Source organism: Wenzhouxiangella sp. 15190 (genome assembly GCF_003417465.1).
In the GTDB taxonomy this organism is placed as follows: Bacteria; Pseudomonadota; Gammaproteobacteria; order Xanthomonadales; family Wenzhouxiangellaceae; genus Wenzhouxiangella.
Map to the genome: position 1 here is coordinate 1 of NZ_QVMV01000039.1, position 56,903 is coordinate 56,903.

Genomic DNA, 56,903 nt, shown 5'->3' on the forward strand with positions numbered 1-56,903 from the left:
ATCCGTACTCTTTTAAGCGCGCTTTTGATTCCTTTTGCCGCGCGAGGCAAAAGGAATTCGCCGAAAGAGCGCGCGCAGCGCGCCGGGCGAAACAGCAGTTGACTTGTCGAGACCCGCACTGCGTCCGGTGCCGCCAACCGGCCCAGCGCCCAGCGCGCCACAGCTTGAAGGCGGCCGCCGGGGATGCAACCCCGATCAACCGGGGCGCCGCCCCCCGAGCCATCGGTTAAAATGGCCGCTTTGTTATCATCATGGAGGCACTCGACGCATGGCCGGTCACAGTAAATGGGCCAATATCCAGCACCGCAAGAAGGCGCAGGACGCCAAGCGGGGCAAGATCTTTACCCGCTTGATCCGCGAAATCTCGGTGGCGGCGCGCGAGGGCGGCGGTGATCCTGACAGCAACCCGCGGCTACGGTTGGCCATCGACAAGGCCAACAGCAACAATGTGCCCAAGGACAACATCGAGCGCGCCATCAAGAAGGCCACCGGCGACCTCGAAGGCGCCTCTTACGAGGAACTGCGTTACGAGGGTTATGCACCCGGCGGTGTGGCGGTGATGGTCGATTGCCTGACCGACAACCGCAACCGCACCGTCTCGGAGGTTCGCCATGCCTTCAACAAGTACGGCGGCAACCTGGGCACTGACGGCTCGGTGGCCTTCCAGTTCGAGCGTAAGGGCGTGATCACGTTCGCCCCCGGCACCGGTGAGGACAAGGTGATGGAAGCCGCCCTGGAAGCCGGCGCCGAGGATATCGTCAATCACGAGGACGGTTCCATCGAAGTGCTGACCGAACCCGAGGAATTCGAGGCCGTGCGTGACAGTTTCCGGTCGGCGGGCCTGGCATTCGAGGAAGCCGAGGTCACCGAGCGGCCCAACAACCTTATCGAATGTGACGTCGAGTCCGGCAAGAAGGTCCTGAATTTCCTCGATGTGCTCGAAGACCTCGACGACACGCAGAACGTGTGGTCGAACGCGGATATTCCCGCGGAAGCCTACGAGTGATGCGCATCCTCGGCCTCGATCCGGGCTCACGTAAGACTGGTGTGGGCATCATCGAGGGCGAGCGGCTCATCCATGCCGAGACGATCCGCCTGGGTGGCGGCCCGATGCCGGAGCGGCTGGGTCTGATCTTTACCGAAGTCCAGCGCCTGATCGCCGAGCACCAGCCCGGGGTGGCAGCGGTGGAAACGGTGTTCATGAGCCGCAATGCGCAGGCGGCGATCAAGCTCGGCCAGGCGCGCGGGGCTGCCATCTGCGCGGCCGTCGGCGCCGGGCTCGAAGTGCACGAATATGCGCCCAGGGCGATCAAGCAGGCCATCGTCGGCCGCGGCGGGGCGGGCAAGGAACAGATCCAGCACATGACCCGCGTGCTGCTGAAGATCGAGTCCGACCTCGGCGAGGATGCGCACGATGCACTGGCCGCCGCACTGTGCCATCATCACACCGCACAAACCGCCAGCCGACTGCCGCCGGGAGTGGTATTGCGATGATCGTCCGTCTATCGGGAACTCTCGTCTCACGCCAGCCGCCCGCGCTGGTTATCGATGTCGGCGGCATCGGCTACGAAGTCGAGGCCCCGCTCAACGTCTTTGATCGGCTGCCGGGCGATGGTGAGCCAGTGACGATCCTCACGCACCTGGTCGTCAAGGAAGACGCCCACACCCTCTACGGATTTCTCGCCGAGGCCGACCGCAAGCTCTTTCGCGAACTGCTCAAGGTCTCCGGAATCGGGCCGCGCCTGGCGCTGGCCATCCTGTCGGGTGTCAGCGGCGACGATTTCGCCCTGATGGTCGAGTCCGGCGACAGCCAGGCCCTGACCCGGCTGCCGGGCATCGGAAAGAAGACTGCCGAGCGCCTGATCCTGGAAATGCGCGGCCGGATTTCCGACCTGGGCGGCGAAACGGGTGCGGCCGGTGGCGGGGCGTTGAGTGCCGACGCGGAAGCCCGCGAGGCATTGACCGCACTGGGATACTCGTCCTCCGAGGCGCTGAAGATGGTCAGGGCCGTGGCTGACAAGGATCTGTCGGCGGAGGCCCTGATCCGTAATGCGCTGAAGAAGAAGATGCAGGGCTGATGAACGAGGAAAGACTGGTCACCGCCGAAGTCGACCGCGACGAGGCCCGCATCGAGGCCAGTCTGCGGCCCGATCGCCTGGGCGAATACATCGGCCAGCCGGCGATGAAGGAGCGCCTGGGTATCTACCTCGAGTCGGCGCGGGGGCGTCACGAGGCGCTCGACCACGTGCTGATTTTCGGCCCGCCGGGCCTGGGCAAGACCACGCTTGCGCACGTCATTGCCCACGAGATGGGCGTCAACGTCCGCCAGACCTCCGGGCCCGTGCTCGAGCGCGCCGGCGACCTGGCCGCGATTCTGACCAATCTCGAGCCCGGTGACGTGCTGTTCGTCGACGAGATCCATCGCCTGAGCGCAGTGGTCGAGGAAGTGCTCTATCCGGCGATGGAAGACTACCGCATCGACATCATAATCGGGGAAGGGCCGGCGGCTCGCTCGATTCAGCTCGACCTGCCGCGTTTCACGCTGGTGGGTGCGACGACCCGGGCCGGATTGCTGACCTCGCCGCTACGGGACCGGTTCGGTATCGTCGAGCGGCTCGAGTTCTACGCACCCGACGAACTGACCGAAATCGTGATCCGTTCGGCCGGTATTCTCGATATCGAGGCCGACCGCGACGGTGCCCTGGAAATCGCCCGGCGCTCGCGTGGCACACCGCGAATCGCCAATCGCCTGCTCAGGCGGGTGCGCGACTTTGCCCAGGTGCGCGCCGATGGTCGCATCAGCGAAACGGTCGCGGCCGAGGCGCTGGAAATGATGCAGGTCGACGCCCGGGGTTTCGATTCGATGGACCGCAAGCTGCTCAAGAAGCTCGTGGAGGACTTCGGCGGCGGTCCGGTGGGTGTCGAGAGCCTGGCGGCGGCCCTGTCGGAAGAGCGCGGCACGATCGAGGACGTCATCGAGCCCTTTCTGATCCAGGAAGGTTTCCTGATGCGCACCGCCCGCGGCCGCATGGCCACGGCGGCGACCTGGAAACACTTCGGGCTCAACCCACCAGACAAGCCCGACGACCTGTTCAGCGACCGCTCCGAGACATGACTGAACCCTTCCGCTACCGCGTCTACTGGGAAGACACGGACGCCGGTGGCGTGGTCTACCACGCTCGCTACCTGGCGTTTTTCGAGCGCGCCCGCTCCGACTGGCTACGGGTGATGGGGTTTCCGCAGGTGCCCATGCGCGAGCGTGACAATCGCCTGTTCGTGGTGCGCCGCGTCGACACGCGCTTCATCGCCCCGGCCCGACTCGAGGATGAACTCGAGATCACGATCGACGTCGAACACCTGCGAGCGGCCTCGCTGACCTTCCACCAGCACATGGCTCGCTCGGGTGACGGCGAGCTGCTGGCCACCGCGCGCGTGGACGCCGCCTGCCTGGCCGCCGACCGCTTCGTGCCGGCGCGCATGCCCGAGGCATTGCGCACGGCCATCAAACGACAACAACAGAAACAGGAATCGCAATGAACGGCGAGTTGCAAGTCTGGGAACTGATCCGTGAGGCCAGCCTGCTGGTGCAATGCGTCATGGCGCTGCTGGCGGCCGCCTCGATTACCTCGTGGATGGTCATTTTCCGCAAGCGCCAGATGCTGGCTAGGGCCGAATCGCGCTCGCGCAAGTTCGAGGAAAAGTTCTGGTCGGGTGCCGATCTCAACAAGCTCTACGATGCCGTCGCCGGTAGCCGCGAGCCGCGCGAGGGGCTTGAGGCGATGTTCGAGGCCGGTTTTCGCGAGTTCACCCGGCAGCGCGAGGACGGCCGGCTCGATGCCGATGCGCTCACCAATGGCGCGCAGCGGGCCATGCGCGTGACGCTCACCCGCGAGATGGACCGCCTCGAGCACCGTTTGAGCTTCCTCGCCACGGTCGGCTCGGTCAGCCCCTATGTCGGCCTGTTCGGCACGGTCTGGGGCATCATGAATTCCTTCCGCGGTCTGGCCGGCTCGCAGCAGGCGACCATCGCCATGGTCGCTCCCGGCATTTCCGAGGCCCTGATCGCCACCGCCATGGGCCTGTTCGCCGCCATTCCGGCGGTGGTCGCCTTCAACAAGTTCTCCAACCAGGTCGAGCGCCTGGAAGTGCATTACGACAACTTCAAGGAAGAGTTCGCCTCGATCCTCAACCGGCAGGCGCGGCGGCTGCAGGAGAAGGGCTGACATGTCGGACCAGCCTTATATTCGCCGGCGGCGCAAGCGCATGTCGGAGATCAACGTCGTGCCCTACATCGACGTGATGCTGGTGCTGTTGATCATTTTCATGGTCACCGCGCCGCTGATGAACCAGGGCGTGGAAGTGGAGTTGCCGACCGGCCAGGCGGAGCCGCTGACCGACCAGGGCGATCCCTTGATGGTCACCGTCACGGCCGAGGGCGATCTCTACCTCGATACCGGCGATGCCGCCGAGCTGGTCGACGAACAGACCCTGGTTGAAACCGTCAGCGCCATCGTCGCCCGCAACCCGCAACTCCAGGTCACCGTCACCGGCGATCGCGATGTCGACTACCAGCACATCTATGGCGCCATGGTTCTTCTCCAGCGCGCCGGTGTCGCCTCCGTCGGCCTGGTGGGCGACCCTGAGCCCGAATCCGAATAAGAACCTCAGATGAACGCAGTTGGCCGCAGATGATCTTTGAATCGACTTCGCGGGAGTGCCGCCCTTGACGGATCCTCGTTTCAATGACTCCGCTGTCTCGGAAGCCGGATTTTTTCTTTATCTGTGTTTATCTGTGTTCATCTGTGGACAGATTTCTTTTTGAATCGACCGATGCTCTCTCCCCAGCGAAAACAGGCAATCAAGGACGGTCTGGCGGCCTTCGGGTTGGCGATCGCCGTGCATCTGGGGTTCGTGCTGATTCTGGTTGTCGGGACCTGGCAATGGGAGCCTTTCGAACACAAGCCGGTACCCGTGCGGGTGACCCTGGTCGACCGGGGCCCGACGGCGGTGGAGCAGCCCGAGGCGGTCGATGATGCAATGGAAGCCGCCGAGCGAGAGCGTCAGCGCCAGGAAGAACTCGAGCGCCAGCGTGAAGAAGAAGCCGAGCGACAGCGCCAGGCCGAACTGGAGCAGCAGCGCGAGGAAGAAGAGGCCGAGCGACGTCGACAGGAGCAGCTCGAGCAACAGCGCCGCGAAGAAGAGCAGCGCCGACAGGAGGAAGCCGAACGCCGCCGCCAGGAGGACGAGGAAGCCCGGCGGCAGGCCGAGGAAGAACAACGTCAGCTGGAGCGCGAGCGTCGCGAGCGCGAGGAAGCCCGCGAGCGTGAACTCGAGGAATTGCGCCGCCAGCGCGAACAGGCCCAGAGCGAGCGCGAGGAACAGCAGCGTCGCCTGGACGAACTGTCCGAGCGCCGCGAGCGCGAGGCCGAGGAGCAGGCAGCCGAAGAAGAGGCCGAGCGCCTGCGCCTGGCCGAAGAGCAGGCTGCCGCCGACGCCCGGCGTGCCACGCTGCGGGAGGAGTATATTGCCACCTTGCGCGAGCTTGTGCGCCGAAGCTGGCTACGCCCACCGACGACCCAGCCCGGCGTCCGGTGCAATGTGCGAGTGTTGCAAGCGCCCAATGGCGGCATCATAGATGCAACAATCGTGTCGCCGTGCAATGCTGATGATGCGACACGGCGGTCGATCATCGCCGCAGTCAATCGAGTCGGGGAATTCCCCACCCAAGGATATGAAGATGTTTTCGAGCGCCAGATCACTTTTGAGTTCTATTACGACGGTTAGCCTTCTTCTTTTGGCGCTGCTGGTTTCCGCCCCGGCGGCGGCCGAATTGCGTATCGAAATCGTCGACGGCGTCGAAGGCGCCATGCCGATTGCCGTCGCGCCATTTGCCTGGAACGCCGATATGCCCGAGCCGGATGCGGGCGTGGCCGAGATCGTCAGCGCGGACCTGCATCGCTCCGGCCTGTTCGATCCGATGGAAGAGGAGGAAATGGTCGACCGGCCGTCGGACCCCACCGAGGTGCGTTTCGGCACTTGGCGTTTGCTCAAGGTCGATCACCTGGTCGTCGGTTCGGTGCGCGAGACCAACGACGGCATGGGCTACGAGATCGAGTACCACCTGCTCGATGTGCATTCCGGTCGCGTCCTGTTCTCCCAGGCGATGACCGTCGGCCTGGGCGATCTGCGCTTTGGCGCCCATCGCGTTGCCGACGCCGTCTATGAAGAGTTGATGGGGGTGCCCGGTGCGTTTGCTACGCGCATTGCCTACGTGGCGGTGCGCGGCAGCGGCGAGGACGAGCGCTTCGAGTTGATCGTGGCCGATGCCGATGGGCACAATCCGCAAACGGTGGTGCGCAACAGCCAGCCGATCATGTCGCCGACCTGGTCGCCGGACGCCCGCAAGATTGCCTACGTGTCGTTCGCCACCGGCCGCTCGCAGGTGATCGTCCAGAACCTCTACACCGGCCAGAACCGCGTGGTCAGTTCCGGCAAGGGGATCAATGGCGCGCCGGCTTTCTCGCCGGACGGGGAGAAGCTGGCGGTCAGCCTCTCGCGCAGCGGCAGCCCGGAAATTTGGCTCATCGATCTAGAAACCGGCAGCCGCGAACAATTGACGCACCACTGGGCGATCAACACCGAGCCAACTTTTTCGCCCGATGGAGAGCGCATCTATTTCACGTCCGACCGCGCGGGCCGCCCCCAGATCTACGTCATGGATACCGCCGGCGGCGATCCCGAGCGCGTCACCTGGGAAGGCCGCTACAATGCCCATGCCAGCTTCGGCCTCGAGGAACGCTATCTGGCGGTCATTTACAGTGAGGGCGGCGAGGATTACCGGATCGCAATCCATGATCGCGAAACGGAGCGTTTGCGTGTATTATCTGACGGTCGGCTGGACGAATCGCCGAGCTTTGCGCCCAACGGCAGCATGGTTCTCTATGCCAAGCGCCGAGAGGGCAGGAGTGAACTGGCAGCCGTCTCGGCTGACGGTCGCGTCCGGCAACGGCTGGTCCTGAGTGAGGGCGACGATGTTCGGGAACCGGCCTGGTCGCCACTGATTCGATAAACAAAATGAGATTGCCCCTAACAATGCCTGTACGATTTTCAGGAGGTAGCATGAAGACTGCACTGCGATTCATCGCCCTTGTCATGCTGGCCGCCATTCTGGCTGCCTGCGCGAGGGAAACGGTTGAAGAACCCGAAGCTCCGGAGCCGCCGCCGACCCAGGAGCCGGCGGAAGAGCCTGAGACCGATCGCCTGGATCCACGTGATTTCACCGATCCTCGCAACCTCGACAATTCCGACAGCGTGCTGAGCCAGCGCGTGGTCTATTTCGAGTTCGATCGCTCCAACGTCCGCGCCGAGTTCCGCCCGATCATCGAGGCGCACGCCGAGTACCTGCGTGCCAATTCCTCGGCCCGGGTGATGCTGGAAGGTCACGCCGACGAACGCGGTTCGCGTGAATACAACCTGGGCCTGGGTGAGCGCCGAGGCAACTCCGTCGAGGAGCTGCTGCGGGCCAATGACGTACCTTCGCGCCAGATCGAAGTGGTCAGCTATGGCGAAGAGCGTCCCGTATGCCGGGAAAGCAACGAAGATTGCTGGCAGCGCAACCGCCGCGTGGAGATCGTCTACACGGCCCGGTAATGGCACTGACGAACTTCACCAAGATACTGGCGATTTTGGCGGTCGGCTTCGTGCCGGCCGCCATCGTTCCGGCACAGGCTCAGGAGGATGGCAGCGATCTGGTCTACGACGTCCAGGCGCTGAAGGAGGAAGTGCGCGAACTGAGGGGGCTGGTTGAATCGCAGCAGCGCGAGATCGAAAATCTCCGGCGCCGTCAGCGTGACCAGTACCTCGATCTCGATCGCCGGCTCCAGTCGCTGGAGCAGGGGGGCAGTGAATCGACAGGCGACGAGGAGAGCGAGCCGGTACGCACCGAATCGCCCGAGGACAACCAACCCGTTCGTCCGGCGAGCGACTCGGTCGAGCCGTCGCGCCCGGACCGTGAAGCGCCCGAAGTGCGCGAGCCGATCGACGCAGAGGCCGAGATCACGCCGCTGGCCGAACCGTCCGCTGGACCGGCCCGCGAAATGGAGTCGGCCAGCGAGGAAGAGAAGAACGCCTACGACCGCGCGTTCCGGGCGCTGCGCGAGACGCGCTATGCCGATGCGGCCGAGGGCTTTTCCGCGTTTCTCGAAGAGTACCCCGAGTCGCCTTACGCGCCCAATTCACTCTACTGGCTGGCCGAGACCTATTACGTCACGCGTGATTTCGAGACCGCGCTGGATTACTTCAACGAGCTGCTGGAACGCTTTCCCGACAGCAAGAAACGGGGCGACGCCCTGCTCAAGATCGGCTTCAGTCACTATGAACTGGAGCGCTGGAACCAGGCTCGCGCTGCCCTCGAGCAGGTGCGTAGCCAGCATCCCGGAACGACCCTGGCCCGCCTGGCCGAAGGTCGGCTGCGCGACATGCGGCTTGCGGGGCACTACTGACGGGGTAGGGTCGACGGTTTCCGGTTTCCGGTTTCCGGTTTCCGATTTACGGATCACCGACCACGGACCCCGTAACCCGTAACCCGTAACCCGTTTTCCGCTACCATGGCGGGTTTAGGGAATCTCAGGGGCCAATCCCGCCATGATCGATACCGTCGTCTTCCCCGTAGCTGGACTCGGCACGCGTTTCCTGCCGGCGACCAAGGCCATCCCGAAGGAAATGCTGCCGGTGGTCGACAAGCCGCTGATTCAGTATGCCGTGGAGGAGGCCGTGGCCGCCGGTGCGCGTCGCCTGGTTTTCGTCACCGGCCGGACCAAGAACGCCATCGCCGATCATTTCGACATGGCCTACGAGCTCGAAACCGAACTCGAGCAGCGCGGCAAGCACGAACTGCTGGCACTGGCGCAGGATACCGTTCCTGACGGCGTTGAATGCCTGTATGTCCGTCAGCGTCAGGCGCTGGGCCTGGGCCATGCCGTGCTGTGCGCTCGCTCGCTGGTCGCCGGCGACGCCTTCGGCCTGATCCTGCCCGACGACCTGGTGGACAATGGTCACGACCCCGTGCTTTCGCAGCTGGCGCGGCACCATGCCGATACTGGCGCCTCGGTGATCAGCGTCGAGGAAGTACCACGCGAGAAGACAAGCTCCTATGGCGTGGTGGATGTCGAGTCCTTTGCCGGCCGAAGCGGTCGCATTCGAGGCGTGGTGGAAAAGCCCGAGCCGGAGAACGCGCCTTCGAACCTGGCCATCGTCGGGCGCTATATCCTGAGTTCGCGTATCTTCGAGCTGCTCGAACACACCGCACCCGACCACCGCGGCGAGATCCAGATCACAGACGCCATCGCCACGCTGCTCGACGAGCAGCCGGTCGATGCCTACCAGTTTGAAGGCCGGCACTACGATTGCGGCTCCAAGCTGGGCTTTCTGCAGGCCACCGTCGATCTCGGTCGCAAGCACCCCGAGCTCGGTGCCGACTTTTCCGCCTGGCTTGAAAATTCATAGACCACGGAAAGCACGGAATACACGGAACCTATACACGTTCCAGGGTTGTGCAAGGAATTCCCCGCCTTCATCTGAACGATTGACGCCGCAAGATACAGGGCGGTCGTTCCTTCCGTGTTCTCCCGTGAATTCCGTGGTTCCAATAAACGATTTGAAGAGAGACCCACATGCAATTGAGTGAAATGCTGCCTCGTGTGCGCGAGGCCGTGGCCGAGGCCGGGGAGGCCATCATGGCCGTCTACAACAATCCGGCCACTACCGAGGTCGTCGACAAGGACGACAAGAGCCCGCTGACCGAAGCCGATCTGGCCGCCAATCGCATCCTGGTCGAGCGCCTCGAGGCGCTCACGCCCGATGTGCCGATCCTTTCGGAGGAATCGAAGCAGGCGCCCTGGTCGGAGCGAAAGCAGTGGAAGGAACTCTGGGTCGTCGATCCGCTCGACGGTACGCGCGAGTTTCTCAAGCGCAACGGCGAATTCACCGTCAACGTCGCGCTGGTGCGCGAGCACGAGCCCGTACTGGGTGTGGTTTATGCCCCGGCGCTGGATCGCTGGTATTACGCCTCGACCGAGGACGGTGCATGGCGCCAGGATGACGCTCGCGAGCCCGTGCGCATCGAAGCCGGCCACAAGCAGTATGACCGGCCCTGGCAGGTGGTGGGCAGCCGCTCGCACAATACCCGCGAGGCCGAGGATTTCGTGGCGCGCCTGGGCTCGGCCGAGTTCGTCGCCATGGGCAGTTCGCTCAAGCTCTGCCTGGTCGCCGACGGTTCGGCCGATATCTATCCCCGTCTGGGCCCAACCTGCGAATGGGATACCTGTGCCGCCCAGGCGGTGGTGGTAGCCGCCGGCGGTCAGGTGGTCAACGCCGAAACCGGCGAGCCCTTGACCTACAATGCCCGCGAAGAAGTGCTCAACCCCTGGTTCATCGTCTGCCGCGATCCCGATCCGGCCTGGTTCGAGTAGCCGGACCGGCATGAATCCATTCATCCAAGCCTGACTGCCAATGTCGCTCATTTCCATTCGTGAACTCGATTTCAGCATCGGTGGACCGCTGCTCCTGGAAAAGGTCGAGCTCGACATCGAGGCGAACGAGCGCGTGGCGCTGGTCGGCCGCAACGGCGCCGGCAAGTCCACGCTGCTCAAACTGATTGCCGGCGAAATAGAGCCCGACGACGGCGAGATCATTCGGGGCGCCAACGTGCGTGTATCGGCGCTGCCGCAGGAGGTTCCCGATTCTGCCGAAGGCAGCGTGTTTGATCAGGTTTCGCGCGGGCTGGGTGATGTCGGCGATCTGCTGGCGGAGTTTCACCGCTTGAGCCAGGGCGACGAGTTCGATCCCGATGCCTTCGCACGTGTCCAGGCGAAGCTCGATGCCACCGGCGGCTGGGATATCGACCAGCAGGTCGAGCGCGTACTGGAACATCTCGCACTCGACGGCGAAGCGCGTTTTGCCGAACTTTCGGGCGGCATGAAGCGCCGCGTGTTGCTGGGGCAGGCTCTGGTGCAGCGTCCCGACGTGCTGCTACTCGACGAGCCCACCAACCATCTCGATATCGAATCGATCGAGTGGCTGGAGGGTTTCCTCAAGGAGTTCTCCGGCAGCCTGGTATTCGTCACCCATGATCGCCGCTTTCTGCGGAACCTGGCCACGCGGATCGTCGAGATCGATCGCGGGCAAGTGACCTCCTGGCCGGGTGACTGGCAGAACTACCTGAGACGGGTCGAGGAGCGTGCCCACGCCGAGGAGCTCGAAAACCAGCGTTTCGACAAGAAACTGGCCGCGGAGGAAGCCTGGATCCGTCAGGGCATCAAGGCGCGGCGTACACGCAACGAAGGCCGGGTGCGCACCCTGAAGAAAATGCGGGCCGAGCGGGCGCAACGGCGCGAGCGCCAGGGTAGCGTGCAGATGGAAGCCGCGAGTGCCGGACGGTCGGGGCGCAAGGTCATCGAGGCCGAGAACATCAGCTTTGCCTGGGACGACAAGCCGATGGTGCGCGACTTCTCCACCACAATCTTTCGCGGTGATCGCATCGGCCTGATCGGTGCCAACGGCAGCGGCAAGTCGACGCTGTTGCAGTTGCTGCTGGGTCAGCTGGAGCCCCAGGCCGGTACGGTCACCCATGGCACCAATCTGGAGATCGCGTATTTCGACCAGCACCGATCGGTACTGCGTGACGACTGGTCAGCGGCCGAGAACGTGGCCGACGGGCGCGACTTTGTCGAGATCAACGGCAAGCGCAAGCACATCATCGGCTATCTGCAGGATTTCCTCTTCACCCCCGAACGCGCCCGCGCGCCCATCAGCAAGCTCTCCGGTGGCGAGCGCAACCGCCTGCTGCTGGCCCGACTGTTCGCCCGCCCGTCCAACATGCTGGTCATGGACGAACCGACCAACGACCTGGATGCCGAGACCCTGGAGTTGCTCGAAGAACTGCTGGGCGAGTACGCCGGCACGCTATTGCTGGTCAGCCACGACCGCGAGTTCCTCGACAACGTTGTGACCGCATCGTTCGTGATGGAGGGTGGCGGCCGGGTCGGTGAGTATGTCGGTGGCTACAGCGACTGGCTCAGGCAGCGGCGGCCCGATGTATCGCCGACGGAGACCGCCAGTCGCAAGAAGTCGACGACATCCGGAGGCAAGCCCGGGAAAAAGCCGGCCAAGCTCAGCTACAAGCTGGCCCGGGAACTCGAGCAGTTGCCCGAAAAGGTCGAGGCACTGGAAGCACGCGTGGCCGAGTTGAGCGAACGGATGAACGACCCGGAGTTCTACCGGCAGGATCCCGAATCCATTACCCGCCATAACGCCGAAGTCGAGGCGGTCCAGGCCGAGCTGGACGCCGCTTACAGCCGCTGGGAAGAACTGGAAAGCCGGGGCGGTTGACCTGTCCCGGCCCGAACCGTTTCTACAGGCCGAAAATCCCCACGATGCCGATTACGATCAAGTAGATCGCCACGATCAGGTTGAGCAGCTTGGGCACGATCAGGATGGCAATGCCGGCGATCAGGGAAATGATGGGAACGAGTTCGAGATGGATGGTCATAGGGGGCTTCCTTGCGTTGGCGAATCGATACGATCGAGAACTGCTTCCCCCTTACCCTAGCAGAAGCAAGTCGCGGGCTTCCGCTCGCCGGCATACCCGGAGTCGTTCAGCGACTTTCCGCCAGTCGGGCCCTGACCCGCCGCTCCAGGTCGAAGACGTGCTCGTCGGTCTCGCCGATTTCTCGCAGCGACTCGGCCAGCGCGAGCAGGTAATCGAGATTGTCGCCGCTCGGGCCGTGGGCGGACAGGATGTGTTCGGCCATGTCAGCCGGGTCCGCGGGGCCGATAAAGGCGGGATTGTCCCGGCCCGCCACGTAAAGCGTGCCGTTCACGGTGGTGTCGCGTTCGAGCAGGTGGATATCCACGCGGTGGTGTTCGTAGCCGTTCTTCTCGCGGTGATCGAGGTGTTCGAAGACTTCGTGAGCCACGCGGTAGGCCATGCCGCGGCATGCGCGGCCTGCTTCGGGGACCAGGGTGACGACCCGGCCCGGCGCGTCGGGCGTGCCCCGGTGATCGTGCGAGCCCTGCCAAAATCGGCGACCCCAGCCCTCGATCTGCGCCGGCTCGCGGTCAAGGTACGGAAAGTCGACCTTGTAGATCAGCGAGCCGTAGCCGAAGACCCAGTCGCTGTTCTTATCCATGGGCACTCGTGCGACGGTGTTAGTATTGGAGCTATCATGCCATCGTTCGACATCGTCTCGGAAGTCGACCACCACGAAGTGGCCAATGCCGTCGACCAGGCCAATCGCGAAGTCGCCACGCGATTCGATTTCAAGGGAACCGACTCAAGCTTCGAGATCGATGGGCAGCGCATCACGCTTCGCACGGAGTCCGAGTTTCAGCTCGATCAGATGCTCGACATGCTCCATGGGAAATTGACAAAGCGGGGTATAGACCTCGAAGGCATCGAAGCCGACGAGCCCGAGATCGGTGCCAGGACCGCGATGCGCAATATCACCATTCGCGAAGGCATCGACACCGATATGGCCAAGAAGATGGTCAAGCTCGTCAAGCAGTCCAGGCTGAAGGTGCAGGCCAGCATTCAGGGCGACCAGGTTCGCGTAACCGGCAAGAAACGCGACGACTTGCAGGCGGTTATGGCCTTGCTGCGCGAGGCCGAGCTCGGCCTGCCACTGCAGTTCAAGAACTTTCGTGACTGATTCGGGGAGCAAGCATATGGCCGTGAAGCAAGCAATCAGAACCGGATCGATGTTGTTGGCTCTCTTTCTTTCGACCGCGGTCCTGGCCGAAGGCGATGATCAGGCCGAGCTCGCAAGTCTGCTCGAGACTTTTCTGGACGGTGCCTCGGTCAATGATGCGGCCGTCCACGACCGGTTCTGGGCCGACGACCTGATCTACACCAGTTCGGACGGGCAGCGTTTCGGCAAGGCCGAGATCATGGCCTCGCTGGCCGAAGTCGGGTCTGCCGGGCAGGAAGAACCGCCACAGCCCCCGCAGTACTCGGCTCGGGATATCGACATTCGCGTATTCGGAGACAGTGCCGTCGTGACCTTCCGTCTCATGGCGTCACGCGATGGCGAAATCGTCGGTGAATACCTGAACACCGGCGTGTTCCGAAAACGCGTGCCGGGCTGGCGGGCGGTTGCCTGGCAGGCCACCCGGGCCGGGCAGTCGAACGGGGAATAGCGCTCAGGGGATCAGGGCCAGTTTGCCGATCGTTTGGCCCGACTCGATACGGCGCTGGGCGTTTGCAGCGTCGTTCAGCGCGAAGGTCTCGACCGGCAACGGGGCCAGGCGGCTGTCGGCGAAACGCTCCAGCAACCACTGCATGCCTTCACGCATGGCTGGTGCATGCGACTGCAGGAAACTCAGGTTCGCCGCCAGCACGCTGCGATTGGACTGCGTCATGTCCATGGGGTTGAAGCGCGGTGTTCGTAGCCAGTCGCGGGCGAGCTTGAACCAGTTCAGCCGGCCGTTTTTCGGCAGCATGGAGGCGAAGCCGTAGATCACCAGCCGTCCGGTCGGGGCCAGATGCTCGTAGCTCTGCTTGAGTGTGGCCACGCCGTTGGCGTCGAAGACCGCGTCGAAGCCTTCCGGCGCCAGGTGCTCCGCTTCCCTCCAGAGTTCCCCGGCGGATTTGTCGATGACGGCCTGCGCGCCCATCGAGCGGGCGTGTTCGACCTTGTGCGTGGCGCCCACGACGCCGATCGCCTGAACATCGGCCAGACGGGCCAGCTGCAGCAGGGCTGATCCCACCCCACCGGCGGCCGAGTGGACCAGCCAGGTTTCGCCGGGCCGGGGGTGAACCTGTCGGTGCACCATCCACCAGGCGGTGAGGAAGACGGTCGGCACCGTCGCGGCCTGTTCGAAACTCAAGGCAGCCGGCTTGGCAAAGACGCCCTCGGCCGGCAGCCGCAGATGACTGGCGTATCCGCTGAACAGGCTCAGGCCGATGACCTCGTCGCCGGGTTGCCAGTGCTCGACTTTCTCGCCGACGGCCGCGACGGTGCCCGCGACTTCGAAACCGGGTGTGATCGGATAACCGTGAAGTTTCTTTGCCGAAGCGTAGAGGCCCATGCGGATGATGCTGTCGGCGTAGTTCACCCCGCAGGCCCGGCAGGCAATGACCACTTCACCAGGGGCGGGCTCGGGAACCGATTCCTCGAGCAACTGCAGCGTGTCGAGGCCGCCCGGACGTTGGATCACAATCCGGTGCATGCGGCCTGCCGCCTTCACTCTTCCTCGTCCCAGCCGTAGTCGAAGGTGATTTCCTCGTCTGGCTCAATCGGGTGCAGGGCATAGAGTTCGTCCCCCCACCAGTCAGCATTGGGGTCGGAGGAATGATTGAGGAAACGCATCTCGTTACGGCCGTTGATGCCTTCCCATTCTTCGCTGTCCTCGTTCCACAGCCACAGCACGTGCATGCCGTTGCGCCTTGTCTCGGGACCCTCGTAGGTGCCGATGTAGTCGTCGGTATCGATTCGCTGGCGTGCGAACAGGCCGCGGCCATGAATGGGGGAGTCGGCTACGTAGGCCAAAGGGTTGTTGTCGTATTTTCTCTGGTTCATGTTTCGGCCGACCGCAGGCGGCCGGTCTCCGGGTCGGTGTGGAGTTGCTGGGTGGCGTCGAAATGCCTGAGTCCGCGTGCGGCGAGGTCGCGCATGACCCGATTGGCCGATTCCGGCCGCAGGGGATAGATATGCATCATGCGGCCGTCTTCGACCACCGTCCATGCGAGAAGGCCGATATCGGGATGATGGTGGACGGTGATGCCGTCGGCATGGTTCGTCGGCCCGGTCGAATCGATCATGCTGGCGTTGTCGGGGTCGAAGACCACCGGCGGATCAGGTCGGGCACGCCAGTCGATCGCGTGGCTGTCGAGCAGGGTGGTCAGGGTGCGGAAGGCGCGCAGCCACAGGGCATAGTCGTCGTTGTTGCCGGGAAACTGGTCGAGGCTGATAAAGGGAATATCGACGTGTTTTCTTGATGGATCCCAATGCGCGCGCAGCCCGGCCGGCAATTCGTGCTCGTGTTCGTGATCGGCATCGACCAGGATCTGTTCGACCACGGGCCAGAAGCCCCCCAACCCGGCGCCGTCGAGCTGGACGTGCTGCAGGGCGATGAGGTCGGCCAGCGTGAGCAACTGGCCGTGGACCGTCTCGAGCCCGGCGCTTTCGCTCAGCAGGGCGCGCGCGGGCGGGTCGATGCTGGCGCGTTCAAACAACTCCGCTTCCAGCGCTTCCTCGAGGGCCTCGGCCTCGTCTTCCGGGCATATCAGGGTCACCGGCAGCGCCAGAAACTGTCCCTGGGGCGATTGCTCGGACGGCTGCAGCCCGGCGTGCGGCATCTTCGAGCGATGCGCGCCGATGGCGAGAACGCGCGGCTCGAACCCGCGCTCCCGCAGCGTGGATTCGGCCAGTTCCTCCAGCGCCTGCCAGACCGGAAAGCCCGGCCGCATCAACTCGAATGGTTCGAACAGACTTGCTGAAAGGACCAGCATGGTTTGCTCGACCGCAGGGACGACGCGATGGAGGTCCTCGGCGAGGTGGCCGGCGAGTCGTTCGGCCTCGTGCCGATCCAGGGTGCGTCCGGGTGATTCGCCCGGCTCGATTTCCAGTCCCGCCAGCAGGCGGATATGATGCATGCTTTCATTCATGATTCGGACTGTGTCATGACCATGACCAAACAGCTTTCGTGGCGCGTGGAGCGTTTCGATGAACTTTCACTGGACCGACTCTATGCCGTCCTGGCCGCCCGCGTGGCGGTCTTCGTGGTCGAGCAGGACTGCCCCTACCAGGATCTTGACGGGCTCGATGACTGCGGACTGCATATCGGTGCCTGGTCGGGCGGGAGCGTGCTGGCGTATGCCCGGGTACTGCCGCCGGGACAGCGCTTTGCCGAGCCCTCGATCGGCCGTGTACTGACCGTGGAGACGGTGCGGGGCACGGGGTTGGGGCGCGAGCTGATGCGTCACAGTATTGCTGCTGCAGAGCGCTGTTTCCCGGGCCGGGCGCTGCGTATCTCGGCCCAGCAGTACCTGGAGCGGTTTTATACCGAGCTTGGATTCGAGACGGTCAGCGAGCCGTATCCGGAAGACGGCATTCCCCACGTCGAGATGTTTCGACCCGTGAACTCAGAAAAGTGAGATGGGCGACTTGCCGCTGCTCCCACCACCGCCGCCACGGCGTCGCCGCCGGCGCATACGAGACAGCAGGGCCTGTTCACGCGACTTCAGAAAATCGCCGCGATTGAGCTCTTCCGGTTTCATGCCGCGCCGCTTTGCTTCGGCCTTGCGATACTTCACGAAATCCTGATAGGCATCGATCTCGGGCTTGAGCTCGCGTGTCATCAACTCAATCATGATGGCATCGTCGAGAAAGCCCAGGCCGGGAATGTTGTCCGGGATTAGATCCTGCGGGTCGTTGAAGTAAGCCAGGGCGGCCAGCACGCGCTGACGGCCGACATCCTGCATGCCCCAGCCTTCGTCTTCGAGCATGTCGATGAGCAGGCCGAGCATGTCGAGCCGTCCGCGTACGAACTCGCTGCTCTTGCCCCGGCCAGAGGCTTCCTCGATCAGTTTTCGCGCACTGGCGATGATCTGATCGGGGTTTTGTTCGCGGGTGTTGTCCATGGCCTTGCGGGCCATTTCGCGAAAGCGTTCGAGATCCTTATCGGAAAAGTCGAGAGTGATTCTGAGGCTCATGGGTGGATTCCCTTGTAGTTCTTCAAGAGTGAGCGGGTCAAACACATAGCGTAGATCGCAGCCCGCGGGCCGTCAATGGTTCCCGGGTCGCGCCCGCACCTGACCGGAGATTCCTTCGATATCAGGCGCCGGCGATGAACAGCCATACACAGCAGATCATACCGCCCAGCCACATCAAGGAACGCGCGAGGTGGATGTCGGCCAGATAACAGATACCGTAGGCAATGCGAAAGGCGACGAACGCCACAGCCAGTGCGTCGACCATCGGCTGGTCGGCGCCTGCTACATGCGCTACCAGAACGGCGGCCGCAAAAAACGCAAACGCTTCGTGTGAGTTCTGCTGCGCCCACCAGGCCCGCTTGCGATAGCCGGTAACCGACTCGTACCAGTCGCGTGGACGGCGATTGTTGAACGTTTTGTCGCCCGCCTTGGCGACGCCTGCGAATACGAGCGGCATCAAACCGGCGATCAGCACGCACCACAATGCGATGGTCATAACCCGTCAGCTCCCTGGAAAAACTCAGTTTACACTAGTCGACCGGGGCCACCGGCTTGCCGAAAGAACCGGGGGTAAGTAGTCTGGTCAGCAACGAGGGATTAATAACAACAAAAGGGGATCCAGGCCTTATGAAAACCGCGATTGTCCACTTTTCTGGAAGACCTTCGTGCGTGCCGGCCTAAGCTTGCTTGTCGCACTGGCGGTGTTTTTGGGTGGACAGCTGTTGCTGGCTCGCACCATACACGGTGAGCAGCAGCGCGACGCCGAATTGCAGCGTTTTCTCGCCCTGCAGGAGTTGGCGGCCAGCAGGGCACGGCTCGAAGGCAGGCTCGGTGCTAATCTCATCAGCGTACGAACGCTGCGAGCCGAAATCGCGCTCAATCCGGATCTGGAAACCCGGCGTTTCGAGCGGCTGGTTTCGGAGCTGCTGACCGCGGAACTCCATACCCGCCACATTGCCGCCGCGCCCGATCTCGTGGTGCGCTATGTCTACCCGCGGGAAGGCAACGAAGCCGCCCTGGGGTTCGACTACCGAACCAATCCCGAGCAGTATCAATCGATCCGGGCTGCCATCGAGGCTGGTGAGATCGTCATCAACGGCCCGGTGGACCTGGTGCAGGGCGGTCGCGCCCTGATCGGGCGGGTTCCGGTCTACCGGCGCGATGACGGAGCGTTCTGGGGCGTCATTTCGGTCGTCATCGATCACGAGCGGTTGTTCAAAGACGCCGGGCTAACGACTTCAAGCGATTGGCAGATCGGATTGCGTGGCCGGGATGGTGAAGGCCTGGCAGGGGAAGTCATTCTAGGGGACCCGGCCTTGTGGCTCGAGGAACCGGTGACGGTTCCGGTTGAATTGCCGGTCGGTCGCTGGGTGTTGGCAGCAGTGCCGGCCGAGGGAGACTGGGAATCTCCCCTGTTTTCGTATCGCTGGCAGTGGTTGCTCGGTTCAGCCCTGAATGCGGCATTGGGGCTGTTGATTTTCGGTCTGCTCGCCAGCCGAAGCCGGCTAAAGGGCGCATTGTCGACCATCAGCCACCAGGCACGATTCGACAGCCTGACCGAGTTGCCCAATCGCCAGTACTTCATGCACCAGCTCAGTGAGGCGATTTCCCGGGCGAGGCGGGAACAGGGTCGATTCGCTTTGCTCTTCATCGATCTCGATCATTTCAAGGAGATCAATGATTCGCTTGGGCATGAAGCTGGCGACGAACTTCTGCAACTTGTCAGTGAGCGCATTCGAGCGACCTTGCGTGGTCATGATCTGGTTGGCCGATTCGGCGGCGACGAGTTTGTCGTGTTGCTGCACGATCTGTCCGATCCGGTGGATGCCGAAATCGTGGCCGGGAAGCTGCTGCATGTGCTCCACCCGGTGTTGTCCATCCAGGGGCACGATGTCACCATCGACGGTTCCATCGGTATCGCCGTTTATCCCGAGGACGGTCACTCCGCCGGCAATCTGCTCAAGCACGCCGACCTGGCCATGTATGCCGCCAAGTCGGCCGGGCGGGGCACCAGTCACTTCTTCAACGATTCGCTTCGGCAACAGGCCGAGTCGCACCTGAGGCTGCATAATCAAATCAAGCAGGGACTGGCTCAAGACCAGTTTCAGGTTTATTACCAGCCCATCGTGGAAGCCGCCAGCCGGCGCCTGGTCTGTGTCGAGGCATTGGTGCGATGGCAGCATCCGCAGCGAGGTCTGGTCGGGCCGGGCGACTTCATTCCCGTGGCTGAGCGAACCGGCGTGATTCGCGACCTGGGGAATTTCGTGTTGCGCAGGGCCTGCAGGGATCTCGTCTCGATGCAGCGTGTGGGCCTGGATATCCGTCTGGCGCTCAATCGTTCGGCGAGAGAGTTCAATGACCGGCAGACGGTCATGCGCTGGCTGGAGGTGATCGACAAGACCGGGGTGGCCCGCGAGCGTCTCACCTTCGAAATCACCGAGTCGGTGCTCATGCCGGACCAGATCCGGCAGCATCGGCTGTTACGTCGCCTCAATGCCGAAGGCGTGAGCCTGGCCATCGATGACTTCGGTCAGGGCTACTCCTCGATCACCTACCTCAGGAAGTTTCCCGTCAGTCAGATCAAGATTGATCGCGTCTTCGTCCAGGGCATGAACGAAAGCCCCGAGCAACTCGCCCTGGTCGAAGCCATGGTGAAAATGGCACAGGCCCTGCATCTGCAGGTGGTGGCCGAGGGTGTGGAAACCGCCGAGCAGGCCGATCGCCTGACCGGGCTGGGCTGCCAGTTGTTGCAGGGCTATCTCTTCGGTCGTCCCATGACGCTGCAGGACCTGCTCGAACGATTCGGCGCCTCAGCGGGACTCCGGCAGTGATGTGACCCGCACACTGCCGGGTTGCTCCCGCCAGTGAAGCCGGTCGGCCATTGCGGCTGTGACGTGGATGGTTCCGTCGGCGTCGACGCGCATGACGCGTTCGACGCTGAGATCCCGGGCGACCCGCCCCCATTCTTCCGCTCCCGCGACGGCCAATGCCGTCGCAGCCGCGTCGGCCCTTCCGCCCTCGCTGGCGATGACCGTCACTGAGCTAACCTGATCGGCTGGGTAACCGTTGCGCGGATCAACGATATGCCCGTGGCGAATGCCCTCGCCCTGGCGGTAGCGCCTGTAGTTGCCCGAGGTGAAGACGAACTCGCCGTCCTCGACGTTCAATCCGGCCAGGTAATGACCGCCTTCACCGTCCGGGTGCTGTACGGCAGCCCGCCAGGGTCGACTGCCGCGTCGGCCGATCACGCCCAGGTCGCCGCCGGCATTGACGATGGCGTGTTCGACCCCGGCTCCGACCAGAATATCGAGTGCCCTGGCAACCGCCACGCCCTTGATATAGGCCCCGAAGTCGAGTTGGACCGCCGGATTGCTGCTCGAGACTGTTTCATCGCCGAGTTCGAGGTCGCTCATCGAAGGGGCTTGCTCGACCATTTTGGCAACGCGTGCTTCAGGTGGTGGCGGCCCGTCGGGCAGATCACTGGCGTGGAAGCCCCACTGCGACAGGAGTCGGCCGATGGCGGGGTTGAACAGCCCGCCGCTTGCGGCTTCGAGTTCTCGTGCGTGCCGGATGATTTCGATGGTCTCGGCCGAGAGTGTGATCTCGCGGTCTTCGGCGATGGCCTGGTTGATGTCGGCGAGCCTGCCCGGCTCCCAGGCATGCCATTGTCGGTGCATCCGCTGGAACTCCCGGTCGATTGCGGCTATGGCCTCGGGAGTGTCGTTCTTCGCGTGCAGGGTGATGGTGACTTCCGTGCCGAAGGCCGCGAGTCGATGGTGGGTGAGTTGCGGTTCACGGCCGCAGGCCGACAACAGGCTTGCCACAAGCAGGGAAAAAAGGAGCGTCCGCACCGCTTTCTCGATCAGCGGAAGTGATTCGGCTGGCCGGGTACGCGGTGGAGCCAGCCTTCCGCGTTCGTCTTGCGGCTGCCGAATCCGCTCAACGTCAGTCGGGCTTCCAGACTCCAGGGCAGACGCACCACATCGCCCGCTGCCAGGGCGTCGAGCTGCTGCAGGCTGGCCGGCCGGGCGGGCATGGGAATACGCAGAACCTCGCGTCCACGCGAGGAAATGACCAGGGGTGCTTGTTGCTCGCCGGCGGCGAGGGGTTCATCGTCGAGCTTGACCGTGACCGAGGCGCCGTCGAGTCGGAGCGGCTCGTCGTTCACGTTGCGCAGGCCGAGTGCGACGATGATGCCGTCGGATGTTCTTTCGAGACCATCGAGGGACACCTGCGGCGGCTGATTGGTGATTTCGCGGAGGTTGCCGCTGCATGCGGCAAGCACTGTGGCTGACAGGAAGAGAGTCAAGATCCGCAACGCCGTCCGATTCAAAAGCCGCTCCCGAATCCGTAAGTGATCTTTCATGATAAGTCCTTCGCGAAATCGATTTCGGTATCAGGGCAGCTTTCGATGTGCTGATGCGTGCGTTCTCGGGTCGATCCTTTCCTGCAGCCGGTCGGTCAATCGATTGATGGACAGGACGAGTCCGAACAGTGCCAGGGAAGCCGCCAGGAAATTGCCGTAGTGGCCGGCGAGTATTTCCTGCGAGGCCTCGGCGATCATGATGCCCCAGCTGATCGAGTCCTGCAGGCCGATGCCGAGAAAGCTCAGGACCACTTCCGCCTTGACCGCGGCCACGAATACCAGCGAGGACTGAACCAGGAGCAGCGGTGCCAGATTGGGCATGATATGGCGCAACAGGATCCGGAACGTGTTCAGCCCGCCTGCGCGGGCGGCCAGGATGAATTCCCGGTGCCTCAGGCGCATCGTTTCCGTACGCACCAGGCGGGCCGTCAGCGTCCAGAAGCTCAGTATCATTGCCAGGTGCATGGCGCCGGGCCAGTCCCGCAGGGCGACGGCAACGGCGGCAACGAACAGGTAGAACGGGACGGCATCGATCGTGCCGATCAGCCAGGTCGCCACGCCGTCGATCAGCCCATGGGCGAAAAATCCGGCCACCCCGCCGATCGACGCCCCGATGACGACCGTCGAAACGGCGACGACGACGCCCACCTCGAAAGCGGTGGCGGCGCCGGCCAGCAGGCGTTGCAGCACGTCCTGGCCCAGCCGGTTCGTGCCCAGCCAGTGCTGTGCCGACGGCGGCTGGTGAAGCTCGCCGCTGATGGCGGCCCATTCAGTGCCCCACAGGCCCGACCAGACGCCGGCGGCGGCCACCAGGTAGGTGAGTACGATCGCCAGCGACAGGGTCTCCGGTGCGGGCCGCCACGGCTGTTCAGGCTTGGGAAGCGTCATGCGCTGCGTGACCTCGGATCGAGCAGGCCGGTAAGCAGGTCCGTGGCGGTCAATGCCAGCACGAACAGGATCGACGAGAAGCTGACGACGGCCATCAGTACGGGCTGGTCGCCCGACATGACGGCGTTCCAGGTGACCAGGCCGACGCCGGGGATGCCGAAATGCGACTCGATGATCAGGCTGCCGGAGATGACGATCAGCGGGATCGCGACCATGACGCGTGTCAGGATCGGCGGCGCGGCTGCCCTCAGGACATAGCCGGTCGCGATGCGACGCGCCCGGAAACCGTAAGCGCGCGCCGTGCGCACCGGCGGATCGGCAAGGACGTCACGAAATACCGCGCGAAAGAAGCGCAGGTTGTAGCCCATGTTCGCGGCGATGAGTGCCATTGTCGGCACGGCCGCATGCTCGAGGTAGTCGACCGGGCCGTCCAGGCGCCAGCCGCGAACGGGAAACCAGTCGAGCCAGACGCCGAAGACGGCCTGGAGGGCGATGACGATGATGACCAGCGACAGGCTCATGCCGGTGGCCGAGGCGAGATCGCAAAATCGATCCAGGTGGCCATGCGGGCGCCACGCTGCTGCCAGGGCCAGCACCAGGGCCAGCACGATGCCAAGCAGGAATCCCGGGGCCACCAACAGCAGCGACACCGGGACGGTGCGCAGCAGGATGTCGAGTACCGGTTCACCGCTGGCGTAGCTATGGCCCAGGTCAAGCCGGGCGAGGTTCACCAGGTAGCCGGCGTAGCGCAGGGGGAAGGGGCGATCCTGGCCCATGGTGTGGCGCACCTGTTGGATCTGTTCGGGCGTGGGGTTGCGCCCGAGTTGCTCCCAGGCCGGATCGGGGCCGAAGTGGACGGTCAGCGTGAAGCTGATGAGGGTGACCCCGAGCAAAAGCGGCACGGCGCTGAAAAGCCGCCTGGCAAGGAAACGACTCGAACGTTCGCCCGCCTTCATGGACGATCGTCGGAAACGTCGACAAAACGCAGGAAGAAACCGCCGACCATCTCCCGGTCCGGCAGCATGCGCACGTGTCGTTTCCACAGGTGCAGGCGTGTTCGTGCCAGTGAGCCGATGATGACGCAGTCGTCGATCACCATGCGGTTGAGTCGGCGATAGAGCCGGGTGCGATCGGGCCCGGCGCGCATGCTGGCCGCCCGCTCGTACAGCCGATCGAACTCGGGGTTGGCGTAATTCATGCTGTTGGCGCCGGGCGCGGCATTGGGGCCGTAGAACAGTTGCAGGGCGTACTGGGCATCCGGGTAGGCCAGGGTCCAGCCCAGCAGAAAAATATCCAGTTCGCGCTGGCCGATGGCACGAGCGTATTCACCAAAGCTGGCGAATGGTCGGGGCTGGAAGTGACCGGGCGGAAAGCCGACGGCCTGCATCCAGGCGCGGAACTGCTCGAACATCTGCCGTTGCTGGACGCTCGCCTCCAGGCCGTAGGTCAGCCGCGGAAGTGATTCTCCCTGCCAGACGGCCGCCTGGAGCCGCTCCTTCGCGCGTTCGGGGCGATGCGCGATGGAATTCTCGGCAACTTGCGGATCGTGACTGTCGAGTAACGGTGGAATGACCCCGGCGAAGACCCTTCCCAGGCCGTGATAGAAGGCCTTGTTCTTCGCCGACCAGTCGAAGGCATCGCGCATGGCGCAGCGCAGCTCGCGGTTGCGCCGTTCACGTTGGGGATCGTCGTTGTAGCCGATCGCCGGATTGGCCATGTTGAACCCGTGGAACACGAAACCGGCTTCCAGGCCGGTAAGGCTGTGATAGCGCTCGCGAATGGATGGCTGCAACGACAGCGGCTGGCGGGTTTCGAGCACCCGGTCGGCCATTTCCGGCGGCACCATGACGACGTCCACGCCGCGACTTGATTCAAAGCTGCTCCAGCGCGCCGTCGGTTCGGTAATGAAATGGATTTCCAGGCGGTCGAGCAGGGGATAGGGTTTTCCGTTTATTGCGGCCAGTCCGTAACCGGCATGCCGGTCGGCGTCGTAGCCCTCTTCGTCGAGTTGAATGGTGCCGCGGTCGAAGTGCGGGTTCGGTTCCAGCACGGCCAGCGATTGGTCGAAGCGTTCGAGTACGAAAGGGCCGGAGCCGACCGGTCGCACGCCAAATTCCTGTCCGTAATGCTCGACCGCTTCACGCGGCACGATGGCGGACAGCGCCATGGCCAGTGTATGCGTGAACTGGGGAAAGGCTTCGGTCAGCTCGATGCGAATTGTGCGTTCGTCGACGGCCTGCAAGCCGGAAACCGGCTGCTCGGGGTCGGTGATTTCCACGCCGTCTTCCAGCCCCGCGATGCGATCACGCCAAAGCCAGGCGCCCCGCGAGCGTGTCTCGTCCATGAAGTGGCGCTTCATGGAATAGACCACGTCCTGTGCAGTCACGGGCCGTCCCCGAGCGTCAGGGAAGGCCGGGTCGTCCGCAAATCGTGCGTCGTCGCGCAGGCGAATTCGGTAGACCAGTCCATCTTCCGAGACTTCGGGAAACCCTTCGGCCAGATTGGGCGTGAGTTCGTAGGGTCGTTCCAGATACTTGTAGCGATAAAGGGTATCGAACAGGTTTTTGACCAGGGTGGCGGCATAGACATTGTCGGCATGTGCCGGGTCCAGGCTGCTCGGTGCCCCGTCGATGGCATGCCGGTAGACCTTTTCCGATTGATCGGCGCCCGGATCGGGCTGCTGGCAACCTGCCATTGCGGACATGGCCAGGCAAAGCGCGGCCAGGCGAATGCAGGACATCGCTATCTCCCTGAAAAATCGACTTGAATCCCCACTCCCGGCCTGCGGGTGGCAAGTACCGGGGTCGTGTGCATGCACATAACAGTAGCGGATGGCGGTGATGGCTCACAAGCACCCACGGGCTGTTTTTGGCAAGGGTTGCAATTTATGGCAAATGCCGATATTGTCAATAGCCAAAATTGGCAATTGCCGGAAAAGAGGGAATTTCTCATGGACGTTCAGCTTGCGCGCACGCCGCCGCTTCAGGCAACGGCCGACTTCTGCACATTCGCCGTCCACGAGATTCGCGCGCTTGATCCATCGCGGGATCGATTCGGCAGTGCCTATCGCTGGTACGAGGCGTTGATTCGACCTCACGGCCGCCATTGCGCGAGGTCACCGGGTGATTTCATCGATCGTCTCTATCTCGAACGGCCGGTAGTCAGTACCGATCTGGAGGTACTGGGCCGGGTTGGCGACTGGTTGCTCGAACAGGAGAAGCCGACACGGATCAGCATCAATACGCACCCGGAGTCGCTGACCAACAGCCTGTTCGTGGAGACCGCGCTCGACTTTCAGAACAAGGCCGCTCTGGGCGGGCATTCCATTTGCCTGGAACTGATCGAATACGGCCGTAGCCGGGACAAGAATTCCCTGGTGAAAAATGCCCAGCGTCTGCGACGGGCAGGATTGCTGATCGCGCTCGATGATTTCGGGAGTCGGGTCAACTGTTTCGACCTGTGCGCCGCCGGGATCGTCGACCTGCTCAAGATCGATACCAGTGTCACGAGCGCCGTGCATGTCGACCGCAACCAGCGTGCCATCGTGGAAAGCATCAAGACGCTTGGGCGGGGGCTCGGTGCGGGCGTGATTGCAGAGGGTGTCGAAACGTCCGACCACGTGGATGCACTGCGCAGGCTCGGTGTCGAGTATGCCCAGGGCTTCCATTTTCACAAACCTCAATTGCTGGAGATCTGAGATGTCTGGAGCACTTGCTCAAGAGCAAAACAGCCAGGATATCGGATGGCTGGTTGATGCCATGACGCGCATGGTGCGACCCATCGTTCGTTTTGCGATCGGGCGCGTTTCCTGTGCAGCACTGGTCAATCTCGTCCGCGAGGTTTATGTGGAAGAGGCCAGGGAGTATCTAGAGAAGCAAAATCCCGATCGCAAGGTGACCCGTTCCGCGTTGGCTCTTCTTTGCGGCATGGATGGACGTGCGATCAAGGCCTTTGAAGACAACGCCGATCGCGAGTATGTGCCTTCGGACGTTTGCTCAGAGGCCCACATTCTCGAAATGTGGAACATCGACGAGGCCTTTCTTGATTCAGATGGGTCGCCGGCCGAACTGTTGATCCATGGACCACAGGGAACATTTCAGCGCCTCGTCAGTCGGGCGGCGGGGCGCGCGGTCACGCCCCAGACAGCGCTCGATCGACTGCTCGAGAGCGGCAATGTCGAGTTGACCGACAACGAAACGCGGGTGCGGCTCATCGATCCGTTCTACAAGCCCGTCAAGGATTCCGAGAAGACGGCCATCGAGGCTGGCAGCTTGGCAATCAACCGCTTGGGGCGAGCTGTTGTGCACAACACCAGCCGCGTCCCGGCCGGCCAATCGACCTGGCTGCAACAGGATAGATGGTCCTTTCGCATACCGAGAGATCGCCTCGACATCATTCAGACCGAGGTTCGGACCATTCTCGAGCGCCACATCGTGGAGTTGGAGGAATACCTCGAATCCGAGGAAAAGAAGCCGTCGGAAGCGACCGAATGTTCCGTAGGAATTGGCTGGTACTACTGGGAGGAGGACAGCACCAAGGGTGCACAACAGCCAGCCTGATGTAGATCAATCTCCCACTTTATAAATTCTGAGTTTAAAGCTCGAGGAGGGCACTATGTTTAGCACGGTAGAGAAGTCTGGCACCGGTATCGGCAAGAGCGGCACCGGCATTGAAAAGAGCGGTACGGGTATCGAGAAGAGCGGTACCGGCATTGAAAAGTCGGGTACCGGAATCAGGCGCTGGCAGATCCTGTCCCTGGTCGCGTGCATATTGTTCGCCACCCAGGGCCTGGCTACAGAACCGCAGGTGCTGGTCTCGACCGGCAACGATCAGGTGCTCGTGTCCGTGCATTCCGATGACGGCATCCTGGTGGGGCGGGCTGAGATGCCCGACCAATCGGGCTATTACCAACTGGCCCTTTACTCGGCCGTGGGTCCGGTTGGATCCGATGCCGTGTTTCAGCCGATGGTTGCCGGTTCCGGCAGCGGTTCCTCGAAGGAAGTGGCTGGTTCCGGAAGCGGCTCCTCGAAGGAAGTAGCCGGCTCCGGTAGCGGTTCCTCGAAGGAGGTAGCCGGCTCCGGCAGTGGCTCCTCGAAGGAAGTGGCCGGCTCTGGCAGCGGTAGCGCGGGGGAAAGCTGTGATTCGGGCACCGGTCTCATGGTCGCGGGCTCGGGTAGCGGCAGCGCCGGCGAAGGCTGTGACGCCCAGGTGCTGGTCGCCGGCTCCGGCAGCGGCTCGGCCGGCGAAGCCTGCGACAGCGGCGGATGGCTAGACGTAGCGGGCTCGGGCAGCGGCTCGGCCGGTGAAAGTACGGGCTGTGCCTATCCGACTAGTGCCTGGGGTATTGCTGAAGTGGTCGTCGATCGTAGTGGCGCCCATGTCGTGGTTCACCGGATCAAGGGGAGCCAGGCCGAGGAGTTCCTCGTTGCATTCCTGCCCGGTTCGAACGGCGAGTTTGCTGATTCGCCGCGCCAAGGTCTGGACGATCGCGGTTTTGTCGCAACGCCCTGATTCGGAGACCCGAAGCTGCGTTGTTTGTTCAGCGGGCGTTTGAGTCGTCAATATTCCCTTCCCGTTGACGACTCATGCGTTGTTGGCTGCCCCGGCTCTGCCGGGGCTTTTTTATGCTTCCGTCTCGACCTGGACCGGGTTCAGAGCGGCTTGTGCAGGGCCAATGCAGCGATGCACAGGAAGACGACCAGGGCCAGCAGGTAGAGCGAAGTGGCGCGGGCCTGGCGTTCTGTCCTGAATGCGAGAATTCCCAGCACGATGTAGGCGATCACGAGCAGGAGCTTGACGCCCAGCCAGGAGAAAATGGGCCAGCCCACGATGATCCACAGCGTGACGCCCGAGGCCAGCAGCAGCGTGTCGACGATATGGGGCGCAATTTTCCAGACCTTGTGCTTCAGGGGTTGCTGCAGCACAAGCCGGATGAATCCGCGCAGCGCGAAGCCGATGCCGCTGGTCAGCGCAAGGATAATGTGGATGTTTTTCAGTAGCGGATAGTAGTGCATGAGTGGGTAAGTATGCGCCGGGGGCGTGGAAACGGTTGTTTGGTGGTCTGTGTGCGAGGATAGTGTACCCGTGTAGTTTCCCACTACCTGCATTCCATCGACAACGAAAACGGGATGAAACCGCGTGAATCAGAGCACTCCGGCAGCGTATGAAGACCTGATCGACCGTATCCTCGAGCGCGTCGGGCGACGGCTGGTGGTTGGACTGCCGCTGGGACTCGGCAAGCCGAACCGGCTTGTCAATGCGCTCTACCGACGCGCCTGCGAGGACCGGGGGCTGCAGCTCGAGATCGTCACGGCACTGTCGCTGGACCTGCCGGAATCCTCGCACTGGCTTGCCAAGCGCCTGATGGATCCGGCTGTCGAGCGCCTTTTCGGCGCCGATTATCCGCGGCTGGATTATGTTCGGGACCAGCATGTCGGGTCCGTGCCGGACAACATCCGGATCACCGAATTCTACTTTCAGTCGGGAGCGGCACTGGGCGTGTCGCTCATGCAGCGCCACTACATCTCTTCGAATTACACGCACGTGGCCCGTGACCTGGTCGACCGCGGCATCAACCTGTTACTGCAACTCGTCGCCGGACCCGAACAGGGGCGTTACAGCCTGTCGTGCAATCCCGACGTAACCCTGGACGTCACGAAACGTCTGCGTGAGGAAGCCGACTGGCCGTGGATGGCGGTGGCCCAGGTGCATCCGGACCTGCCTTTCATGCATGGGGACGCCGTGGTCGAAGCCGATTTCTTCGACGAGATCCTCGACGAGGATCCGCGGCAGCCGTTGTTCCCCGTGCCGCGCGCCTCGGTCTCGCTACAGGATCATGCCGTGGGCGTCCATGCTTCCCGGCTGCAGGCCGACGGGGGGACGCTGCAGATCGGCATCGGTTCGCTCAGCGATGCCCTGGTCAATGCCATGCTGCATCGCCAGGACGACAATCGCACATACCGGGAACTGATCGGCCGGCTCGATGCCCCTTCAGCCAGTTTCGAGCATCTCGGCGGCTTCGAGAAAGGGCTCTACGGCGCCAGCGAGATGTTCATGGACGGTTTCATGCATCTCTATCGGGCCGGGATTCTCAAGCGCGAAGTATTCGATGATCTCCAAACCCAGCAGCGGGTCAACGCCGGCGAATCCGTCGAACAGGCGGGCACGGGCGCTCTCATGGATGGCGGGTTTTTCCTGGGCAGCGGTGAGTTTTACCGTTTTTTACGTGAACTCGATGAAAGCGAGCGGCCACGGTTCAGGATGCATGGCGTAGGGCGGATCAACCAGCTCTACGGCGGGCAGGAAGCGCTGGAAGTCGCACAGCGTCGGCATGCCTGCTTCATCAACACATGCATGATGGTCACGGCCACCGGCGCGGCCGTGTCCGACGGGCTGTCCGACCACCAGGTGGTCTCCGGCGTGGGCGGTCAGTACAACTTTGTGGCCATGGCGCATGCCATGGACGACGGGCGCTCGGTGCTGATGCTCCGTTCGACGCGCACGGACAGCAGCGGCGGCACGTCGTCCAACATCGTCTGGGAGTATCCGCACACCACGATCCCGCGCCATCTCCGCGACCTGGTGGTTACCGAGTACGGCGTGGCCGAACTGCGAGGCCGGACCGACGAGGAATGCATCAAGGCGATGGTTGACATCATGGACGCCCGTTTCCAGGACGAATTGGTCGAACAGGCGAAGAAGGCGGGCAAACTGGATGCCGACTGGACGGTGCCGGCGGCGGCCCGGCGCAATACGCCGGAGTCTCTTGAGCAGGCCTTCGCCGACTATCGGTCGATGTTCCCCGAATATCCCTTCGGCAGCGACTTTACGGAAGTCGAGCAGCGGTTGATTCCCGCCCTTGAGCGATTGAAGCGGCTATCGTCGGACAAATTGGGCCTGTTACAAGCACTGCTGCGTGGTCGGCCCGGAAAGCATGCCGAGGAGCTCGAACGGTTGGGTTTGGCTGACCCGGCTTCGTTCAAGGAGCGAGCGTACGCACGGCTTGTTGCCGCAATGCTGGAAGATGGCGATTGATCTCCGTTTACGTCATTCGAACATTGGAATTTCGAATTTGTTTGGGATTTGGGGCTTCGAATTTGGTGCTTTAAACGTCGGCTAGGGCTTCAGCCGCCTGTAGCATTCAACCATTCCCCAATTGCCTCCGCCGTCCGATCCGGCTGCTTCATCCACGCGTAATGATCCGCCTTTTGTGCATCGCCCTTGGCCTCGATCACTCGCTTCGAGACATCGCACCCGGTCAGCTTTCCGACAAGCCACTCCAGCGACCCGGGTGGCACGAACCAGTCGTCGGCCATGTCCAGCGCCAGTACCGGTAGCTCCAGCGCCTGGAGAGCGGCTTCCAGGTCCATGTCCATCCCTGCAGGGCGGTATTGCCCCGAGCGCGCGCTGCGTGCCCAGTCGGCCATCACGTCGCGCGCTTCGTTGCCGGCAAAGCCGATGCGCTTGCCAGGGTAGTAGCCGAATAGACTGCCCAGGAAGGGAAAGGCGAACATCGTGGCCATCATCACCGCTTTCATCGGCCAGGGAAAAACACGCCAATAGGGTGAGCCGCCGGCGACGATCACCAGTCCCCGGCAGCCTTGTGGTTCGGTGGCGGCGCTCAGGCAGGCGAACTGAGCACCCAGGCTGTGGCCGCCGAGAAGGTGGCCTTCCGGTGCATGGTCAGAGATCGCCCGGCGGGCGGCGCCGATATCATCGATCAGTTCGCGATAGCCCCAGTTCGATTGCCGGCTTGCGCGCAGGCTCGATGAACCATTGCCGCGCCATTCATGGATGAAGACCTCGATGCCGCGTTCTGCCAATGAATGGGCGAAACGGATGAACAGGCGCGCACTCAGTCCCATGCCGGGCAGGAACAGCAGCGTGTGGCGAGGCTGCTCGGCGCCAACATGGATCAGTTCGAAACGATGACCGTCGCGGCTGGTGACGGAAATAACGGGCTGGTCGTGGGGCATGGGGCTTGAAGTGTGAAGTGTTAAGTGTGAAGTGTTAAGTGATAGGTACTACTGGGGTTGGGTTGGGGTTTATAGTTGCTTGCTTTCATTAGAAAGGACAGTATTTCTTATGGCACATATTGATCCATTGCCGGCAGATCATACCCCGGAGTTGGGCGATACCTTCCGGCATTTCGAGGAAATCCTGGGCTTCGTGCCCAACAGCTTGCTCACCATGCAGCGGCGGCCGAAGATCGTGCACGCCTTCGGCGAGTTGACCGCCGCGGTGATGGATCCCGAGGGCAGCGTGGATCCGGCCTTCAAGCGTCTGCTGGCGCATTTCGCCAGCCGTGCGGCCGGCTGCCAGTATTGTGAGGCGCATTCACTCGTGGCCGCCGGCATCAGTGGCCTGTCCGACGAAAAGCTCGAGGCGCTGTGGGAATACCAGACGAGCGAGCACTACTCGGAAGCCGAGCGTGCGGCGCTGGATTTCGCCCTGGCCGCCGGCTCGGTGCCCAACGGCGTCGACGAAGAACTGATGAATCGACTCAAGCAATACTGGAGCGACGACCAGATCGTCGAGCTATTGGCGGCGGTGTGCCTGTACGGGTTCCTCAACCGCTGGAACGATTCGATGGCTACTGATCTCGAAGAAAGGCCCAGGGCGCTCGGCGAACAAGTGCTCAAGTCGGGTGGCTGGACCGGTGGAAAACACGTTGGTTGAGGCAAATTCTAAATCCGAAGCACCAAATCCGAAACGAAACCCATCAGGACGAGCCGTTCTATTCTACGAATCCAGGGCCTCGAGAAACGAAGAGACGTCTTCCTTTGACGTCGCCCAGGAACACACCAGTCTGGCCAGGTCGTCATGGCCCGGCCAGATGTGGAACTGGAATCCTTTTTCCTTGAGTGCGGCCAGCTTTTCGGGCGCGGCTTTCATGAAGACTTCGTTGGACTCCACCGGCCAGTAGAGCGAGGCGCCCGGGATGGTTTCGATGCCCCTGGCCAATTCTGCAGCACGCGCGTTGGCGATTCCGCCGAGTTCCAGCCACAGGTCCTCGTCGAGCATGGCCAGCAGCTGGGCCGAGACGTAGCGCATCTTGGAAAAGAGGTGGCCGGCGCGCTTGCGTCGCCGCTCCATGCCTTCCAGCCACTCGGGATGGCCGAACACGACGATCGCCTCCGCCGTAAGCGCCCCGTTCTTGGTCGCGCCGAAGGAGAGCACATCCACGCCGGCTTTCCAGGTCGTCTCGGCGGGATGGCATCCAAGGTGATGCACAGCGTTGGCGAAGCGCGCACCGTCCATGTGCAGGTGCAGCCCCCGCTCGTGCGTGACGTCGGCGATGGCCCTGATTTCTTCGGGCCGATAGCTGGTGCCGCACTCGGACGCCTGGGTGATCGACACGACCGAGGGCTTGACGTTGTGAACGCCGTGCGCGCCCGCGCTGTCTATGGTGGCCGCCACCGTATCGGCATCGAGCTTGCCGTTGTCGCCGGCCAGTGGCAGCAGCTTCGCGCCGCCGGAGAAGAATTCCGGCGCGCCGTTTTCGTCGTTGTGGATGTGGGCGAGTTCATGACACAGCACCGCGCCCCAGGGCGGACTCAGTTCGGCGATGGCCACACAGTTGGCCGCCGTGCCGGTGGCGATCGGCAGGACGCGGCAGTCGGTGTCGAACAGTTCCGAAAAGCGTTGATCGAGCTGCTTGCTGTAGCTGTCGTTGGAATAGGCGGTGGCAAAGCCCTCGTTGGCCCGCGAGATCGCCTCGATCATGGCCGGATGGGCCGGTGCTTCATTGTCGCTTGTGAAATTCATCGAATGGTGTGATGGGTTGCTGAACCGAATCGATAGCCTAGCATCGTGTTGGGGGTGAGGGCGTGGGGTGGAGGTGGCTATGGCCAATCACTGGGCGAACGGCTTGGGTGGCCGTTTTCAGTGGATCGGCTTTTGGCTGCTGATCGAATTGTGTTCGAGCAACTCAATGCCCGGATATTCTCCCAAGCGCATGGACAGCGCAAAGTGCGGACAACTGGGCGCCGACTTCCGCGCCCTGTGCTTGGCCATAGCCACCTCCACCCCACGCCTGAAAGGTAGGAGGATCTCCAACCCCTTTCAGAACGGGTGGTGCCGGGAAATGCCGGTTCTGAGGCGGTGCGGAATTCTTGGTCAATGTCATCCGCTCTTGCTGCGATGCATGCGTTGGCTCGAAGGCAAGCATGATTCGTTCGGCCAGGGCCGAATCGTACCGGCACCAGAAAGCCCCCATCGCAATGCCGGCCACGATCGTCGCACACCGCATCAGGGCCGGCATTTCCCGGTACCACCCGTTCCCTACTCCAACCCACGCCCACGCCGCGACAAGCGACAATAGATTCCCATGAGCAAAATCCCGACTTTCGAACCCGCCGAGGTGATGCAGCGCGACATTGCCGGGCTGAAGCGGCGTCACAAGCAGCTGGCCCGCTTTCGCGGTCCGGCCGAGAAGCGTCAGCGCCTGTTCGACGAATACCGGCAGTGGCTGGATGACTCGCGGGCGCGGCGCCAGTTGCGGGCCGAGAACCGGCCCGACACCGGCGAGCCGCCGGATCTGCCGATCAGCGCGCATGCCGAAAGCATCGTCGAGGCGATCCGCGACAACCAGGTGGTGATCGTCGCCGGCGAGACGGGGTCGGGCAAGTCGACCCAGCTGCCAAAGCTGTGCCTCGATGCCGGTCGCGGCGAGCGCGGGCTCATCGGCTGCACGCAACCGAGAAGGATTGCCGCGCGCTCGGTGGCGCGCCGCGTGGCGGAGGAATTGGGCACCGAACTCGGAAAGGCAGTCGGTTTCCAGGTGCGCTTCACCGACCGGGTTTCGGACGAGAGTTATATCAAGTTCATGACCGACGGCATCCTGCTGGCCGAGGTCCACCACGACCGCCTGCTCGATGCCTACGACACCCTGATCATCGACGAGGCGCACGAGCGCAGCCTCAACATCGACTTCCTGCTCGGTTACCTCAAGCGCCTGACCCGCCGCCGGCCGGATCTGAAGATCATCATCACCTCGGCGACCATCGATACCGAGCGTTTCGCCGAGCACTTCGACGACGCCCCCGTGATCACCGTCGAGGGCCGCGGCTATCCGGTCGATATCCAGTACCAGGAACCGAAGGAGAGCGAGGACCTGCCGCAGCAGGTCCGGCGCGCGGTCGACACCGTCAGCCGCATCGACTCGCGCGGCGACATCCTGGTTTTTCTGCCCGGCGAAAGAGAAATCTTTCAGGTCTCGAGGGCGCTCAAGCGCGCCAACCTGTCTCACACCGAGGTGCTGCCGCTCTACGCCCGATTGCCCGCGGCCAGCCAGGACCGGATCTTCAAGACCGGTACGGGCCGGCGTATCGTGCTGGCCACCAACGTGGCCGAGACCTCCCTGACCGTCCCGGGCATCCGCTTCGTGATCGATTCGGGGCTGGCGCGGATTTCGCGCTACGCCGCGCACTCCAAGGTGCTGCGCCTGCCTGTGGAGCCGGTTTCCCAGGCTTCCTGCAACCAGCGCGCCGGGCGCTGCGGCCGCGTCGGTCCGGGTACCTGTATCCGGCTTTTCGACGAGACCGATTTTCTCTCGCGCCCGGATTTTACCGAGCCGGAGATTCAGCGCGCGGGGCTGGTCGGCGTGGTGCTGGAGATGCTGGCCCTCGGACTGGGTGACCCCGAAGATTTTCCCTTCGTCGACGCGCCGCCGAAGCGGCTGATCGGCGAAGCGCGCCAGAGTCTGTTCGAGCTCGGTGCGATCGACGAAGAACGTCGGCTGACGAAGCTCGGGCGCCAGCTGGCGCGCCTGCCGGTCGATGTCCGCCACGCCCGCATGCTGGTCGAGGCGGCCGAACGCGGCGCCCTGGCCGAAATGCTCGTGCTGGTGGCCGGCCTGTCGATCCCGGACGTTCGTGATCGCCCGCTGGACCAGCAGCAGGCGGCCGACCAGGCGCACCAGCAGTTCATGGTCCAGGGTTCGGATTTTCTGACCCTGCTCGAAGTGTGGCGGTGGTGGCAGGATGTGCGCGCCGAAAACTCCCGCAGCCAGGCCGACAAGCTGGCCCGCGGGCATTTCCTCGCGCCCCAGCGCCTTCACGAGTGGGGGCAGCTCCACGGCCAGCTAAAGCAGATCGCCCGTGACGAGCGCTGGCGCGTGAGCAAGCTCGGCGCGGCCGAACCGGAAGCCATTCATCGCAGCCTGCTGGCCGGCCTTCTGGGCATGGTCGGCCAGCACCAGGAGAGCGGTGAATACCAAGGCGCACGCGGTCACAAGTTCCGGATTTTCCCCGGCTCGGTGCTGGCCAAAAGCAATCCCGGCTGGATCATGGCCGCCGAGCTGGTCGAGACGGCGCGGCCCTATGCGCGCATGGTCGCGCCCGTGAAGCCCGAATGGCTGGAACAGCAAGGCGCGCACCTGCTCAAGCGCCGGGTATTCGACCCGCACTGGGACAAGCGCTCCGGGCGGGTGATGGGTTACGAGCAGCTCAGCCTGCACGGGCTTGTGCTGGTCGAAAAGCGCCGGATTCACTACGGACCGCACGACCCGGACACCGCCCGCTCGATCTTCATTCGCCACGCCCTGGTTCGTGGCGAGATACATGCAAAGGCCGAGTTTCTCAAGCGCAACGCCGCACTCAAACGGGAACTGGCCGAGCATGAGCACAAGCGCCGCCGCCGCGATGTGCTGGTCGCCGAAGCCGAGCTGGAGGCTTTCTTCGCCGAACGCCTGCCGGCCGACATCTACACCACCAAGGCCTTCGCCCGCTGGTACGAGAAACTCGACGAGGACGAGCGAGAACATTTGCTCTACGACCGCGCCACGCTGCTGAGAGACGAGGCGCCGCTGGCCGGCCAGGAGGCTTTCCCCGAGTCGCTGGCCATGGGGCCGGAGCGCTTTCGCCTGCACTACCATTTCGATCCGGCCTCCGAGCGAGACGGCGTCACGCTGGATTGTCCGCTGCACCTGCTCAACCGGCTCGATCCCGGCCGGCTGCAGTGGCTGGTGCCCGGGTTGCTCGAGGAGAAGGTCACGGCGTTGATTGCGAGCCTGCCCAAGGCCAAGCGTCGTTCCCTGGTGCCGGCGGCCGATTATGCGCGCGCGGCCATCGAATCCCTGGGGCGACCGGAGGGCGCGCTGCTCGACCGGCTGGCCGAGGCGCTCACACGCATGTCGGGGATGACCGTGGAAGCGGGCGACTTCAAGCTCGAGAAGCTGCCGCGACATCTGAATATCCTGGTGCGCGTGCAGGGCGAGGGCGGGAAAATCCTGGGCCAGAGCAGGGATATCGACGAACTGATCGAACGCTTCAGTGACCAGGCCCGGCGCGAGTTCATGGACCGCCAGGCCGGACAGTGGCAGCGCGACGGATTGGGTCCGGAGGAGTTTCCCGACCTGCCCGAGGTGATCACGACCCGCGGCGGCCACCGCGCATGGCCGGCACTGGTGGACCAGGAAAATCGTGTCGGCATTCGGCTTTTCGACACCGAGGAAGACGCCCGGGTTGCCCACCGGGAAGGCCTGCTGGTACTTCTGCGGGAAGCGCTACGCGACAAGTGGAAGTACCTCAAGAAGAATCACGGCCTGTCGCGTGAGGCCCAGCTGGCCTGGACACGCATGGAGGATGTCGGCTCGCTCACCGAAGCGCTGCGCAACCTGGTGCTGAGACGCTTTCAAGACGACGCCTGGACGATCCGGAACGTGAATGCCTTCAATCGGTTGGTGAGCACCGTTCGTCGGGAATTGCTGGGAAAATATGGCGAACTGGCCGAAACTGTAGACGAATGTCTTCGAAAATGGCATGAATTGTCGATGTGGATCGATAGCCTGGAAGCGGCGGTACCGTCCGCATTCGATGACATGCGCAGTCAATTGGACGATCTGATGTATGCCGGTTTTCTCGACGACATCGAAGCCGACAGGCTGGCGCATTACCCGCGCTATCTCGAGGCGCTTCGCCTGCGGCTGGAAGCGCTGGAACTCGACCCCCGGCGCGACAAGCAGCGCATGGACGAGGTCCAGCCGTGGTGGCAGCGCTATTTCGACCACCTGGCCGAGGGTGGCTGGTACACCCCGGCACTCGATCGCTATCGCTGGCTGGTCGAGGAATATCGCGTCCAGCAATTCGCCCAAAAGCTCGGGACGGCGGAAAAGACATCACCGCAGAGACTCCGGTCGGCCTGGTCCGAGGTGGTTTCCGAGAGTCGGGAGATTGCGTGATATTCATCCCAGATTTCGGGCAGAAGAACCTGAATTAACGGAACTTTTATCGTCTGGGGATAGTCCTTTGACGTGAAATAACAGTACAATTGTGCTTTATAGTGTCCAGACCAGCCAGGAGAATCCTGATAGTGAGACCAGTGAAGTTCATATCCGCCCTGCTGTTTTCGGGTTTCGTCGCGATGGCGTCTGCCCAGACGATCGAGCCCAGCGGCATTTCATTCAAGGTGAGCGGTTCGCCCGATTTCCCTATCCTCGACACGGGGGCAGGCAGCATTCTTGAATATGACCTTTCCGCTGACCGCATCGATTTCAGGCTTGGCGCGACCGGATCTTACGACAATCCGTTCTTCTGTTTCGACTTTTCCAGCCCGGACAGTGCGGCCGTCACCCTGAACGCCACGGATGCCAACGGCCACGCGGTGATGGATGCGGTTGGCCTGGCTTCCGAGCTCAGTTACAACCTCGCTGACACCATTTCGTTTTCACCGTCGAGTTCGGTGCAATGTTTCTTCCAGGATAATGCCGAGCAGAATCCGAAGTTCGGCCTGTTCGGTGAACTGGCCGACAATCAGAGCACTGAAACTGTGGACGAAGGCTCGCTGTTTAGCGACACGTTCGCGGCGTTTCCGGAACTGAATATTCAATATCCCAGCTTGCAAATCAATTCGGGCGAATCACTCAGTTTCGGTGATGTAGCGGTGTCTCCGGGCGACGTGATTGATTACAAATTGGTAATCGAAAACACCGGCAACGCTGCTGCCGACGAACTGGCTTTCCAGGAAGTTTTTCCGGAATATCGGACCGTTAATGACCTGCCAGAATCTCACTTTACAGCAGCTTTGAGTGAGGGGATTTGGCGGTGTGTGCCTTCTGGTAATGCTGTGTGTCCCGGTACGGCAGTAGAAAATCCAGAAATCCCTGGTACTACCGAAGGGTTTGGTTATCTGCGGTTTGAGCCCGGATCTCTTGAATTGCCTGCCGGAACCTCCTCACTTACCTTTACTATAACTCGGCAGGTAATGATTGGATCTGAAGGGTCCATAAACTTGTTTGCCGGTGCCGTTGATGGGTCAGGTAGTATCGCTAAAAATGCAGCCGCGAAAGAAACCCTATCTATTCTTGAGGACCCGGCCAGCATGGCGTTCGTTCAGCAGCCGACAGATTCTGTATTGAACGAGCCAATCAATCCTGCGGTTACCATCGAGTTGCTGGACGATAGTGGCGCACGACTGGATGTCGATAGCAGCACGTCACTTGATCTCTACCTGTGGACCAGTGATGAAAACAGTGCGAACCGAATCAGGAATGGCGTAACTCCCGAGAACGGTTTGTACACATTTGACAATATCGTTATTGAGACAGCGGGGGAGTACTTTCTAAGAGCTGAAGTCGAAGGGCTTACAGACGTGGATAGTCAGACTTTCATAGTTGACTGACAAACATCCTAGCGGGCACTTCAAACCTGGCATAGATGCCTTCGGACGTTTGCGAAATCCTGGGATGAAGGCCATAGTGCTTCCGGCAACTCCCACTCCGCTTCGGGTGGAGGCCGATTGCCTGGCCGATCGAGCGCAAAATGACGGATTGGACAGAGGGACTTGAAGCGGGTAACGCTCGTTTCACTCAACTTATTTTGCGCTGGATCGATAACTACGCGCAGAGAACGGGAAAATCAGTAGGCCATTTGCAGCATTTGCTCCAGGTGCTTGCTGAATCCCCCGGTACAAAATCGGAACAGGCGCTATCTAGCGTCTGGCACGCGCTCTCCGCCCTTTCCCGCATAAAACCCGAGCGAGCCGTCGTAGAGGCCACTATTCTCCTGCCCCTGGCTCTGGAATCGCAGGATGCGGAGCCGCAGTTTCCGACTGAATGCTCTAAAGAAGTGGCCGGTCTCCTGGAACAACTCAGGACGCTGACCTTCTTCGGCCGGACCTACCTGCCGGACGACCAGGCCCGGGCCGAGGGCCTGAGGCAGCTGCTGATGGCGCTGGTGGCCGATGTGCGCGTGGTGTTGATCGCGCTGGCCTGGCAGATCGCGCGACTGCATGCCGCTCGTGACGCCGATGAGGCCACCCGGCGCGAGGTGGCGCGCGAGACGCAGCTGATCCACGCACCGCTGGCCAATCGCCTGGGTATCTGGCAGTTCAAGTGGGAGCTCGAGGATCTTTCCTTTCGTTACCTGGAACCCGAGACTTACCAGCGTATCAGCCGGCTGGTGGCCGAGAAGCGTTCCGACCGGCAGGCGTTTATCGAGCAGTTCATGAATCGTCTGCGCCAGCTATTGGTCGACTCGGACATCGACGGCGATGTCAGCGGCCGGGCCAAGCACATCTACTCGATCTGGCGCAAGATGCAGCGCAAGGGGCTGGATTTTCACGAGCTTTTCGACGTACGTGCCGTGCGGGTGCTGGTCGACACGGTGGAGCAGTGTTACACGGTCCTCGGCCTGGTTCACACCCGTTGGCATCCGGTGCCGGGCGAGTTCGACGATTACATCACCAATCCCAAATCCAATCTCTACCAGTCGCTGCATACGGCGGTGCGTACCGACAGCGGCCGGGTCGTGGAAGTGCAGATTCGCACGCACGAGATGCATCGTCACGCGGAACTGGGTGTGGCGGCACACTGGCGCTACAAGGAAGGCGGTCCGCGCGACGACGCGCTTGAGAAGCGAATCGGCGCGATGCGCCAGCTGCTCGAAGCGCAAGAGGAGGGCGATGACGAAGCGCTGCTGGAGAGCTTCAGTAATCTCACGACCGAAGACCGCGTCTATGTGCTCACACCCAAAGGCGAGGTGCGTGACCTGGCTGCAGGAGCGACGCCGCTGGACTTCGCCTACCTGATTCACACCGAGGTCGGGCACCGCTGCCGGGGCGCCCGGGTCAACGGCCGCATCGTGCCGTTGACCTACCAGCTTCGCAACGGCGATCGCGTCGAGATTCTCACCACCCGGGAACCCAGGCCTTCGCGCGACTGGCTGGTTCCGCGACTGGGCTACATCGGTACGGCGCGGGCCCGGGCCAAGGTGCGGCAATGGTTCCGCCAGGCCAACCAGGAAGAAAACCTTGCCGCCGGCCGGCAAGCGATCGAAGCCGAGTTTCGTCGGCTCGATCTCGACCAGGAAGAAATCCGCAAGGTGATGGAGAAGTTCAACGCCACGCGCGTCGAGGATCTCTTCGTCAGTGTCGGTGCCGGTGACGTGACGGCCACCCAGGTCGCCCAGGCGGTCGAACGCCTGCATGCGCGCGAGCAAAAGGAAAGCGAGGGAATTGCGTTACAGCGTCGACCCGTGGAAAGCGATGGCGGCGACGACGTGCGCATCGAAGGCGTGGGCAGCCTGATGCACCATATGGCTCGTTGCTGCCAGCCCGTTCCGGGCGATCCCATCGCCGGCTACATCACTCGCGGACGGGGCGTGAGCATTCATCGTCGGGACTGCCGACAATTTCTCAACCTGCAGGGTAGCCAGCCCGAGCGAGTACTCGACGTACAGTGGGCCAGCGGACCGCGTAGCCGTTATGCCTCAAGGATCGCGATCAACGCCTGGGACCGGCGCGAACTCATCAAGGACATCGGTACCTTGCTGGCATCCGAGAAGGTCAACGTCACCGGGATGAACGCCCGACATGCCGACAGCAGCGACGAAGTCGAGATCGAACTCACGGTTCAGGTAGAAGATTTCGATCAGCTCGCCACGCTACTCAATCGCCTCCAGACCATCCCCAGCGTCACCGACGCCCGTCGGTTACGTTAACCGGCAAAAATCTTCAAACCCAAAGCAAAACCATAAAACCACGGAAGACACGGAAAGCACGGAAATGCCTGATTGGTAGAGAGTGCTTCGAAGGGTGAAGAATTGCCCGTCGAGGTGAGCTCTTTCGTCAGAAAAGCTTTTCTTTTCCGTGAATTCGGTGTTTTCCGTGGTTCCTGCTTTTTTGCGTCTTTGTGGTTAGTCGTTCTGCGAAAGTGAACTCAGCATCTCGTTGATGGCCCGCCGGGCCGCATCGAAGCTGAAGTGTTCCTCGACGTTGGCCAGGCCGCCGTCGGATAGCCTCGTCCAAAGCGCTTCGTCGCTGTAGGCGCGCACGATGGCCTCGGCAAAGCTCTCGGACGTGTCGGCAATTAGTACGTCTTTGCCGTCTTCGAGATACATGCCTTCAGCCGCGCAGCGGGTGGCCACGACCGGCAAGCCCCAGGCCATCGCCTGGTTGACTTTGCCCTTGACGCCGGCACCGTAGCGTAGTGGGGCGACTGACAGTCGACAGCCTTCCAGGTAGGGTGTGAGATCGGCCACGTAGCCGTGGATGACAACGCCGTTACTGCGTCGTTCGCGCAGGGATTCGGGCATGCGGCTACCGATGATGTGCAAGCGCACATCAGGAATCTCGCTTCTCACCAGCGGCATGATCTCATCGATCAACCACTCGACCGCATCCAGATTGGGCGGATGCTGGAAACCGCCGACAAACATCAGGTCGCGTCGGTGGGCCCATGCCCGACTGCGCCCATGGATGTGATGAATATTCGACAGAACCTGGATACGCGCCTCGGGTACTAGCTGATCAAGCAGTTCTTTCTCGGCCGGGCTCACAACCAAAGTGGTATCGCATTGGCGGATCAGCGTCAGCTCCGACTTGCGGGTTCTTTGAGCAGTTCGTCGGGCCTTATCGTCACCGCAAAGCTGGGCCAAGCGCTCTTCGCGCAGGAAGTGCAGATCCACGGTATCGAACACCACCGAGGCTTGTCTGCAGTGCTTTCGAATGGCGTCGATCAACGGTTCGAGTACGTAGTGACGGCTGACGATGACCTGGGTGAGCCGGCTTCCGTATTCGGTCAGCCAGGATTCCGCATCACTCACCCAGGGGTGGTGCAGTACTTCGATACCCCGCGCCTGTAGGTCTCGCGAGTAGCGTGCGACCCATGCCAGGTTCTGCGGCATGAAACTCACCCTGAATCCCATGTCGCGCAGGATCGTGAGAATGGCGACCATACGCATCGAGCCGGAGTCCTTGTCCGGTTCGGGAGTGGTGGCGTCGATGATCAGAACATGACCGCTTAAGCGTCGGTAGCGAGCCGAGTGAACTCCTTCGGGTCCGGGAGTCGGGTCCGGCTGCTTCTGCAACTGCTGTTTCCAGCGTTGCTGGAATTTCTTGCGGTTAACGGCCTGAAATCGCTTGGTGCCCGAAGATTCGTCGGTGCCCGAACTGATACCTTCATGATGCACGATGGTACAGGCCGGCTGATAGATCACCCGCAGGCCGCGTTCGCGTACACGGAAGCACAGGTCGGTATCTTCGTAGTAGGCGGGTGCGTAGTGCGAATCGAAGCCCTCGAGTTGCTCGAACTGGACGCGCTCGATGGCCAGGCAGGCGCCCGAGACGTAGTCGGTTTCGCTGGCAAAGCTGTACTCGGGCCGATCGGGCCGATCGCCACGGCCGTAGTTCCAGCCCGAGCCATCCTTGAAAATGATTCCGCCGGCCTCCTGCAGACGGCCGTCCGGATAGACCAGCCGCGCGCCCACAATGCCGGTATCGGGGAAACGACTGAAAGTCTGGATCAGGGCCTCCAGCCAGCCTTCGGTGACGGTGGTGTCGTTGTTCAGAAAGACCAGATAGCGGCCACGAGCCGCTGCGGCGCCGGCATTGCAGCTGGCGATAAAGCCGCTGTTGGTGGTGTTGCGGATGACTCGCAGGCCTCGACAGGCTGCGAGGTACTCAGCGGTTTCATCGCTTGAGCAATCGTCAACGATGATCAATTCGCTTTCGATATTATGACTGTTGTATGCAGCAATCGAGTTGAGACAGGCTGAGGTGTAGTGCGCCTTGTTGAATACAGGCACCACGATGCTCACTAGCGGCTCAGAGGTCGTGTCGAGGGTAACCGGTTCGAGGGTACCCTCCGATGGTTCCATGGCTTCGAATGTAACGGGAGCCTCGGGGGAGGTATGTACCCCTTGCTGCATCAACTCGAGCGTGCCGCGCACACCGTGTAGTCGCAAGTGGAGCCGCAGCCGCCGAAGTAGTAAAGGCCACTGCAAGGGGTTGTAGACGCGTCGGCGAATGGCGTTGGCGGCGACGCGGTTGGCCACGCGCAGCGGTCGAGTCAGACGCCAGGATCGGCTTGCGAAAATGGTTTGGAGTTCGTGATCGAGGTGCTCCGCCCGGGCGAGCTGTGCTTCGGTGTCTTTGTGGGCCAGCTCGAGTTCCCTTTCCGTCGCTTCAAGCTGGCTTTGTCGATCGGCAAGGCGCTGCTGGACTTCGGACAGGCGTTCCTTGTGCTCTAAGATTTCGCCCTCGAGCCGCTGCGCCCACTGCGTGCGATCGGTGGCCAGCCGTTCCTGCTTCCGGGCCCAGTCGGTTCTTTTCTCGAGGTCGATGCGCAACGCTTCGACCTCATCGCGTAATGCCGCGTGCTGTCGTCGTGTGTCCACCAGGTCGGCGGCCTTGCTCGCGGAACGCAGTGCGCTGCTCGTACTCGCGCTTGCGGCCGGTGGTTCGGCCGTTCGCAGGCCCACGATGCCATCGAGTGTCGAAAGCGTTTCGCTGATCGACGCCTCGGCGGGTAGTGCGGCCCGCAATGCCTCGAGCTGTCCGGACCGCTCGCGCAGCGCCCTGACGGCCCTGATGAGCGACTCAGGGTCGGGATCGAAAAGTATCCCGTCGGTTTCGTGGCGAATGCGTTCGATGAAACTGCCCGTGCGCGTAGCCACCGGTACGAGGCCGAGCGCCCGCGTTTCGGTCAGGGCATAGTTCCAGGTCTCCGCTACCGTGGACAGGAACAGGGCGGCCTGCGCGCCGATGCGCGCGAGGTGGTCCGGCAACTCGTCATGACGGTAGTCGAGGACGACATCGACCTCGGGTTGGCCGAAAAAGCGCATGCCGTGATGACCGCAGCCCAGCAGCGTGATGCGGGCGTGCTCGCGAAGTCCTTCGATGGCGGCATCGAGCAGCCCGAGTCCCTTGCCCGGGGACAGTCGGCCGACGACGACCAGGTTGAGCCGGCCGTCGGGCAGGGCGCTTGGCAGGACCTCGGGCGCATCGGATGACCAGCCGGCGAAGCCGTGGGGGACGACTTGCGCCTCCTGGAGGGGGTCATCGACCAGTGTTCGCCAGCGTTCAAGGACGTGTTCGGCTGGCGCTGCCAGGGCGATCTCGTGCTTTCGGACGGCTTCCAGCCAATTTTCGGCCAGTGCTTGCCAACGTCCTGCGCGACGCTCGGCGAAAAGGAAATTGTCGCCGGAATCGTTGATGGCTCGATCGAGTTCGATTCGGCCGTCCTCACCGGCCCAGGCGAGCGGATCCTGGTCGAGTACCGGCCAGGCCGGGTAGTAGTCGTGCAGCATTTCTACCGTCGGCAGGCCGGTGGCCAGGGCATCCAGGCTGTGGCCGATCAAGGAAGAGACGATGATCCGTGCCACGCCGTAGCGCCGTATCACGGTGTGGAGTATCTCGCGATACTGCGCGTGTGTGCTGTCCGTGCCGGCGATGGCCGGCGCCAGTGTCCATTCGCGGATGCAGGCCCGGCCGGGTCCGGCCGCATACAGCTTGAGCCACTGGCCGTGAATCGTGCCGTCGGTATGCCCGCCGGCCGACAGCACGAGGTGACGGTGGCCGTCGTCGGCGGTAATGAGATCATCGATCCAGCGCGCTACGCCGCCGCCCCAGTCATGACTGATATGCAGCACCACGGGTTGCCCGTCGAAGCCGAACAGGGGCAGGGGCGCGGTCACACTTTCTCCGGCCACGGCCTCGATGGCCGTGGCCAGGTGTCCAAGGGCCGCGCGCAGGTCCGGGGTGTGTGGCCCGCCATCGTCGCGGCCCTGCGGATCGTGGATCCAGAGACCGTCGTAGATCCAGCAGTGCTCGCTTTCGGCTTGTTGAATTGCTTCTTCGGTCCGCCCGGGCGGTACGATCGCCAGGCGTTCGGGCCGGTACCGAACCGGTGTCCAGCGCAGTTCGGCCGCCGCCTGGACGATCGAATCGACCGTGCTGCCGTCTTCCGGGTCCATCAGGCCGGCCGAAGGGTCGAGGCCGCGCTGGTGGTTGCCCGGCAATGTCAGCAGCGGTGGACAGTCGGGGGAAGCCAGTAGGTGGCCCAGGCGGGCGGCGAATCGGCGCGGCAGGGCGAAGCCCGGGGCCAGCAGCACGACGCCGTTTTGAGTACGCTTCGGGTCAATCTCGCCCAGCCAGGTCCACCACGAACCGCGGCTGCCGGGCAGAACGTCCAGGCCTTCACCAACCGGTCCGCCCTCGCTGGAAATGATGTCGCCGGGGAGTTCTCGCCGCACGGCGTCGAGCCAACCGCGATCGATGGTCACCCCGGGCTCGGCTAGAACGACGACCAGCGGCGAGATTCTGGTTGTGCTGTCGGAATCAGTCACGTGGTTGGAGTGGCATGAGAACGTTATTCGGGGTCGAGGACCTGACGGTATACTGCCTTAAACCGGTCCGGCCGGTCGGGTCCGTCGCCGCAAACGGGCAATTATCCTTCAACCACAGGCTCCTGTCACCTCGCGTATGGCCAGCAAGCCACGGCGCCGCCGCAAGCAACGATCAAGGTCGAGCAAGTCGAAAAGCTCCCGGCGCTTGCCTCGCTGGCTTCTGCGCTCGCTACTGTTCGCGTTGGGGCTGGCCATCGGCTTGCTGGGACCCTGGGTGTGGTGGCTCGACCGGGAAGTGTCGTTGCGCTTCGCCGACCGGCACCTGACAGAAGCCAGTCGTGTCTATGCCCGCCCGCTGGAATTGCACGACGGCCGTGCCTTGTCGCACCGGGATCTGCTCGTGGAACTCGAAGCCACCGGCCTGCGGGCCGGTTCCCCCGAGCGTCCGGGGCGATTTCGCGTGGAAGGCGAGCGCATCGACTTACATCTGCCGGCGTTCGACTTTCCCGACGGTCATCAACCCGCGCAGCGCGGTGCTGTACGGGTTCGGGGCGGACGGGTCGAGTTGCTCGGTGAGGCCGCCGTTCTGCGCCTGCCGCCGGCCGAACTGGGGCGCATCCTGCCGCTGGACGACCGCGTCCGGACAATGCTGGAACTGGCCGAGTTTCCACCCCTGCTGGTCGCCGGTGCCCAGGCGGTCGAGGACCGGCGCTTCAAGCATCATTTCGGCATCGACCTGCGCGGGCTGGCGCGGGCCATGTGGGCCAACCTGCGCGCCGGGGAGGTGGTGCAGGGCGGCAGCACCGTCACCCAGCAACTGGTCAAAAACCTGTTTCTTACGCCCGAGCGCAGCCTGCTTCGCAAGTTCAACGAGGCGATCATGGCCGTCAGCCTGGAACTGCGTTTTTCCAAGGCCGAAATTCTCGAGGCCTGGCTCAACGAGGTCTACATGGGCCAGGACGGCCGGCGCGCCATCCACGGTTTCGGCAGGGCGGCCGAATACTACTTCGGGCAGCCGCTCGAGGCGCTGGATGCCGGCCAGATCGCGCTGCTGGTGGGCATGGCGCGCGGCGCGTCCTGGTATCACCCGCTGCGCAACCCCGAGCATGCGCGCGATCGCCGGAATCTCGTGCTGGCCATGTTCCACGAGACGGGATTGATCGGCGAGGCGACCCTGCAGCGCCAGCGTCAAGCCGGCCTGGGATTGCGCCCCTCGCTGCGTTCCGGCGCCAGCCAGTACGGCGCCTTCCTGGACCTGGTCGGCCGCCAGCTGCGGTCCGATTATCGGGATCGGGACCTGCGCGGCACCGGCCTGCGCGTGTTCACCACGCTCTCGCCTTCGGCACAGCGTCGGGCCGAGACGGCACTGGCCGAGGGCCTGGTCCGGGTCGAGAGCGAGCCCGACTTCTTGCAGGGGGCCATCGTGCTGCTCGAGCCCGATAGCGGCGAGGTTCGGGCGCTGGTCGGCGATCGCGTGCGTGGCCGGCACGGCTTCAACCGCGCACTCGACGCCCGCCGCCAGGTCGGGTCGGTTATCAAGCCACTGGTCTACATGCTCGCTCTGGCCCGGCCGGAAGCGTTCACGCTGGTCACGCCGGTGGCCGACGAACCGCTGACCGTCGATATTTCGGGTTCGGGGCCGTGGCAACCCGTCAACCATGATGAAGTCAGCCATGGAAAGGTTCCCCTGCTCGAGGCGCTGGCGCGAAGCTACAACCAGGCTAGCGTGCGCGTCGGCCTGGCTGTCGGCGTCGATGCGCTGTTCGAGTTGATGCGCCAGCTTGGTGTGGCACCGGGACGCGATGCACACCCCGCGGCATTTCTGGGGGCCGTGAACCTCACACCCCTGCAAGTCGCCCAGCTTTACCAGCCGATTGCCTCCGAGGGCTACAGTGCTCCCGTTCGCTCGGTGCGCGAAGTCGTCGATTCCGACGGCGAGACCATCGCCCGCTATCCGCTCAGACTCAAGTCGCTGAAGCAGCGCGAGGCGCTGGCACTGGTGGACTTCGCGCTGCGCCGCGTGGTCACACACGGCACCGGCCGCTCGCTGAGCCGTCTGCTGACCGACGATCCGGGCGTGCGCGGCAAGACCGGCACTACCAACGATCGGCGCGACGCCTGGTTCGTGGGTTACACGAACGACTGGCTGGGCGTGGTCTGGGCCGGTCGCGACGACAACAAGCCCGCCGGTGTCGGCGGCGCCAGTACCGCGCTGCCGGTGTGGGCCGGGCTGTTCAATGAGTTGCCCACCCGGCCCGTGCGATCCGGCTGGCCCGACAGCGTCGAGTGGTTCTGGGTCGAGTGGCCGCAGCCGAAACTGGCGGCCGAGTACTGCGACGGGGCGGTAGCCATCCCCTTCATTGCCGGCAGCCAGCCCGAGGTCCTGTCGGACTGCCTGGAGCGACGCGGTTCCGGGCCATTCAATCGCTGAATCCCTGTACCATTGAGCCAGTTGACTGGCTGAAGCCTCTGGCATGCAATCGATCCGTTCCTTCTCCCGATTTCCGGCATTCGCAACCCTCGCGCTGTTGGCGATGATGGTATTGGCTGCCTGCGCCCCCTGGCAGCCGACCCTGGATGATCCCGAGATCGCCGAGCAGGTACGTGCACCGGAGGGGGGTGAAGAGCCGAGCGGCCTTCAGGTCTATCCCCTGCGCAACCCGGCCGTTCGCGAGCTCGAAAGCGCGGCCGAGGCGGCCCGCGAAAACGGCGACTTCGATCGGGCCGAGGCCTTGCTCGAGCGTGCGCTGCGCATCGAGGACCGCGACCCCGAGTTGCTCCAGCGCATGGCCGAACTTCAGCTCTCGCGCGGGCGGTGGGAGCAGGCCGAAAGCTACGCCAGGCGCTCCTGGGAGCTGGGTCCGCAGGTGGGCGACATCTGCCGCCGCAACTGGCGCACCATGGCGCTGGCGCGTGAACGCGACGGCCAGGTTGTGGCGGCGGCACGCGCGCGCGAACGCGTCGAAATCTGCCCGCTCGAGCCACCCGAGCGTTATTGAATGAGCCAATCGCTGGCCACGCTGTTCGGACCCGACGGTGCGCTGGCCGAAGCGTTGCCGGCTTTCCGTCCCCGGGAAGGGCAACTCGAACTCGCCCGGACCATCGATCGTTGTCTTGAGGCGGGCCAGGATCTGGTGGCCGAGGCGGCGACCGGCACCGGCAAGACCCTGGCTTACCTCGTGCCGGTGCTGCTCAGGGGTGATCGCACCATCATTTCCACCGGCACGCTCAACCTGCAGGACCAGTTGTTCCGGCGTGACCTGCCGCTTGCGCTCAAGGCCCTGGGCGTGGAGCGCAAGGTCGCGCTGCTCAAGGGGCGGGCCAACTACCTGTGCCTGCACCGGCTCGAGCGACACGTCTCCGAGCCGGAGCTTTTCGAAGACGTTATGGATGAGCTGCGCACGGTGCAGCGCTGGGCCCGGCACACCAACAGCGGCGAAATCAGCGAGATCGACGAGATTCCGGGCGCCTCGCGCGTGTGGCCCCTGGTGACTTCCACGCAGGACAATTGTCTGGGCAGCGATTGCCCGTTTCTCTCGGATTGCCACCTTGTGCACGCCCGGCGGCAGGCCCAGGAGGCCGATGTCGTGGTGGTCAATCATCACCTGCTGTTCGCCGACATGGCGCTCAAACAAACCGGTTTCGGCGAGGTGTTGCCGGGTGCGGAGACCGTCATTATCGACGAGGCCCACCAGGTGCCCGAAACCGCCATGCGCTTTTTCTCGCAGGGCTTGAGTGCCTGGCAGGTACGTGAACTCGCCCGCGATACCCTGGCAGCGAGCGCCGGTGCGGCCGGCAGCCTGAAGTTGCTGCAAACCCCTACGGCCAACCTGCGCGCCGCACTCGAGCAGGCAGTGAGCGCCAACGTCGACCTGCCGCGCCGGGGCGAATACTCGGCCCTGCGCGGTTGCCTGAATGAGTTTCAGACCCTGGCCCGTTCACTCAACGATCTGGCCCGCGCGCTCGATCCACTGGCCGAGCGCACACGCGATCTGGCCAATTGCGCCGAGCGCGCCTGCGTTCTGCACGACGGCCTGCACGCTTTTCTGGAGGGCAAGGAAGGCTACGTGCGCTGGTTCAGCAGCCGCAACGGGCGTTTCCAGCTCAATCTGACGCCGCTGGATGTCGCCGCGCCGCTGACCGAATTGCGTGAGCGCGTGCCGGCGAGCTGGGTCATGACCTCGGCCACGCTGGCGGTCAACGGCCGTTTCGAGCATTTCACCCGCCGGCTCGGCCTGGATTCGGCCGAGGAACTGGTCGTCGAGAGTCCCTTCGACTACCCCAACCAGACGCGGCTGTGGATTCCCGAGAACCTGCCCGAGCCGCGCGATCCGTCGCATACCGAGGAATTGCTCCAACAGGTCCTGCCGCTGCTGCGTGCCGCCGGCGGCAGGGGCTTCCTGCTGTTTACCGCCCATCGTGCGCTGCAGCGCGCGGCGCAGTGGCTGCGCGCACACACCGATTTCAACCTGCTTATCCAGGAAGACGCACCGCGCCACGTGTTGCTGGAACGTTTTCGTACAACACCCAACAGCCTGCTGCTGGGTGCAGCGAGTTTCTGGGAGGGCGTGGACGTCCCCGGCCGGGCGCTGAGCGTGGTGGTCATCGACAAGTTGCCCTTTGCCGCCCCGGACGACCCGGTGCTCGAAGCCACGCTCAAGGCGGTTCGCGAGGCCGGCGAGAATCCCTTTACCACCGTCCAGTTGCCGCAGGCGGTGCTCGCACTCAAGCAGGGCGCCGGACGGCTGATCCGGCAGTGGAACGACTTCGGCGTGCTGGTTCTGGGTGACCCACGCATCACGCAGAAACCCTACGGCCGGATCTTCCTCAAGAGCTTGCCGCCGATGACCCGGTCGAAAAGTGCGGCCGAAGCGGCCGAATTCCTGCGCGAGAGGCTGGCGGCATGATCTGCTTGGCGTTGGAAACCGCGACCGATTTCTGCTCCGTGGCGCTGGAGGTCGACGGCGAAATCAGCGTGCGCGAGGCTCTGGCGCCGCGCCGCCATGCCGAGTTGCTGATTCCATGGATTCGCGAACTGCTCGAAGAGCGCGACATTGGTTTTGGCGACCTCGATGCGCTGGCCGTCTCGCGCGGCCCGGGTGGCTTCACCAGCCTGCGCATCGGCCTGGGCGTGGCCCAGGGCATCGCGCTGGCCCACGAGCTGCCGATCCACGCGGTCTCGACGCTGGCCGCGCTCGCCCGCGCCGCCGACTCTGAATGGCACGCCAAACACGTCCTGGCCGTGCTGGATGCACGCATGTCGGAAGTGTATGCGGGATTTTTCGACAGCCGCGACGGCGACCACGTCGCCGTGGCCGACGAAGTGGTCGTGCCGCCGGCCGGCCTGGCGCTACCGCACGAGGGCCCCTGGCTGGCCGCCGGCTCGGGCCTGGCGAGCTACGGCGACGAACTGGAAAGCGTTCTGGCGGGAAAGGTTTCCGAGAAACACCCGGACATCTGGCCGGATGCCCGCAGCGTGCTGGCCCTGGCCGAAACGGTCGAGCCGGTGCATGCCTGGGAGCTCGAGCCCAAATACGTCAGGGATGATGTCGCCAACTAAATCAATTTTCTAAACTCCAATGCCACCTGCATTCCGCTGAGCCGCATTTTGGTCATTCGGTTATTGGAATTTCGATTTTGTTTGGAGTTTGGTGCTTGGGATTTGGTGCTTCGTCTTTCGTCGCACATAACGTGAGCTATGCGGACCGGACCATCAATGGCGGGTGGTCGAATACGGAATATCGCCTCTCAGCGTGCCCCACCGGAATGCCGGAGTCGCTCCAGCAGCTTGGCGCTACGCTGGTCGCCGTGCGCGCGAAAGCGCTCAACGATGTGGCGGCAGCGATCGGCACTGGCCTCGATCAGGCTTTTCTTGACCGGGGCCACGCGTGCCGGCGGCATGCTGAAATGTTTTACACCCAGGCCGAGCAGCAGGCGGGCAGCGCGTTCGTCTCCGGCCAGTTCGCCGCAGACAGTCACCTCCAGGTTCCGGCGTTGGCCGACATCGACTATGCGGCCGAGCAGTTCAACGATGGCCGGATGGGCCGGTTCGTAGAGGTAGCTGACCAGCTCGTCCTGACGATCGATGGCCAGTACATACTGGATCAGGTCGTTGGTGCCGATGGACAGGAAGTCCAGCTCGGTGGCCATGGCCTCGACATTGAGAGCCGCCGCCGGTGTTTCGATCATGCCGCCGACAGGAAGCTCGGGATCGATTTCCAGGCCGTCGGCGCGCAGCGTTTCGCGGCATTGCGCGATCAACTGGCGGGCCTGGGCAATTTCTTCGATGTTGGTCAGCATCGGCAGGAGGATGCGGACCGGGCCCTCGACGGAGGCCCGCAGGATGGCGCGTAACTGGTCGCGAAACAGGTCGGTGACCGAAAGGGACAGGCGCAGGCCGCGAAGGCCCAGGGCGGGGTTGGGTCCACGCGTTAGTGACAGGGAATCGGGGAGCTTGTCGCCGCCGGCGTCCAGGGTCCGGATCGTCACCGGCTTGCCGGCCATGGCCCGGATGGCGTTTCGGTAGGCGCGGTACTGGGCTTCCTCGTCGGGAATGTGCTCGTCGAGGAACAGGTACTCGGTGCGCATCAGCCCGATGCCGTCCACGCCGGCCTCCATGCAGCGTTCGAATTCAATCGGCAATTCGGCATTGCCGTGCAGCTGGAAGGTCTTGCCGTCGGCGGTGCGCGATGGCCGGGACAGGAATCGTTTGAGTTCGCTGCGGTGACGTTGGCTGGTCGACTGTTTTTCGGCGTAGTGGCGCTCGAGGTTTTCGTCGGGACTGACCAGCACGGCGCCGTAGTGACCGTCGAGCACGACCCGTTCGCCCTCGGTCAGCAGGTCCAGCGCATGGTGGACACCCACCACCATCGGGATTTCCAGGCTGCGCGCCAGGATGGCGGTGTGCGACCACGGCCCGCCGTGCTCGGTCACCAGGCCGGCCACCCGGCGCTGGCTGAGAACGGTCAGGTCCGCCGGTGTCAGTTCGGCCGCGATCAGGACGGTGTCGTCGAGCCGATGCGGCACCTGGGTGCTGAACAGGGCCGAAGGCTGGTCGGCCAGTTCTCGCTGGATCAGGCTGACGACCTGTTCGAGGTCTTCGCGGCGCAGCGCCAGGTATTCATCGTCGAGGCGCCGGAACTCCTCACGCAGTTGCTCAGCCTGTTGGGCCAGGGCCCATTCGGCATTGATCCGGTTTTCACGGATGCGATCGCAGGCAGACTCGATCAGCATCGGATCCTGCAGGATCAGGCGATGCGCTTCGAGCAGTTCGCGTGCGGTTTCGCCGCCGGATTCGCCGACACGGTCCAGGACACCCGAAAGAAAGTCGTCGCCGCGCTGAACGGCGCGCCGGACCCGCTCGATCTCGGTGTCGACGGCATCGGCTTCCAGATGGTATTCGGGCAGGGCCAGCTCGCCCGGCGTGAGCCGGTGCACCTTGCCCAGCGCAATGCCGGTGGTAACGCCGATGCCGGTCAGGGTCAGGCTCATTCACCTTCTCCGAAACGGTCGGCAACGAGCCCGGCGATGGCCTCGGCGGCTGCATCCTCGTCGGGTCCGTCGACTTCCAGCGTCAGCCGGCTGCCGCAGGGCGCGGCCAGCAGGAGGACGCCCATGATCGATTTGGCGTTCACGCGCTTGTCCTGGTGGCTGAGCCAAACCTGGCTGTCGAAACTCGAGGCGCTTTGCACCAGCTTGCTGGCCGCGCGGGCGTGCAGACCGAGCCGATTGATCAGTTCGAGTTCGATTTCCTTCATGCCCGCACGATCCCCTGGCTACCGCCTCTGGCGGCGAGCTCGGCGAGTTCAGTCGGTGCCGTGCCGGCGTGGTTGATGACCTTGAGCAGCATCGGCAGGTTCAGTCCCGACACCACCGGCATGCCGCATTCGTCGGCGGTCTGGCTGGCCAGGTTGTGCGGCGTCGCTCCCGGCAGGTCGGTAAGAACGACGGCGCCCTGTTTGTCCGCACCCGCGGCGAGGGCAAGGCGCAATGCCTCGAGGGTTTCCTCGACCCCGGACCGATACTTGACCGCGACCGTCGTGACATTCACCGGTCGGTCGAGAATATTCTCCGCTTCCAGCCGGATGGCTTCGCCGAGACCATCGTGCGTGACCAGGATGATGCCCGTCACTGTTCCAGCTCCCGGTGACTGACCAGTACGCGCATGCCTTCTTCGCGCAATTCCCGTGCGATGCGATCGACGATGTAGACCGACCGGTGCTGGCCGCCGGTGCAGCCGATGGCCACGGTCACCATACTGCGCTGGTCCTCGGCCAGGGCCGGCAGCCAGCGCCGTACGAAGGTCAGGATGTCGCTGCAGAATTCGTCGACGATGGGGTGTGATTCAAGATACTTGCGCACCTGGGCTTCCAGGCCGGTATGCGCATGCAGCCCCGGCTGCCAGTGCGGATTGGGGAGGCAGCGCGCATCGAACACCATGTCGACATCACGCGGCACCCCTTTCTTGAAGGCGAAGGATTCGAGCACCAGCGACTGGACCGATTCGTTTTCGCTCACGCCGATGGCGCGCCAGACCTGTCGCCGCAGTTGATGGATGTTGCTCTCGGAGGTATCGATGATCCAGTCGGCCTTTTCCCGGATCGGTTTGAGCAGTTTGCGTTCGGCGGCGATGGCCGTCTCCACACCCCCCAGGTCGCTCAGTGGATGGCGTCTGCGCGTTTCGCTGAAGCGCCGCACCAGGACTTTCTCGTCGGTGTCGAGGTACAGCAACTGGAAGGGCCGGTCGCCCGGCAACGAGCCGAGAAGCTCCGGGAGTCTTTCCAGGCCCTCCGGGCCCGAGCGGGCGTCGATGCCGATGGCCACCCTCGGATAGCGTTCAGGCTGGCTGTGGACCTCGCGCGCCAGGTCCGGCAGCAGCCCGCCGGGCAGGTTGTCGACGCAGTAATAGCCGAGGTCTTCGAGCGCGTGCAGGGCCACGGTCTTGCCGCTGCCCGACAGGCCGGAAATGATGATCAGCGGGTTGCTCATTGTTTGTTTTGGTGGTCGGCCAGAAGCCTGCCGTGCCGCTCCACGAATTCCGCCGCCGCGTCGAAACCCTTCATGCGCAACATGAAGTCGCGCACGGCGGCTTCAGCGATAACCGCCATGTTTCGACCGGCCAGCACCGGCAGGTTGATCTGCGGAATCTGCAGGTCAAGCACCTGGCGCTGGGCGTCGTCGCCGCGCAGCCGGTCGGTCTCGGTCCCCTCGGGGTGCGGCAGGTTGAGGTTGATGATCAACCGCAGGTACTTGCTCGCCTTGATGGCCGCGTCGCCGAACATGCGGCGGATATTGAGGATACCCAGGCCACGGACTTCCAGGCATTCCTTGAGGACCGGCGGGCAGGAGCCCTCGACGATGTCGGGGGTGAGTTGCGTGAACTCGGGTGCATCGTCGGCGATCAGGCGGTGGCCGCGAGTGAGCAGCTCCAGCGCCAGTTCGCTCTTGCCGGTGCCCGATTCGCCGGTAATCAGCACGCCGATGGTGAAAATCTCCATGAATACGCCGTGCAGGGTCTCCCGGGCGGCCAGCCGGCGCGAAATCTGGTATTCGAGAAAATTGACCAGTTCCCAGTCGTTGTGGCTGGAGGTCAGGACGGGTGTATCGCTCTCGCGGGCAAGCTTGACCAGGTCGTCGGCCACTTCCAGGCCGTTGGCAACGATGATGGCCGCGGGACGATCGTCCATGATCCTGGCCAGGGTTTCCCAGCGGGTGCGGGAGTCCAGGCCCTCCAGCCAGTCGAATTCCTCGCGCCCGATGACCTGGATGCGGGTCGAATGAATCGGTGTGAGAAAGCCGACTAGGGACGGCCGGGAGTGAAAACCGGTGGGCTCGAGTTCGCGCTTGCCGGCTTCCGACTTGCCGCTGATCCAATGCAGATCGAGACGGTCCGAAAACTGCTCGTAGAGTTCGGCCGGCGTGACGCGCTGGGTCATTGCGTCGGGGTGTCGGCCGGGTTGGCCGACAACAGTCGCAGCAACTCGTCGGGATCGTCGATGGTACGCAACGCTTCGCGCTGGGATTCGCGACCGAGGCGTTCAGCCATCTCCGCGAGTAGCCGGAGGTGAGTGTCGGTACATTGCCCCGGCACTGCCAGAGCGAAGAAAAGGTCGACCTTCTCGTGATCGGGCGCATCGAAGTCGATCGGGCGCTTGAGGCGGATCATCGCCCCGGAAACGTTTTCCTGGTTGTCGACGCGGCCGTGTGGAATGGCCACGCCCTGTCCCAGGCCGGTCGATCCCAGCCTCTCGCGCTGGCACAGACTGTCGAAGATGTCGCGGGCGTTGGCGCTGCCGGGGGCGGCGGCCAGCAGTTCGGCCGCCTTCTCCAGCAGGGCCTTCTTGCTCGAGACGGAGATGTCGACCGCGATACGATC

52 protein-coding genes (1 of these 52 running past the window's edge) are annotated in these 56,903 nt (G+C 63.3%); 30 read left to right on the forward strand and 22 right to left on the reverse strand.

Features of this window, described 5'->3' with window-relative positions; all coding sequences use genetic code 11:
• Positions 1-268 precede the first annotated feature (268 nt).
• From DZK26_RS10180 to DZK26_RS10245, 14 genes are all read left to right on the forward strand, one after another.
• Positions 269-1,006 carry a YebC/PmpR family DNA-binding transcriptional regulator gene (locus DZK26_RS10180; protein ID WP_116897508.1) on the forward strand — a complete coding sequence of 246 codons (738 nt, stop codon included), beginning with the start codon at positions 269-271 and terminating at the stop codon, positions 1,004-1,006.
• A complete protein-coding gene (gene ruvC, locus DZK26_RS10185) occupies positions 1,006-1,494 on the forward strand; it encodes a crossover junction endodeoxyribonuclease RuvC (RefSeq protein WP_116897507.1) in 489 nt (162 codons plus the stop codon). The genes DZK26_RS10180 and ruvC overlap by 1 nt, the downstream gene beginning before the upstream one ends.
• Positions 1,491-2,078, forward strand: coding sequence for a Holliday junction branch migration protein RuvA (ruvA, locus tag DZK26_RS10190; RefSeq protein ID WP_116897506.1), 588 nt, complete (start codon positions 1,491-1,493; stop codon positions 2,076-2,078). Before ruvC ends, ruvA begins: the two co-directional genes overlap by 4 nt.
• A complete protein-coding gene (gene ruvB / locus DZK26_RS10195; protein WP_116897505.1) occupies positions 2,078-3,115 on the forward strand; it encodes a Holliday junction branch migration DNA helicase RuvB in 1,038 nt (345 codons plus the stop codon). The genes ruvA and ruvB overlap by 1 nt, the downstream gene beginning before the upstream one ends.
• Positions 3,112-3,537, forward strand: a complete 426-nt coding sequence (gene ybgC / locus DZK26_RS10200) for a tol-pal system-associated acyl-CoA thioesterase (RefSeq protein WP_116897504.1) — start codon at positions 3,112-3,114, stop codon at positions 3,535-3,537. The genes ruvB and ybgC overlap by 4 nt, the downstream gene beginning before the upstream one ends.
• On the forward strand, positions 3,534-4,223 hold the full coding sequence (gene tolQ, locus DZK26_RS10205) for a protein TolQ (protein ID WP_116897503.1): 690 nt from the start codon (positions 3,534-3,536) through the stop codon (positions 4,221-4,223). Before ybgC ends, tolQ begins: the two co-directional genes overlap by 4 nt.
• 1 nt (position 4,224) lies before the next feature.
• Positions 4,225-4,659, forward strand: coding sequence for a protein TolR (tolR, locus tag DZK26_RS10210; RefSeq protein WP_116897502.1), 435 nt, complete (start codon positions 4,225-4,227; stop codon positions 4,657-4,659).
• A 171-nt stretch (positions 4,660-4,830) separates the two neighbouring features.
• Positions 4,831-5,784, forward strand: coding sequence for a cell envelope integrity protein TolA (tolA, locus tag DZK26_RS10215; protein WP_116897501.1), 954 nt, complete (start codon positions 4,831-4,833; stop codon positions 5,782-5,784).
• 10 nt (positions 5,785-5,794) lie between these two features.
• Positions 5,795-7,069: a Tol-Pal system beta propeller repeat protein TolB gene (tolB, locus tag DZK26_RS10220; RefSeq protein ID WP_258870825.1), complete on the forward strand. Its 1,275-nt coding sequence runs from the start codon at positions 5,795-5,797 to the stop codon at positions 7,067-7,069.
• 50 nt (positions 7,070-7,119) lie between these two features.
• Positions 7,120-7,650, forward strand: coding sequence for a peptidoglycan-associated lipoprotein Pal (pal, locus tag DZK26_RS10225; protein WP_116897499.1), 531 nt, complete (start codon positions 7,120-7,122; stop codon positions 7,648-7,650).
• A complete protein-coding gene (ybgF, locus tag DZK26_RS10230) occupies positions 7,650-8,501 on the forward strand; it encodes a tol-pal system protein YbgF (RefSeq protein WP_116897498.1) in 852 nt (283 codons plus the stop codon). The genes pal and ybgF overlap by 1 nt, the downstream gene beginning before the upstream one ends.
• A 142-nt stretch (positions 8,502-8,643) precedes the next feature.
• Positions 8,644-9,504: a UTP--glucose-1-phosphate uridylyltransferase GalU gene (galU, locus tag DZK26_RS10235; RefSeq protein WP_116897497.1), complete on the forward strand. Its 861-nt coding sequence runs from the start codon at positions 8,644-8,646 to the stop codon at positions 9,502-9,504.
• A 167-nt stretch (positions 9,505-9,671) separates the two neighbouring features.
• Positions 9,672-10,469 carry a 3'(2'),5'-bisphosphate nucleotidase CysQ gene (gene cysQ / locus DZK26_RS10240; protein WP_116897496.1) on the forward strand — a complete coding sequence of 266 codons (798 nt, stop codon included), beginning with the start codon at positions 9,672-9,674 and terminating at the stop codon, positions 10,467-10,469.
• Positions 10,470-10,509: 40 nt separating this feature from the next.
• Complete coding sequence (locus DZK26_RS10245) at positions 10,510-12,387, forward strand: ATP-binding cassette domain-containing protein (protein ID WP_116897495.1); 1,878 nt, start codon at positions 10,510-10,512, stop codon at positions 12,385-12,387.
• Between the two features lie 22 nt (positions 12,388-12,409).
• On the opposite strand, the gene DZK26_RS10250 is transcribed toward DZK26_RS10245, so the two are convergent.
• Both DZK26_RS10250 and DZK26_RS10255 read right to left on the reverse strand, forming a co-directional pair.
• Positions 12,410-12,547 (reverse strand): DUF3096 domain-containing protein, encoded by a 138-nt coding sequence (locus DZK26_RS10250; protein ID WP_116897494.1) that lies wholly within the window; start codon positions 12,545-12,547, stop codon positions 12,410-12,412.
• Between the two features lie 106 nt (positions 12,548-12,653).
• A complete protein-coding gene (locus DZK26_RS10255; RefSeq protein WP_116897493.1) occupies positions 12,654-13,187 on the reverse strand; it encodes a gamma-glutamylcyclotransferase in 534 nt (177 codons plus the stop codon).
• A 36-nt stretch (positions 13,188-13,223) separates the two neighbouring features.
• Between DZK26_RS10255 and DZK26_RS10260 the strand changes: the two genes are divergently transcribed.
• Complete coding sequence (locus DZK26_RS10260) at positions 13,224-13,706, forward strand: YajQ family cyclic di-GMP-binding protein (RefSeq protein WP_116897492.1); 483 nt, start codon at positions 13,224-13,226, stop codon at positions 13,704-13,706.
• A 55-nt stretch (positions 13,707-13,761) separates the two neighbouring features.
• Complete coding sequence (locus DZK26_RS10265; RefSeq protein ID WP_220337049.1) at positions 13,762-14,193, forward strand: nuclear transport factor 2 family protein; 432 nt, start codon at positions 13,762-13,764, stop codon at positions 14,191-14,193.
• A 3-nt stretch (positions 14,194-14,196) separates the two neighbouring features.
• Here DZK26_RS10265 and DZK26_RS10270 read toward each other — a convergent pair whose 3' ends face one another.
• The 3 genes from DZK26_RS10270 to DZK26_RS10280 are packed head-to-tail and all read right to left on the reverse strand — an operon-like array spanning position 14,197 to position 16,663.
• Positions 14,197-15,225 (reverse strand): medium chain dehydrogenase/reductase family protein, encoded by a 1,029-nt coding sequence (locus tag DZK26_RS10270; RefSeq protein WP_116897512.1) that lies wholly within the window; start codon positions 15,223-15,225, stop codon positions 14,197-14,199.
• A 14-nt stretch (positions 15,226-15,239) separates the two neighbouring features.
• Complete coding sequence (locus DZK26_RS10275) at positions 15,240-15,575, reverse strand: SET domain-containing protein (protein ID WP_116897491.1); 336 nt, start codon at positions 15,573-15,575, stop codon at positions 15,240-15,242.
• Positions 15,572-16,663: a hypothetical protein gene (locus tag DZK26_RS10280; RefSeq protein WP_147316863.1), complete on the reverse strand. Its 1,092-nt coding sequence runs from the start codon at positions 16,661-16,663 to the stop codon at positions 15,572-15,574. Before DZK26_RS10280 ends, DZK26_RS10275 begins: the two co-directional genes overlap by 4 nt.
• A 15-nt stretch (positions 16,664-16,678) precedes the next feature.
• Between DZK26_RS10280 and DZK26_RS10285 the strand changes: the two genes are divergently transcribed.
• Complete coding sequence (locus tag DZK26_RS10285; RefSeq protein ID WP_220337047.1) at positions 16,679-17,152, forward strand: GNAT family N-acetyltransferase; 474 nt, start codon at positions 16,679-16,681, stop codon at positions 17,150-17,152.
• Here the strand turns inward: DZK26_RS10285 and DZK26_RS10290 are convergent.
• Together DZK26_RS10290 and DZK26_RS10295 are read right to left on the reverse strand one after the other, a co-directional pair.
• Positions 17,141-17,710: a YkvA family protein gene (locus DZK26_RS10290; RefSeq protein ID WP_116897489.1), complete on the reverse strand. Its 570-nt coding sequence runs from the start codon at positions 17,708-17,710 to the stop codon at positions 17,141-17,143. The two genes, DZK26_RS10285 and DZK26_RS10290, sit on opposite strands and share 12 nt — an antisense overlap.
• 121 nt (positions 17,711-17,831) lie before the next feature.
• Positions 17,832-18,206: an MAPEG family protein gene (locus tag DZK26_RS10295; RefSeq protein WP_116897488.1), complete on the reverse strand. Its 375-nt coding sequence runs from the start codon at positions 18,204-18,206 to the stop codon at positions 17,832-17,834.
• A gap of 169 nt (positions 18,207-18,375) precedes the next feature.
• Here DZK26_RS10295 and DZK26_RS10300 point away from each other — a divergent pair, with 169 nt between their 5' ends.
• A complete protein-coding gene (locus tag DZK26_RS10300; protein WP_116897487.1) occupies positions 18,376-20,541 on the forward strand; it encodes a bifunctional diguanylate cyclase/phosphodiesterase in 2,166 nt (721 codons plus the stop codon).
• Here the strand turns inward: DZK26_RS10300 and DZK26_RS10305 are convergent.
• The 5 genes from DZK26_RS10305 to DZK26_RS10325 form a co-directional block, all read right to left on the reverse strand.
• The gene (locus DZK26_RS10305) at positions 20,521-21,561 is read right to left on the reverse strand and encodes an FAD:protein FMN transferase (RefSeq protein ID WP_181918298.1); all 1,041 of its coding nucleotides are present in this window, start codon (positions 21,559-21,561) and stop codon (positions 20,521-20,523) included. The two genes, DZK26_RS10300 and DZK26_RS10305, sit on opposite strands and share 21 nt — an antisense overlap.
• Before the next feature lie 11 nt (positions 21,562-21,572).
• Entirely contained in the window at positions 21,573-22,019 is a 447-nt protein-coding gene (locus tag DZK26_RS10310) for an LEA type 2 family protein (RefSeq protein WP_181918297.1), read from the reverse strand.
• A gap of 87 nt (positions 22,020-22,106) precedes the next feature.
• Positions 22,107-22,964, reverse strand: a complete 858-nt coding sequence (locus DZK26_RS10315) for an ABC transporter permease (RefSeq protein WP_116897484.1) — start codon at positions 22,962-22,964, stop codon at positions 22,107-22,109.
• On the reverse strand, positions 22,961-23,920 hold the full coding sequence (locus DZK26_RS10320) for an ABC transporter permease (RefSeq protein WP_116897483.1): 960 nt from the start codon (positions 23,918-23,920) through the stop codon (positions 22,961-22,963). Before DZK26_RS10320 ends, DZK26_RS10315 begins: the two co-directional genes overlap by 4 nt.
• Positions 23,917-25,704 (reverse strand): ABC transporter substrate-binding protein, encoded by a 1,788-nt coding sequence (locus DZK26_RS10325; protein ID WP_116897482.1) that lies wholly within the window; start codon positions 25,702-25,704, stop codon positions 23,917-23,919. Before DZK26_RS10325 ends, DZK26_RS10320 begins: the two co-directional genes overlap by 4 nt.
• Before the next feature lie 210 nt (positions 25,705-25,914).
• On the opposite strand from DZK26_RS10325, the gene DZK26_RS10330 reads away from it, so the two are divergent.
• Genes DZK26_RS10330 through DZK26_RS10340 form a run of 3 tightly spaced genes read left to right on the forward strand, consistent with a single transcriptional unit; the run spans position 25,915 to position 28,475 of the window.
• Positions 25,915-26,661 carry an EAL domain-containing protein gene (locus DZK26_RS10330; protein WP_181918296.1) on the forward strand — a complete coding sequence of 249 codons (747 nt, stop codon included), beginning with the start codon at positions 25,915-25,917 and terminating at the stop codon, positions 26,659-26,661.
• A 1-nt stretch (position 26,662) separates the two neighbouring features.
• Positions 26,663-27,523, forward strand: a complete 861-nt coding sequence (locus DZK26_RS10335) for a DUF6502 family protein (protein ID WP_116897480.1) — start codon at positions 26,663-26,665, stop codon at positions 27,521-27,523.
• A gap of 55 nt (positions 27,524-27,578) precedes the next feature.
• On the forward strand, positions 27,579-28,475 hold the full coding sequence (locus DZK26_RS10340) for a hypothetical protein (protein WP_116897479.1): 897 nt from the start codon (positions 27,579-27,581) through the stop codon (positions 28,473-28,475).
• Positions 28,476-28,615: 140 nt separating this feature from the next.
• Here the strand turns inward: DZK26_RS10340 and DZK26_RS10345 are convergent, their stop codons facing one another.
• Positions 28,616-28,978, reverse strand: coding sequence for a SirB2 family protein (locus DZK26_RS10345; RefSeq protein ID WP_181918295.1), 363 nt, complete (start codon positions 28,976-28,978; stop codon positions 28,616-28,618).
• 124 nt (positions 28,979-29,102) lie between these two features.
• On the opposite strand from DZK26_RS10345, the gene DZK26_RS10350 reads away from it, so the two are divergent.
• Positions 29,103-30,998 (forward strand): acetyl-CoA hydrolase/transferase C-terminal domain-containing protein, encoded by a 1,896-nt coding sequence (locus DZK26_RS10350; protein WP_116897477.1) that lies wholly within the window; start codon positions 29,103-29,105, stop codon positions 30,996-30,998.
• 89 nt (positions 30,999-31,087) lie between these two features.
• Here the strand turns inward: DZK26_RS10350 and DZK26_RS10355 are convergent, their stop codons facing one another.
• A complete protein-coding gene (locus DZK26_RS10355; RefSeq protein ID WP_116897476.1) occupies positions 31,088-31,939 on the reverse strand; it encodes an alpha/beta fold hydrolase in 852 nt (283 codons plus the stop codon).
• A gap of 109 nt (positions 31,940-32,048) precedes the next feature.
• Here DZK26_RS10355 and DZK26_RS10360 point away from each other — a divergent pair, with 109 nt between their 5' ends.
• Positions 32,049-32,642: a carboxymuconolactone decarboxylase family protein gene (locus DZK26_RS10360; protein ID WP_116897475.1), complete on the forward strand. Its 594-nt coding sequence runs from the start codon at positions 32,049-32,051 to the stop codon at positions 32,640-32,642.
• A 63-nt stretch (positions 32,643-32,705) separates the two neighbouring features.
• Here the strand turns inward: DZK26_RS10360 and DZK26_RS10365 are convergent, their stop codons facing one another.
• Complete coding sequence (locus DZK26_RS10365) at positions 32,706-33,731, reverse strand: low specificity L-threonine aldolase (RefSeq protein WP_116897474.1); 1,026 nt, start codon at positions 33,729-33,731, stop codon at positions 32,706-32,708.
• 562 nt (positions 33,732-34,293) lie between these two features.
• Here DZK26_RS10365 and hrpA point away from each other — a divergent pair.
• From hrpA to DZK26_RS10380, 3 genes are all read left to right on the forward strand, one after another.
• Positions 34,294-38,145 (forward strand): ATP-dependent RNA helicase HrpA, encoded by a 3,852-nt coding sequence (gene hrpA, locus DZK26_RS10370; protein WP_116897473.1) that lies wholly within the window; start codon positions 34,294-34,296, stop codon positions 38,143-38,145.
• Positions 38,146-38,285: 140 nt separating this feature from the next.
• Positions 38,286-39,584 (forward strand): hypothetical protein, encoded by a 1,299-nt coding sequence (locus DZK26_RS10375; RefSeq protein ID WP_116897472.1) that lies wholly within the window; start codon positions 38,286-38,288, stop codon positions 39,582-39,584.
• A gap of 140 nt (positions 39,585-39,724) precedes the next feature.
• Positions 39,725-41,902, forward strand: a complete 2,178-nt coding sequence (locus tag DZK26_RS10380; protein WP_116897471.1) for a bifunctional (p)ppGpp synthetase/guanosine-3',5'-bis(diphosphate) 3'-pyrophosphohydrolase — start codon at positions 39,725-39,727, stop codon at positions 41,900-41,902.
• Between the two features lie 195 nt (positions 41,903-42,097).
• Here the strand turns inward: DZK26_RS10380 and DZK26_RS10385 are convergent, their stop codons facing one another.
• The gene (locus tag DZK26_RS10385) at positions 42,098-46,528 is read right to left on the reverse strand and encodes a glycosyltransferase (RefSeq protein WP_147306610.1); all 4,431 of its coding nucleotides are present in this window, start codon (positions 46,526-46,528) and stop codon (positions 42,098-42,100) included.
• 205 nt (positions 46,529-46,733) lie between these two features.
• Here DZK26_RS10385 and mrcB point away from each other — a divergent pair, with 205 nt between their 5' ends.
• The 4 genes from mrcB to tsaB are packed head-to-tail and all read left to right on the forward strand — an operon-like array spanning position 46,734 to position 52,088.
• Positions 46,734-48,959: a penicillin-binding protein 1B gene (gene mrcB, locus DZK26_RS10390; protein WP_181918293.1), complete on the forward strand. Its 2,226-nt coding sequence runs from the start codon at positions 46,734-46,736 to the stop codon at positions 48,957-48,959.
• Positions 48,960-49,002: 43 nt separating this feature from the next.
• Positions 49,003-49,527, forward strand: coding sequence for a tetratricopeptide repeat protein (locus DZK26_RS10395; RefSeq protein ID WP_116897468.1), 525 nt, complete (start codon positions 49,003-49,005; stop codon positions 49,525-49,527).
• Entirely contained in the window at positions 49,528-51,435 is a 1,908-nt protein-coding gene (locus DZK26_RS10400) for an ATP-dependent DNA helicase (protein WP_116897467.1), read from the forward strand.
• Positions 51,432-52,088 carry a tRNA (adenosine(37)-N6)-threonylcarbamoyltransferase complex dimerization subunit type 1 TsaB gene (gene tsaB, locus DZK26_RS10405; RefSeq protein WP_116897466.1) on the forward strand — a complete coding sequence of 219 codons (657 nt, stop codon included), beginning with the start codon at positions 51,432-51,434 and terminating at the stop codon, positions 52,086-52,088. Before DZK26_RS10400 ends, tsaB begins: the two co-directional genes overlap by 4 nt.
• A gap of 188 nt (positions 52,089-52,276) precedes the next feature.
• Here tsaB and ptsP read toward each other — a convergent pair whose 3' ends face one another.
• The 6 genes in view from ptsP to DZK26_RS10435 are tightly spaced (each overlapping or abutting the next) and all read right to left on the reverse strand, a layout consistent with a single transcriptional unit that may run on beyond the window.
• Entirely contained in the window at positions 52,277-54,019 is a 1,743-nt protein-coding gene (ptsP, locus tag DZK26_RS10410) for a phosphoenolpyruvate--protein phosphotransferase (RefSeq protein ID WP_116897465.1), read from the reverse strand.
• Entirely contained in the window at positions 54,016-54,285 is a 270-nt protein-coding gene (locus DZK26_RS10415) for an HPr family phosphocarrier protein (protein WP_116897464.1), read from the reverse strand. The genes ptsP and DZK26_RS10415 overlap by 4 nt, the downstream gene beginning before the upstream one ends.
• The gene (locus DZK26_RS10420; protein WP_181918292.1) at positions 54,282-54,659 is read right to left on the reverse strand and encodes a PTS sugar transporter subunit IIA; all 378 of its coding nucleotides are present in this window, start codon (positions 54,657-54,659) and stop codon (positions 54,282-54,284) included. Before DZK26_RS10420 ends, DZK26_RS10415 begins: the two co-directional genes overlap by 4 nt.
• Positions 54,656-55,516 carry an RNase adapter RapZ gene (gene rapZ, locus DZK26_RS10425; protein WP_116897462.1) on the reverse strand — a complete coding sequence of 287 codons (861 nt, stop codon included), beginning with the start codon at positions 55,514-55,516 and terminating at the stop codon, positions 54,656-54,658. Before rapZ ends, DZK26_RS10420 begins: the two co-directional genes overlap by 4 nt.
• Positions 55,513-56,463: an HPr(Ser) kinase/phosphatase gene (gene hprK, locus DZK26_RS10430; RefSeq protein WP_116897461.1), complete on the reverse strand. Its 951-nt coding sequence runs from the start codon at positions 56,461-56,463 to the stop codon at positions 55,513-55,515. The genes rapZ and hprK overlap by 4 nt, the downstream gene beginning before the upstream one ends.
• Positions 56,460-56,903, reverse strand: the 3' portion of a protein-coding gene (locus tag DZK26_RS10435; protein WP_116897460.1) for a PTS sugar transporter subunit IIA. The gene runs 27 nt beyond the window's last position; the window shows 444 of its 471 coding nt (coding positions 28-471); its start codon lies off the right edge, out of view — the gene reads right to left on this strand; it ends in the stop codon at positions 56,460-56,462. Before DZK26_RS10435 ends, hprK begins: the two co-directional genes overlap by 4 nt.

Coding starts and splice junctions, on each gene's coding strand:
- DZK26_RS10365 (WP_116897474.1), bottom strand. CDS start 33,731: ATGAATTTCACAAGCGACAATGAAGCACCGGCCCATCCGGCCATGATC.
- DZK26_RS10270 (WP_116897512.1), bottom strand. CDS start 15,225: ATGCACCGGATTGTGATCCAACGTCCGGGCGGCCTCGACACGCTGCAG.
- DZK26_RS10245 (WP_116897495.1), top strand. CDS start 10,510: ATGTCGCTCATTTCCATTCGTGAACTCGATTTCAGCATCGGTGGACCG.
- DZK26_RS10395 (WP_116897468.1), top strand. CDS start 49,003: ATGCAATCGATCCGTTCCTTCTCCCGATTTCCGGCATTCGCAACCCTC.
- rapZ (WP_116897462.1), bottom strand. CDS start 55,516: ATGAGCAACCCGCTGATCATCATTTCCGGCCTGTCGGGCAGCGGCAAG.
- DZK26_RS10280 (WP_147316863.1), bottom strand. CDS start 16,663: ATGAATGAAAGCATGCATCATATCCGCCTGCTGGCGGGACTGGAAATC.
- ruvC (WP_116897507.1), top strand. CDS start 1,006: ATGCGCATCCTCGGCCTCGATCCGGGCTCACGTAAGACTGGTGTGGGC.
- hrpA (WP_116897473.1), top strand. CDS start 34,294: ATGAGCAAAATCCCGACTTTCGAACCCGCCGAGGTGATGCAGCGCGAC.
- ruvB (WP_116897505.1), top strand. CDS start 2,078: ATGAACGAGGAAAGACTGGTCACCGCCGAAGTCGACCGCGACGAGGCC.
- DZK26_RS10295 (WP_116897488.1), bottom strand. CDS start 18,206: ATGACCATCGCATTGTGGTGCGTGCTGATCGCCGGTTTGATGCCGCTC.
- DZK26_RS10180 (WP_116897508.1), top strand. CDS start 269: ATGGCCGGTCACAGTAAATGGGCCAATATCCAGCACCGCAAGAAGGCG.
- hprK (WP_116897461.1), bottom strand. CDS start 56,463: ATGACCCAGCGCGTCACGCCGGCCGAACTCTACGAGCAGTTTTCGGAC.
- DZK26_RS10290 (WP_116897489.1), bottom strand. CDS start 17,710: ATGAGCCTCAGAATCACTCTCGACTTTTCCGATAAGGATCTCGAACGC.
- DZK26_RS10315 (WP_116897484.1), bottom strand. CDS start 22,964: ATGACGCTTCCCAAGCCTGAACAGCCGTGGCGGCCCGCACCGGAGACC.
- DZK26_RS10255 (WP_116897493.1), bottom strand. CDS start 13,187: ATGGATAAGAACAGCGACTGGGTCTTCGGCTACGGCTCGCTGATCTAC.
- ybgC (WP_116897504.1), top strand. CDS start 3,112: ATGACTGAACCCTTCCGCTACCGCGTCTACTGGGAAGACACGGACGCC.
- DZK26_RS10340 (WP_116897479.1), top strand. CDS start 27,579: ATGTTTAGCACGGTAGAGAAGTCTGGCACCGGTATCGGCAAGAGCGGC.
- DZK26_RS10260 (WP_116897492.1), top strand. CDS start 13,224: ATGCCATCGTTCGACATCGTCTCGGAAGTCGACCACCACGAAGTGGCC.
- pal (WP_116897499.1), top strand. CDS start 7,120: ATGAAGACTGCACTGCGATTCATCGCCCTTGTCATGCTGGCCGCCATT.
- ybgF (WP_116897498.1), top strand. CDS start 7,650: ATGGCACTGACGAACTTCACCAAGATACTGGCGATTTTGGCGGTCGGC.
- tolR (WP_116897502.1), top strand. CDS start 4,225: ATGTCGGACCAGCCTTATATTCGCCGGCGGCGCAAGCGCATGTCGGAG.
- DZK26_RS10360 (WP_116897475.1), top strand. CDS start 32,049: ATGGCACATATTGATCCATTGCCGGCAGATCATACCCCGGAGTTGGGC.
- ptsP (WP_116897465.1), bottom strand. CDS start 54,019: ATGAGCCTGACCCTGACCGGCATCGGCGTTACCACCGGCATTGCGCTG.
- tolQ (WP_116897503.1), top strand. CDS start 3,534: ATGAACGGCGAGTTGCAAGTCTGGGAACTGATCCGTGAGGCCAGCCTG.
- DZK26_RS10380 (WP_116897471.1), top strand. CDS start 39,725: ATGACGGATTGGACAGAGGGACTTGAAGCGGGTAACGCTCGTTTCACT.
- DZK26_RS10320 (WP_116897483.1), bottom strand. CDS start 23,920: ATGAAGGCGGGCGAACGTTCGAGTCGTTTCCTTGCCAGGCGGCTTTTC.
- tolA (WP_116897501.1), top strand. CDS start 4,831: ATGCTCTCTCCCCAGCGAAAACAGGCAATCAAGGACGGTCTGGCGGCC.
- DZK26_RS10355 (WP_116897476.1), bottom strand. CDS start 31,939: ATGCCCCACGACCAGCCCGTTATTTCCGTCACCAGCCGCGACGGTCAT.
- DZK26_RS10415 (WP_116897464.1), bottom strand. CDS start 54,285: ATGAAGGAAATCGAACTCGAACTGATCAATCGGCTCGGTCTGCACGCC.
- DZK26_RS10250 (WP_116897494.1), bottom strand. CDS start 12,547: ATGACCATCCATCTCGAACTCGTTCCCATCATTTCCCTGATCGCCGGC.
- cysQ (WP_116897496.1), top strand. CDS start 9,672: ATGCAATTGAGTGAAATGCTGCCTCGTGTGCGCGAGGCCGTGGCCGAG.
- DZK26_RS10400 (WP_116897467.1), top strand. CDS start 49,528: ATGAGCCAATCGCTGGCCACGCTGTTCGGACCCGACGGTGCGCTGGCC.
- ruvA (WP_116897506.1), top strand. CDS start 1,491: ATGATCGTCCGTCTATCGGGAACTCTCGTCTCACGCCAGCCGCCCGCG.
- DZK26_RS10330 (WP_181918296.1), top strand. CDS start 25,915: ATGGACGTTCAGCTTGCGCGCACGCCGCCGCTTCAGGCAACGGCCGAC.
- DZK26_RS10275 (WP_116897491.1), bottom strand. CDS start 15,575: ATGAACCAGAGAAAATACGACAACAACCCTTTGGCCTACGTAGCCGAC.
- galU (WP_116897497.1), top strand. CDS start 8,644: ATGATCGATACCGTCGTCTTCCCCGTAGCTGGACTCGGCACGCGTTTC.
- DZK26_RS10285 (WP_220337047.1), top strand. CDS start 16,679: ATGACCATGACCAAACAGCTTTCGTGGCGCGTGGAGCGTTTCGATGAA.
- DZK26_RS10335 (WP_116897480.1), top strand. CDS start 26,663: ATGTCTGGAGCACTTGCTCAAGAGCAAAACAGCCAGGATATCGGATGG.
- DZK26_RS10345 (WP_181918295.1), bottom strand. CDS start 28,978: ATGCACTACTATCCGCTACTGAAAAACATCCACATTATCCTTGCGCTG.
- DZK26_RS10325 (WP_116897482.1), bottom strand. CDS start 25,704: ATGTCCTGCATTCGCCTGGCCGCGCTTTGCCTGGCCATGTCCGCAATG.
- tsaB (WP_116897466.1), top strand. CDS start 51,432: ATGATCTGCTTGGCGTTGGAAACCGCGACCGATTTCTGCTCCGTGGCG.